Genomic DNA, 55,811 nt, shown 5'->3' with positions numbered 1-55,811 from the left:
GCCAGGGTCTCGGTAGCACCGGCACACAGTCGCCCCGTCCGTCGCAGGGCGCGCCGTGCGCCCGGCCAGTGCCGACAGATCTCGGGCAGGACCTGGTGACGAATGATGTTGCGATCGAATGCCGGGTCGTCATTGGCCGGGTCATGCAGGGGATCGAGATCGAGATGATCGAGATGCCGCTCGATGTCCTCCCGGGTCCAGTCCAGCAGTGGTCGTGCCAGCCAGCCGCCGGCAAAGCGCCGCAGGCGTGGAATGCCGCTCAGCCCAGCCGGTGAAGCCCCGCGCAGCAGGCGCAGCAGCACGGTTTCGGCCTGGTCGTCGGCATGGTGGGCGGTCAGCAGGATATCGCCCGTGTCCATGAACTCTTCCAAAGCACGGTAACGGGCCTGGCGGGCGCTGGCCTCGGGGCCCGGACCGGCGTGGTGCTGACCCGGCAGCACGACGCATTCGATGCCGGCCGCTTCGGCCATTGCGCGCGCCTGTTGTGCGCGCTTTCCGCTATCGGGATCAAGCCGGTGATCGACATGCACGCAGATCAGCCGACGATGGTTGAGTGTTTTCCGCAGGCAATGCAGCAGGCACAGGGAGTCAGGGCCGCCGCTGAATGCCAGTAACGCCCGGCCGTCGCCGGGCCAGTGCTTCGGATGAGGGTTGAGGTCCGGCATGGCCGGGCCTGCGATCACTGGTCTTCGAAAGCGCCGTAAGCCATCAGTCCCTGGTAGCGGCGTTCGAGCAGTTCGTCTACCGGATGGGCACTGAGCGCATCGAGTTGATCGACGATGGTTTCGCGCAAGCGCACAGCGACTTCGGGCGCCGAACGATGGGCGCCGCCCGGAGGTTCGGCGACGATCTCGTCAATCAGACCCTGTTTCTTGAGGCGGTGGGCCGTCAGCCCCATGGCCTCGGCCGCGGTCGGTGCCTTTTCGGCGCTCTTCCAGAGAATGGAAGCGCAGCCTTCCGGAGAAATGACCGAATAGATGCTGTACTGCAGCATGTTGGTGCGATCGCCGACTCCGATGGCCAGGGCGCCACCAGAACCCCCTTCGCCAATGACATTGCAGATGATCGGCACTTTCAGGCGTGCCATGACCGCAAGGTTGCGGGCAATGGCTTCGGACTGGCCGCGTTCCTCGGCACCCACGCCCGGGTAAGCGCCGGGGGTGTCGATGAACGTGACGATCGGCATGCGAAATCGTGCAGCCATCTCCATCAGCCGCTGAGCCTTGCGATAGCCTTCCGGCCGGGGCATGCCGAAGTTGCGATAGACCTTTTCCTTGGTGTCGCGTCCCTTCTGATGGCCGATCAGCATGATGCTGCGCCCGTCGATGACCGCCGGCCCGCCAACTATGGCATGGTCATCGGCATAGTGCCGGTCGCCATGCAGCTCTTCGAAGCGATCGCAGATCATGGGGATGTAATCGAGCGTATAAGGGCGCTGCGGATGACGCGCCAGCTGGGAGATCTGCCAGTCGCTGAGTTCGGCGAAGATCGTCTTCGTGCGCTCGGCACACTTATGTTCGAGGCGCTGGATCTCTTCGTCGATATTGAGCGAATTATCGCTGCTGACATTGCGCAGCTCGCGGATCTTGGCTTCCAGCTCGGCAATGGGCTGCTCGAAATCGAGATAGTTCGGGTTCATTGCAACAGTCGGATTTATGCGTGCCTGAGGACGCTCCAGTATACCGGCATCGCCAGCGGGCCGGCCATGATTATCGATCAACCCCAATACCGTGTGATGCGATCAGTGTCCGGGCTGAGTGCCGATGGCAACCGGGCCGCGTGGTATGCGCTCCGGATTCCAGTTCTCAAGCGCCCAGTCGAGCATGCCGGACAGTGTTTTCCTGACCGGCGACGGTTCGTGACCCAGCGCCCTCAGGGCCAGTCGCATAGCCTCGCCGTCAGGTCGGGTTTCAATCGGATCGTCACGCTCGGACTTGCTGAGCTTGCGGCCATGCTCATCCACGATCAGCGGCAGGTGCATCCAGTCCGGCGATTGCCACCCCAGTGCCTGGTAAACATGAACCTGCCGCGCTGTCGAACCGATCAGGTCGGCGCCCCGGACCACTTCGGTAACCCCGCTGGCATGATCGTCGACCACCACGGCCAGTTGATAGGCAATCAGGCCGTCGGCACGTCGAATGACAAAGTCCCCCGTTCGCTGTCCCGGATGTTCGCTGATGTCTCCCTGCACCCGATCATGGATCTCGATGGTCGATGCCCGGTCGGTGCGCATGCGGATGCTGCGGCCGGTGCGCCCGTCGGGAATGCCGTTGCGGCAGGTGCCGGGATAGATGCCATCGGCCGGCAGGTCGCGCCGACTGCAGCCGCAGGGGTAGGCCAGGCCTAACGCCAGGAGTCGCTCAAGTGCCATTGCATGCCGATCATGGAACTGACGCTGGTACTGCACCGGCCCGTCGGCTTTCAGACCGAACCGGGTCAGCGTGGCAATCTGCTGTTCGGCACTGCCTTGCACGACCCGGGGCGGATCGATGTCCTCGATTCTCAGCAACCAGCGGCCCTGCTGGTGCCTGGCCTGCAGCCAGCTGCCGACAGCAGCCACGAGCGAACCAAAGTGCAACGGCCCTGTCGGCGAAGGTGCAAAGCGGCCGATATAGGTTCGCATGTGCCGGTTGAGTTGATGGTCTGAAGCGCTTGTTTTCATCATCGACGGCCGCCATTTTATGGCCTGGAAGGATTCCTGTGCGGATCGGCTCAGGTCGCGCACTACTTGCAGGAATCCGTGGAACCGAAACCACTGGAAAAGGCAGACGGAAGACAATGCGAAGAATTGGACTGTTTCTGGCAACCAACCTGGCGGTACTGCTTGTGCTTGGCGTGGTCATGAATCTGCTTGAACCCTGGCTTGTGGCACAGGGTATTGCGCTCAACCATGCTTTTATTCTGCTGTTCTCACTGGTCTTCGGCATGGGCGGGGCGATGATCTCGCTGCTGATGTCGAAACGGCTGGCGCTGATGGGGACGGGGGCGAAGGTCATTGAGCAGCCGTCCAACCCGACCGAGCGCTGGCTGGTGGAAACGGTGGCCCGACAGGCGCGCGAGGCGGGGATCCCGACCCCGGAAGTGGCGATCTACGATGCACCTGATCCCAATGCTTTTGCCACGGGTGCTTCACGCAGCAACTCGCTGGTTGCGGTCAGTACCGGCTTGCTGCGCGGCATGCGCCAGAATGAAGTCGAGGCCGTGCTTGGCCACGAGGTCGCGCACGTGGCCAACGGTGACATGGTGACGATGGCGCTGCTGCAGGGGGTATTGAATACCTTCGTACTGCTGCTCTCCCGTGTGATTGGGCAGGTCATTGACCGGGCGGTGTTCAAGGGACGTGGCTATGGCCCCGGATACTTCCTGACCGTGATTGTTCTGCAGATCGTGCTGGGTGTGCTGGCCAGCATGATTACCATGGCGTTCTCCCGCTGGCGCGAGTTCCGCGCCGATGCTGGGGGTGCCCGGCTGGCCGGGCGAGGCAACATGATTGCGGCTCTGAAGCGACTCAAGCAGGCGCAGCAACCGGCGCATCTGCCCGAATCGGTCGAGGCGTTTGGCATTCGCGGCAGGGTCGGTGGCGGCATCAAGCGTCTGCTTATGAGTCATCCCCCGCTGGATGAGCGCATTCGCGCCCTGGAGCAGGGCGCAGTGTAGCCGCGCCCGTTCCCCGGTGTCGGGGGCTCAGGTCGTAGCAGCCTCGCGCACGAAGTCACCCTGGACCAGGGTGATGCCGAATTGCCACAGCGTGGCCAGGTCGCCGGTATGATCGATGCGCGGCGCGATGACACGAACATTGCGATCCTGTGCCTGCTTGGCCAGGATCGACAGCTGTTCACGCAGCTTTTCGTTGTTGCCCAGGTCGTGGACCACTGAAGGTGCCAGGCGCAGGAAGTCGACCTCGAGGTGTTGCAGAATGGGGTCGACCGACACACCGGCTTCGACATCGCACAGGGCTGAACGGCAACCTCGACCGCGGAACAGCTCAATGAAGGCCTGGGCCTGACGGAGCTTGTCTCGTATCTCCTGTTCGCGCAGCCCCCAGATGATGCGATTGGCATCGACCGGAAGCTCCTCGAGCAGGGTCTCGACCCTTGCCAACGCATCGGAATCCGTGATGGTGTCCAGGCTCAGGGGGATCAGCCAGCGTGCACTGTCATCGGGCTTGCGATCGGTTAGCAACTGCCGGAATCGCTCAAGCATGTCCAGGTCCAGCCTGGCGGCCATGCCGACACGGCTGGCAGCCGGCATGTAGGTGCCGGGCATGATGACTTCGTCGCTGTCTTCGGCGCGAAGTCTGGTTTCGATATCATTGATCAGGAAGTTGTCGTCTTCCATGCAGGTAATCGCCGAGCTGACCAGGCCGAACTCGTCGTGGTCGATGGCATGCCGCAGTCGTTCGGCCCAGATCGCATCGTCTTCGTCGCCTTCGCCCGACACCTTCGGGCGATATCGTGCAAAGCTGTTGCCGCCGGATCGAAGGGCTTCGGCCAGCGCCATCTCGGCCTGGTCAATCAGTGTGACCGGTTCCGGCACCTCGCTACCGGCAACGGCAAGACCCACGCTGCCTGAAACCGTCAGGCTGGTGTCGCGGACTTCCAGCAGCTTGCCATTGCAATCCTCGACGATGCGGGTGGCGAGTTTCTCGGCCTCCTCGCGACTCTTGCAGTCGGCCAGCAAGCCGAAGGTGTGATCGCGCAGCCGGGCGACCACCTGGTCCTTGCCGACGATGGACTGAAACAGTTTGGCCTGTTCGCTGATCAGGTTGTCGCTTGCGCCCACACCGACTTTTTCAGCCAGCTCGTCGAACTTGTCCAGCGAGAACAGCAGCACCGACAGGCCGCTGGGGTCGTTGCGTTCTGCCACCTGCGCCTTGAGCCTGTCCTGGAAGGACGCCGAGTTGAGCATGCCGGTGAGCATGTCCTGGGTCTTGAGTTTCTGCAGTTCGGCCTGGAGCTTGGGGTCGGCCTGTTCCAGCTCTTCGTGAACCAGCATCTGGGCACAGTACTCGCCACCGTAGCGGGCCGGGGAGAAGGCCACCGAGGCCTTGAATGTCGAGCCATCCTGGCGCTGGGCCTTGAGCAGCATGGCATCCTGGGGGATGTCGTCGCGCGACAGGGCCTTGAGCACCTTCTTCAGGTCCTGGCCGTCGCGCGATGCTGAGAACAGGTCGAGCATGGACAGGCCTTCCAGTTCTTCGAATTCGGCAAAACCGAACAGTTCGAGGTAGGCCGGGTTGGCATAGATGTGCAGGCCTTCGTGCAGATAGGCGATGGCCTCGCTGGAACTGTCGAGCAGCAGCGTGTAGCGTGCCTCGATATCTTCCAGGCTTCTGAGTGCCTGGCGGGCATCCAGACGCGCCTGCAGCGATTCTAGCTGGGAACGCGCCAGGCGCTTGAACTGGCGCATGTTGATGGCGCTCACGAATCCCTCGACCCCAAGAGTGGCCACGGCCTGTACGGCACGTGCATCCTCGCCGTCGACCACGGCCAAAATGGGCACAAAATGCTTCTGGTCGCGCGCCAGGCGCACCGTGGCGTCCAGCAGGCCGATGTCGGCGCTGTCGACATGGATGACGATCATGTCGACCGCTCCTTCCTCGAAAGTACGGGCCACCGCATTGGTGGTGTCGGCAAACAGGATGCGGGCGCCGCTGTCGCTCCCGAGCATCTGTTCCAGTTCCCGCGGTGCGCTGGGGTCGTCGGTGACCGTCAGTATGCGAATGTCGGCTGCTTGTCTGGCCATCAGTGATCTCGCTGGTTTTTCTGTCGGGTCACGTCATCGTTCCGCGAGGCGGCAGGAATCGTGACCATTATTCGGACCCGGTGCTGATGAGTGACCTCGTTGGCAATTCATGGTAGATACCGAACCATCCCCCTTGATGCCATCATGTTATACCAGATCAGATCGTTGCGTCCGTGATGACGCCACGCGATTGATCATAGCAGTGGCAGTTTGTAAGGGGCTCCGGCCTCTTCACGCACCAGGCGTGGCACCAGGTAGCCCGACAGTTCACGACGCATGCGTTCGAGCAGTGACAGTGCCTCGGCCTTGCCGACCTCGAATCGGCTCGCGCCCTGAACGCGATCGAGCAGGTGCAGGTAGTAGGGCATCACCCCGGCATCCAGTCCACGGCAGACCAGGTCGCGTTGCGCTTCATAGCCACCGTTGATGTCGCGCAGCAATACCGCCTGGTTAAGCAGGTGACAGCCGCTGGCGCGCAGGGCGGCGAGGGCCGAGTCGACGCTGGCGTCGAACTCACGGGCGTGGTTGGCGTGAATCACAACCACTACCGGCCAGGGCAGCTGACTCAGCCAGTCTCGCAGCGATTCATTGACCCGGTCCGGCAGCACCACGGGCAGCCGGGTATGAATGCGCAGGCGCCTGACATGACGGATCGAGGCCAGTTCCCCGGTCAGGGCTTCCAGGCGTCGGGTGGAAAGCATCAGCGGATCGCCGCCGGACAGGATGACCTCGTCGATTTCTGGATGAGAGGCGATGTAGTCCACGGCGCCGGTCCAGCCGGCGCGAGTCGCATGATTGTCGGCGTAGGGAAACTCCTGGCGGAAGCAATAGCGGCAGTGCACGGCACAGGCGCCGGTCGAGACCAGCAGTACGCGGCCGTGATACTTGTGAAGGACGCCGCGGCCAACGCGCGCCTGCCGGTCACCGACCGGATCGGCCACAAAACCCGGCTCGCTGGTCTGTTCGTCGGCATCGGGCAGGACCTGCAGCAGCAGTGGGTCGCGCGCATTACCGGGTTCCATGCGGCTGGCAAAGGCGTCGGGCACCAGCATGGGAAACGACGGGTCGGGTGCGCACTCGCCCGGCAGTCCGAGGTGATCGAGCAGTTCGTCGGCCCGGCGAAAGGCACAACGTATCTGTTCGCGCCAGTCCGGACGCTTGGGTAAGGCTGCCGTTCGCGCTAAACTATCGGATTGCATTGTTACCAGTGACCTGATTGGTAATTCTTGAATTGATTCATCGTATCGCGCCCCGGAGCATACTGCCGGGGCGTCATTGTAATCCGGAGCAAGCATGGCAACCTACAGCACCAACGAATTCAAATCGGGCCTCAAGATCATCCTCGATGGCGACCCTTACAGCATCGTGGAGAACGAGTTTGTCAAACCCGGCAAGGGGCAGGCATTCAACCGGGTCCGGGTGCGCAACCTCAAGACCGGTCGGGTGATCGAGAAAACCTTCAAGTCGGGCGATTCGGTCGAGGCCGCCGATGTGTTCGAAAAGGACGTTCAGTATCTCTACAGCGATGGCGAGTTCTGGCATTTCATGGATCCGGAGTCGTTCGAGCAGCTTGCCGCCGATGCCAACATCATCGGTGACGCCAAGATCTGGCTGAAGGAAGAGGATCTCTGCCAGGTCACGCTCTGGAACGGCTCTCCGCTGATCGTGTTGCCGCCGAACTTCGTTGAGCTGAAGGTGGTCGAGACCGATCCCGGGCTCAAGGGCGACACTTCGGGAAGCGGTGGCAAGCCGGCCACGCTGGAAACCGGCGCCGTTGTCCGGGTGCCGCTGTTCGTACAGGAAGGCGAGATCATACGGGTCGATACCCGCAAGGGTGAATACATCGGTCGCGCCAAGGATTGAGTATGGCAGGCGATGTCCAGGCCATCCTGCCGCGCTGGCTGGTTCCCGTCCGCCCTGAAGGCCAGGTCCTGGAGGACCACGCGGTCATCGTTGTCGATGGTCGTATCGAGGCCATCATCGGTGCCGGTGATGTCGGGGGGCTGTATCCCGAAGCCCATCGCATCGAATTGCCGGTCCATGCCCTGATTCCCGGCCTTATCAATGCGCATACGCACAATGCCATGAGCCTGCTGCGCGGTCTGGCCGACGATCTGCCGCTGATGACCTGGCTTGAAGATCACATCTGGCCCAGCGAACAGCGCTGGGTCGGTCCGGAGTTTGTCAGGGCAGGTAGCGAACTGGCCATGGCCGAAATGCTGGCCGGCGGCACGACCTGTTTCAACGACAACTATTTCTTTCCCGATGTGACCGCCGAGGTGGCCAGGGAAGCCGGCATGCGGGCGGTGATCGGCCTGCCGGTCATTTCGTTGCCAACGGCCTGGGCCAGCAACGAAGACGAGTATTTTCAGCGGGCGCTGGAGGTGCGTGAAGATCTCCTGGGTGACCCGCTGCTGACCACGGCGTTTGCGCCGCACGCCCCGTATACCGTCAGCGATGCCGCATTCACTCGCATGCGCGAGCTGGCCGACAAGACGGGAATCCCCATTCACCTGCATCTTCTGGAAACGGCGCAGGAAGTCGATGACAGCCTGGCGGCGCACGGCCGTCGGCCACTCGATCGGCTCGCTGATCTGGGACTGCTGGGGCCAAGCCTGCTGGCCGTGCACATGACGCAACTCGGTGAGGACGACATCGAGCGCATTGCCTCTGCCGGCGTGCATGTTCTGCACTGTCCGGCATCGAACCTGAAGCTCGCCAGCGGGATCTGTCCGGTGGCTGCGCTGGACTCAGCGGGTGTCAATGTCTCCATTGGCACCGACGGTGCTGCCAGCAACAACACACTGGACATGTTCGCCGAGATGCGCCTGGCGGCATTGCTGGCCAAGGGTGCCAGTGGCGATCCCGAGGCGATTCCGGCTGCCCGGGCAGTGTCCATGGCCACACTTAATGGCGCACGCGCGTTGGGTCTGGAAACGCAGGTGGGCAGCATCGAAGTCGGAAAATCGGCCGATCTGGCCGCGATCGCCCTTGACCGGTCCGGCAGCCTGCCGGTAAACAGTGTCATCTCGCACCTCGTCTATGCCGTGGGGCGCGAACAGGTCAGCGATGTCTGGGTGGCCGGCCAGAGAGTCTATGAGCAGGGACGGATGACCCGTCTCGATGTCGACAGCATTCACCGAACCGCCGGGCAGTGGGCGGAAAGGCTGACTGCGGGAGAGCAGAAATGACCCATATTCAGGACCGGGATGGCCGCGGCAACATGGACCCGCGCGAGGCCGAACATTTCGATGCCCTGGCGGCACGCTGGTGGGATTCGGAGGGCGAGTTCCGCACGCTGCACGATATCAATGGCCCGCGCGTGGACTACATTGCCGAACGGGCCGAGCTGGCTGATCGGGAGGTGCTGGATGTGGGCTGTGGCGGCGGCATTCTGTCCGAGGCGCTGGCCCGGGCCGGTGCCCGGGTCACCGGCATCGATGTGGCCGGTCGGGCCCTGGCCGTGGCGCGAATGCATCAGTCCGAGTCGGGCCTGGCACTGGACTACCGGGAGAGTACGGCCGAGGCACTGGCCGACCGCCTGCCGGAGCGCTTCGATGTCGTGTGCTGCCTGGAAATGCTGGAGCATGTGCCCGATCCCGTCAGCGTGGTGACTGCCTGTGCCCGTCTGGCGCGACCGGGTGGAGACCTGTTTTTCAGCACCATCAATCGTTCGGCCCTGGCCTGGGCCGGCGCGATCGTGGCCGGGGAGTACCTGTTGCGACTGCTGCCGCGCGGCACGCATCGCTATGATCGCCTGATTCGTCCGGAGGAGCTGGCACGGGCCTGTCGTCAGAGTGGGCTGAGCGTGTGCGCGATTGACGGCATGGACTACAATCCGGTGTCACGCACGGTGCGTATCGGATCGCGTCCGCGCATCAACTACTTTCTGCATGCCCGCAAGCCGGAGTTGCCGTCCGATGGCGATGCGTGAGATCACGGCCGTTCTTTTCGATCTCGATGGCACACTGCTCGACAGTGCGCCCGATCTGCTGGCCACCCTGGATCGGCTGCGAGCCGGACTCGGACTGCCGCCATCGGACCATGCCGCATTGCGACATCATGCCTCGCGCGGCGCCGCCGGCCTGCTGCAAGCCGGTCTGGGCGAGCGCGCTGACATCGACGAAGAGCAGCTTCGGGAAAAGTTTTTCGACGACTACGAACGGAATTTGTGGCTGCACACCCGGGCATTCGAGGGTGTGACGGCGCTGCTGGCGGCGCTTGGGCGCAGTGGCATTCCCATGGGCATCGTGACCAACAAGATCAGCCGCTTCGCCGAGCCGATACTGGTTCATGCCGGCTGGGAATCGATGTTTGACTGCCTGGTGACCGGGGATCGCGTCGCGCGTCCCAAGCCCGATGCCGAGCCGGTGCTGACCGCCTGCCGCGTGCTGGATGTCGCCCCCGAACAGGTCATGTTTCTCGGCGACGACCGACGCGACGTGGATGCCGGACGTGCCGCAGGAGCAGGCACGGCCGTGGCCACCTGGGGTTATATCCCCCCGGGTGAGAAGCCACGGCAGTGGGGCGCTGATGCACTGCTGGCACGGCCCGCCGATCTGCTGGACATGCTGGCGCCGCAAGCGGCGTCGCTGCGGGAGGAGCCATGATGCGCGAGGACTATCTGCAACGACTGGTGTTCGAGGACATCCATGCCCGCTGCGTATGGGTACAGCTCGATGCGGCCAGTCAGCAGGTGCTGGCGCGAGGTGATTACCCGCCCGCCGTGGCCGACCAGCTCGCCCGCGCCCTGCTGATGGCGGCCATACTGTCGAGCGGCATCAAGTTCGAGGGGCGGGTCAGCATGCAGCTTCAGTCCCGCGGGGAGCTGTCGCTGTTGCTGGCGGACTGTGACGAATCCGGCGGCATTCGCGGCATCGCTCGCATCGAGGAGGGGGCCGAGCTGCCTGCCGATGCGCGGGATCTGTTTCGCAGCCTGGCGGCCGATGGCACATTGGCTCTGACCGTCGAGCCGACGCGGCACGGACAGCGCTGGCAGGGGATCGTGCCGCTGGAAGGTGACACCCTGGAGCAGGCGCTGGAAGCCTATTTCCGTCGCTCCGAACAATTGCCCACACGCCTGCGCCTGGCTTTCGATGGGCAACGCTGCAGCGCGCTGATGCTGCAGAAGATGCCGGGCGAAGACGAGGATGCGGATGGCTGGAACCGCCTCCAGCATCTTGTCGAAACGCTCAGCGAAGAGGAAATGCTCAACAGCGATGGCGCTCAGGTACTGCGACGGCTGTTTCATGCCGAGACGCGGCGTGCGTTTCCCGCACGCCCTCTGCGCTTTCACTGCCCCTGCACCCGTGATCGGGTGGCCAGTGTGCTGTGCAGTCTCGGAGTGGACGAATTGCGCGGTCTGGCGGCGGCTCAGGATCATGTCGATGTGCGTTGCGAGTTCTGCAACGAGTCCTACCGCTTTGACCAGGTCGACCTGGCGGGCCTGATTCAGGGTCAGGAGCCGGATGACAGCCCGACGGTTCATTGATGGAGCCGCTGACCTGGTGCCGCGAGCACCTGCTGCACCGCGGCCAGCCCCTGACTGTCTCGCTGCCGTATGCTCCGGAGAAATGTCGGAACGCCATTCTCGCCCTGCGCTCGGTCATCTCGGAGATCATGGCGGCAGCCGACGGTGTCGAAGACATCGAGCCGGCCCTGGCGAAACTGTCCTGGTGGCGTCGTGCCATTCACGAGTCGGCAGCGCACCCCGCGTTGCGGGCGCTGACGGCCGCAGAAGAACCCGGAACGTCGGATCCCCAACTGTTCAACGGGCTGATCGATGCGCTGGAGTACAGTCTGGAGTGCCCCCGTTTCGAGCAGCGCGACGAGGCTTGGTCGCATTTCATGGCCGTGGGCGGCACGGCAGCCAGGCTGGAAGCACAACTGGTCGAACCCGGCACGCCGCTGGCCGATGAGCTGGCCGTGCTTGGGGCGGTGGGCTGGCAGATTCGCCGGATTCGGGATCTGGGCCGTGACGCCCGTGCCAATCGCTGGACGGTACCGCTGGATCTGCAGGCGGAGTTCCAGGTTTCAAGAAACGATGCACTGGGCAATGCGGCCAGGCCGGGGTTCAAGGGGCTGGTGCGACAATGGCTGGCCGAGGGCCTCCGGCGTGGCCAGGAGGCCAGGGATCGACTGATGCCGCGGTCGGCCTGGCAGCATCGTCACTTGCTGATCCAGTTTGCGCTGGATCGGCGTCTGGCGTTGATGATTGCACGCCGGCCGGAACGGATCCTTTCAGAGCGGTTGTTGCCGGGGCACTTCGGCAATGCATGGACTGCCTGGCGCTGTGCCCGTCAGTTGCGCCGCAGGGTGCCCCTAAAGTCTGATTCCCACACCGATATTGAATGATGTCTGCGTGGTCCATCGGGCCGGGTCGGCGGGCCACAGGTGCAGGCGCTGTGCATGCAGTACGGGGTGGGGATGGCGATACTCGCCGGTGCTGCGTTTCTCGACACCACCGACGTTGCCCAGCGCGGTAACGAAACGCCCGGGTGCCCAGTCCACGGGCTCGAGAAAGTCCGGCTCCACCAGCACGAAGCGCACACCGGCCTTGGCCCGAAGCCGCGGACGATCGCCACGATCCAGGGGATAGCTGGCGATGACGAGCTCGGTGCGATCCGGCAGATGCTCGATCGATACGATCTTGCCGCCCCAGACCACGCGATCTCCCTTCCGTGCCTCGCCGGATAGCACGTGGGCCGGGCCGAGCGGGGCAATCTCGCTGCGATCGGTTGCCACCGGCGAGGTGGCACAGCCGGCCGTGAGCAGGAGAATGATCATCGCGAGGCCGGATGTTCGGAACAGGGCGGTCATGGAGGTCTCAATCTGCACTGATGATGCCGGGACCTTTCCCGGCCGATTTTTCGTACACGCCCTTGCCGATCTTGCGGTACTGGGTGAATCCGGCCTCTTCGATTTTCGAGGGCTTGAGGTCATCACCCGGATGACCCACCAGGTTCGGTGCCGATATCACGCGCCGGACCGGCTGCCCGCAGCACGGGCAAGTGCTCAGGGCCGAATCGCTGATGTGCTGCAAAATCGTGAACGTGCCCGCGCATTGGGGGCAGTCCGATTCGTCGGTGCTGGTGTATTCGTAGAAGGGCACGTTTTCCTGCGCTGCTATGGACGGTTGCAAGGGCAATGATACCGCCACCATAAAAGTTCGTGTTGCCCCGCATGATCTGCGACAATTCCGGCCCGATATTCGTTCACTCTGGAAAACTCTTGATGGAAAATCGATCCGAAAAGGGCGTCTGGCTGGTCACCGGTGCCGCTGGAGCACTGGGCAGCGAAGTGGTTCGCCGACTGCTGGACGAGGGTCGCGACTGTATCGCGCTGGATCGTGACGAGCGCGGACTGAATCGCCTGCATGATGCACTGCAGACCGATGGTCTGACACCCCCGGCATTGATGCCGCTGGACCTGGCCGGCGCCGGTCCGGATGATTATGCAAAGCTGGCTGACACCATCGAATCTTCATTCGGACGGCTCGACGGACTGGTTCACGCGGCAGCCCTGTTCGTCGCCCTGCGGCCCTTGCTTCACCAGCCGGCCGACGAGTGGTTCCGCATTCTGCAAACCGCCCTGACCGGACCGTTTCTGCTCACCGGGGCACTGATGCCACTGCTCGGGGAGCAGGGCAGGGTGGTTTTTGTCAATGACGGACGCTGCATCGACAAGCCGGCCAACTGGGCCGCATATGGCGTCGCCCAGGCCGGTCGCCGGCAACTGGTGCGCCAGCTCGCCGCGGAAGCCGGCGCCAATGGTCCGCGTTTCCTGGAAGTCGATCCCGGGCCATTTTACAGCGGCCTGCACGCCGCGGCCCGTCCCTCGGTTGCCCCGGATGAGCTGCCAACCGCGGCACAGGCCGCCAGTGCCGTGCTGGATGCCATCAACGAATCTGCCGGGTTAGACTGATGAAGTTTTGACTGAAAGGGAGGACAGGGCATGTCCGATGATTTGTTTCTAAAGATAGTCGACCGTGAAATCCCGGCCGACATCGTTTACGAAGATGACGACATCCTGGCGTTTCGGGATGTTCAGCCCCAGGCGCCGGTGCATGTGCTCATCATTCCGAAGCGCCGCATTCCCACGATCAACGATCTGTCAGCCGACGATTCGGCGCTGGTTGGTCGAATGGTGCTGACCGCGCGCCAGATTGCAGCCGACAAGGGGTTGGCCGAGGATGGCTATCGCCTGGTTTTCAATTGCAATGCGGGCGGCGGCCAGTCGGTCTATCACATCCATCTGCACCTGCTCGGTGGCCGGCAGATGCAGTGGCCGCCGGGGTGATGCTCGGCAACAGCTTCAGCTGACCTCCGGCAGTCCAGCGCTCAGAAGTGCGCCGGCCAGCCCCATGCCGGCCAGTATCAGGATCACGGCAGTGGTGGGCAGTATCGTTGTCAGCGCGCCGGTGAGTCCGGCCAGCAGAAGAACCGCGCCAATGACCGTATTGCTCACGGCGACATAATCGGTGCGCTTGTTGCCGCCGGCCAGGTCGACCACGTAAGTCTTGCGCCCCAGTCGGACCCCGGCATGATGGATGGCCAGCAGGAAGAAGAATGCCGGATATAGCCACTGGCTGTCGGCCAGGGCCGGGACCGCATGAACCGTGGTGACCAGCAGGATGCCGGTCAGGGCGGCGCCGGCACCGGAAATGATCATGACCCGACGACTTGAGTGGTCGGAGAATCGGCCCCAGAAGGGCGCCGAGACCAGGCTGGCCAGGCCGTCGGCGACGACGAACAGGCCCAGAACCAGCAAAGCGCCCTCGGTCTGTTCATGGGCCAGCATGATGAAAAAGGGTGCACTCAGCGCCGAGCACAGCAGCAGGGAACGGGCGATGACGAACTTGCGAAAGGGCGGGTCGTCGCGCAGCAGCTGCAGCCGTGATATCGCTTCGCTGAGCGCGTTTGCCCCGCCACTGGTTGCCCCCGGGAACTCTCTGATCAGTGCGTAGCTGCCGGCTGCCAGCAACCAGAGCCCCCCGGCAATGGCCAGCAGCACCAGGTAGGTGCCCATGTCTCCCGGGTCGCGCACGTCGAGCAGGAGCATCGCGCCCACACCGATGGTGACCAGCCCGGCCAGAAACTCCGACCAGCCGCTGACACGGCCCCGGCGAGTCTTGGGTACGGTTTTTCCAAGCACATCCTTTGAGGCGACCGAACACAGCCCGCGCGAAAGGCTGAAGAGCACCAGCGCAGCCAACAGGGCCAGGCCGGCGGCAGTGCCCGTCAATGTCACGGCAACCAACGCCATGGCCAGGACGGCCAGTGATTGCAGCAGACAGCCCAGTACGAAAGTCCACTTGCGAATGGCCTGGCGCCGGACATGACTGGCGATGACCAGTTGTGGCAGCAGGGAGCCGGACTCGCGGATGGGGACCAGGAAGGCGGTGAACACGCCGGGTGCGCCCAGCGCACTCAGCATCCACGCCAGCACAGTCTTGGGGTTGGCGATCGCATCCCCGAGCTTGGTAAAGAACTGGGTCAGAATCTGCAGGAAAAAGTTGCCGGGAACGACGCGGCAGGCGTCGTCATCGATATCCCGACAGACCCGGGCATCTTCTTCATTGACCAGCTTGCGGTAGGCGCGGGCGATGGGGCCTTCGGCGTACAGCCGGTCGCGGGACGGGCCGGGCTTGTCAATCGCCATCGGAATCGTTGCTGCCGTCCAGGGGCTTGATCTCCTCGATCAGCACCAGCACGCCCAGCCACTCCGAATCGAAATACTCCAGCCGGCCCGGCCGCACCGCGCGGCTTTGCTGCAGACGGTGCACGGCGAAGGCATTCGATGGCTCCGGTGCCAGCTGACTCACCGACATCCAGGGGCTGGCCTGGTGTGGCTGGCGCCAGACCAGGTCGGCATCGAAGTGCATGAACTGGCGCTGACGCAATCGAATGCTGCCATCGAGCCGGTAATCGAAGCCCGGAATCAGGGACTGTGCATCGGCACCGGCGGGCAGGCCGCCCGGGCCACTGCCGCCCCAGCGGGCGGCTACAACCTGTTCATCGTGCATGCGCACGCGCTTACCCGGCAGACTTCGGCTCAGAGGCTGGTGCCAGGCCCGCCATGTCAGCACCTGATACTCGCTGCTGTCGTTGAGCCGTTGCAGCGCACGTGCCATGGTGCCCGACGGCGATTCCAGAGCGAGGTAGGTTTCCGGCCAGGTGGGGAGTTCCGGCATCAGCTCTCCGGACTCCAGGTCGGCCAGGGTATCGATCAGCTCCAGGACGGCTTCGATGTCCGCTTCCCGCTCCTGCTCGGGCTGGTCAACGACGGGCGCCGTTTCCTCCGGGTCAACTCGGTCCAGCCATTCGGGATCATCCGGGCTGCGCTCTTCCTCGGTCTCGGCCGCCTGTTGCCGCCGCGCCCGCGCCAGCGGATCGATCAACGAGGTATAGTCTTCCAGCTCGGTCTGCAACCGGGCATCCGAGGCGCCCGCAGTGTGCGTGAAGGCAATGATCTCGACCCGGTAATGCGGCACCTCGGCCTCGGCCGAGCCGAGCCCGGGCAGCATGGCCACGGTCAAGCAGGCGATCAATCTGTTCAGGCTTGCGTTCATCGTGCCGAAGTTTAACCGACCCGGCACCGTCATGGTCATCCCACGGACATTCTGGTATCTTCCCTGCCTCCAGCCCGAACTTGTCGAGCACCGTGGCCGCGGGCCGCGGAATGGCCAGCATGCGGGCCCAGACCCTGTCATCAGCGAGAGGATCACTCCATGCGAAAACCCGTTCGATTCACCACCTGGCCGGTCATGGTGGTCATTCTGTTCTACCTGGCACCGGCTTTTGGCGACGGCATGACCCTCGAGGACATCGCCCGGCTTGAGCAGGCCGGCCAGGTTGCCGTCAGCCCTGACGGGAGCAAAATTGCCTATACGCGTATTGTCCCGCGCGATCTGCGCAAGGAAGACGATGGTGCAGCCTGGACCGAGCTGCATCTGGTTGACGCCCGGGGCGAGAGCCGGCCGTTTATCAGCGGCCAGGTGAACATTCGTTCCATCGGCTGGCTGCCCGACAGCTCGGCGATCACTTTTCTTGACGAGCGCAGCGGCGATGATCACGCCACGCTGTACAAGATCCCCGTGACCGGCGGCGAAGCACGTCGCGTGGGCAGCGTGGCTACAGGTGTCCAGGGCTACAGCTTCAGCCCCGATGGCGAGCAGGTCGCCGTGATCTCGCAGGAACCGGATTCCGACGAGCTGCGCGAAAAGCGCGAGCAGGGTTTCAGCCAGATCATCTACGAAGAGGACTGGAAGCCTCGCCGTGTATGGATTCTGGATCGTTCGAATCCGGACGCCGACATCGAACCGCTGGATATCGACGGCTCGGTGCAGCGCGTGGAGTGGTCGCCGGCCGGCGATCGGCTGGCCATGGCTGTCACACCTCGCCAGCTCGTCGACGATACGCTGATGTTTCAGCGCCTGCGCATCGTCGATCTCGATGGTGAGGAAATCGGCCGGATCGAGAATCCCGGCAAGCTGGGTGACTGGAGCTGGAGCCCGGATGGGGCGCACATCGCCTTTATCGGTACCGAAACCATTCATGACACTCGCGAGGGTCGCCTGATGGTCGCCAGTGGCGACGGCGGTCAGTGGGCCAATCTGCTGCCCGATCTGGCCGGTCATGTCTGGCACGTGGACTGGCGCAGTGCCGGTGAGATCGCCTTCGTCAGTTACGAAGGCGTCGAGGCCCGTATCGGCGTGATCGGACCTGACGGAGAGGGTGAGACCACTCTGTTGCAGGAGGACGGTCTGATTCCCGAGAGCCTGAGCGTGGCCGATGACGGACGGATTGCATTCGCTGCCACCACGGTGTCTTATCCGCGCGAAGTCCATGCTTTCTCGGATGGGCAGGCCGAGCGTCTCACCAACAGCAATCGCTGGTTGGACGAGCGCACGCTGGCCCGGCAGGAAGTCGTGACCTATACCGCCCGTGACGGCCTGGAAATCGAAGGTCTGCTGACCTGGCCTCTGGACTACATCGAGGGTGAGCGCTATCCCCTGATCCTGGCCGTGCATGGCGGGCCTGAGGCGCATTATTCCAACGGCTGGCTGACCCATTACAATCTGCCGGCGCACCATGCCGCGGCGGAAGGCTACTTCATGTTCTATCCGAACTACCGCGGCAGCACCGGGCGCGGCGTTGACTTCGCGCTGACATCGCAGGGACGTCCGGCGGCCGAAGAGTTCGACGACCTGGTCGACGGTGTGGACCACCTGATCGAACGGGGCCTGGTTGACGGCGACCGGGTCGGCATTACCGGCGGCTCATATGGCGGATATGCTTCGGCCTGGGGTGCGACCTACTACACCGAGCGCTTTGCCGCTGCCGTCATGAATGTCGGCCTGTCGGACAAGATTTCGATGCTGGGTACTTCGGATATTCCCCAGGAGCTCTACCTGGTCCACTACCTCACGTGGCCGTGGGAAGACTGGGAGATGTATCGCAAGGCCAGCCCCATCTATTACGCCAGCCAGGCGCAGACACCGATTCTGATTCTTCACGGCGACGCCGATCCGCGGGTCGATCCGACCCAGTCGCGCATCCTGTATCGCTATCTCAGCCTGCAGGATGACCCGCCGCCACTGCGAATGGTGCTTTACCGGGGCGAGGGTCATTCAAACCAGCGGGCGGCCACCCGCTGGGATTACAGCCTGCGCCTGATGCGCTGGATGGATCATTACCTCAAGGGCGAGGGCGGGGATCCGCCCGACTACTCGATCGACTACGGCCTGGACTGATCAGCCCCGGAATCCGGCCACCGGGTCGAGGATTTCCGCCTCGACCCGGTTGCCGCCCAGCCGAACAGCTTCATCGAGTTTGTAGCGAGCGAGCTTGAGAAGCTGCTGCCGGTCCTGGTGTTGCTCCGGTGCACCGATACCAATCCCGATGCTGGCGGTCATAACCGGCGCGTTGCCGCCAACAGCATCAAAGCCCAGGTCCTCGACGGCCATGCGCAGGTCTTCGCCATCGGCCAGGGCACCATCCGGTGTGGTGTTGGGAAACAGGATCTTCAGACAGGGCCGTGTACCAGTGCAGGTCACGAACAGCAGCCCGCCCCGGCATTCCACCAGGCTCGACAGAGAGTGCTGCATTTGTTTCAGGCGGCTGCGTGCCTCGGGCTGACCAAAAGTGTCAACTATCGCCGCCCAGTGGTCGATGCGTACCAGCGCGACGGCGAGGTGGCTGGCCTGCCTGGCGCAGGTTTGCCAACGCTTCCGGAATGCCGAATCGAAATCTTCATCGTCCGGTTCACGGCAAAAGGAATCGCGGTCTCCCGTCGAGCCCCCTTCGGTTCGGCTAGCCGGGCAGGAACGGTTCGATCCGGCTGCCGCCATCAGCATCACACCCAGCAACAGTCCCAGCAAACCGGCCCAGGCCGGCCAGCCCAGGCCCTTGGCTGTCGGATCGGTTGTTTCCGCAGCCTCGAGGCTTCCCGCCAGCAGCGCCAGTCCCAGCGAGGCACAGATCACGACGGCACCGGCAATGGCCACGCGTAGATCCGGCCGACGTGGCACAGGCTTTGGCAATGGCTGCTGTGATTGCAAACGCTTCATGGCATCGGGCTGATCGGCTCGCCGGGAATACGGGGACGCGATGTTCTTGCTTGGAGTTAGCTATCAGTCTTGCAAGCCTGATGCCAGGTGCTTGCGACGCTTCAGCTTTCAGATTCCCGGCTGGCGGCCGGGACTCCGGCCCCGTGCCGGCGTCACGGAGCCGGAGAGCTTCAGGGTGCGGGAGTTACCGTGACCCGGATGCGAATGCTGTCGCCCGGATGATGCGGCATGTCGGTGTAGTACACGTGGCCATCATGACGATAGCCCACGCGATACCCACTGACTACACGCTCCTCGCGCCAGTCTCGCTGCACGCTGCAGCGTTCGCGGTTGACCGGGTAGTAGTGAGTCGAGGCATTGCGCTCGCGTCCGATTTCGTGACCCAGGGTGCCACCGACAGCAGCGCCGGCCGCCGTGGCCGCTCTTCGGCTACTGCGGCTGTTGCCCATGCGATTGCCGACGGCGCCACCGATCAGGGCGCCGACGATGGTGGAGGTGGTGGAGTTACCACCTTCTCGCACTCTTTCATAACCCTGTTCTTCCCAGCAGATTTCCCGATCGACCGGGGTGCGGTGAGTCTCGTAGCGCGGCTCCACGCTCACCACCGGCGCATGTTCATACTTGATGCCGCCGGCCTGTGCCCAGCCGGCCGACAACAGCAGTGCAGTAATCAGTGCGGATTTCATCTTCATCATTCTCTCCTTTGATCAGGCGAAACAGGGGAACCTCATGCCTGAGGCAAAGATTAGGTGGGTCGTACTGAACCGATCATGAATCCGCAATTTGTGCAGGGGCCGCCCGGGGCAAGATTTGCCGTGTTGCAGTTGCTCAATTAACATGCCGGTAAAACCCCACGCAGCGCGCCCGGGGTGCATGCTCCTCGGGATCCAGGGCTGACAACCGAATCGGAGAGTGTAGAGATGAGTGCCAACGAAACCGGCGACATACGTAACCTGGCCCTGGTCGGGCACACCGGGGCCGGGAAAACAAGCCTGCTCGAAATGCTGATGGTCAAGGCCGGGGTTCAGGGAGAACCCGGCAGTCTCGAACGAGGCACTACCGTGTCGGATTACGACCCCCTGGAGAAAGCCTACCAGCACTCCCTGGAATCGGCCCTGGCATCGATCGATCACGATGGCGTCCACATCAATATCCTGGATACCCCCGGCGACCCTGATTTCCGCGGCCAGGCCTTGTCGGCCATGGCGGCGGCCGAAACCGCAGCCATCGTGGTCAACGCCAGCAACGGCATCGAGATGTCGACGCGACGCCTGATGCGACGTGCCCGCCAACGCCGACTGTGTCGCATCATCATCATCAACCGTATTGATGCCGAGGGCATCGACCTGGAGGAGCTGGTCGCTGCCATCCGCGAAGAGTTCGGTGCCCAGTGCCTGCCTATCAACCTGCCGGCGGAAAACTATTCCACCGTGCGCGACTGTTTTTTCAAGAGTGATGGACAGACCGATGTTCTGTCGCTTGCCGAGGCACACACCGAAATCATTGACCAGGTGATCGAAACCGATGAAGCGCTCATGGCGAAGTACCTGGAAGGCGAGGAGATTTCTCCGGACGAGCTGCACGATGCCTTCGAACGCGCGCTGCGCGACGGTCACCTGGTGCCGATCTGCTTCACCTCGGCACTGACCGGTGCTGGCTGCGGAGAATTCCTGCGCTTTTGCAAGCGCCTGCTCCCCAGTCCCGCAGAGGGCAACCCGCCGCCTTTTCGCAAGGGGCCCGATGGTGAGCGGGTCGAGGCTCGACCCGATCCCGAGGCGCATGTGCTCGCGCATGTCTTCAAGGTCAGCAACGACCCTTATGCCGGCAAACTGGGTATCTTCCGCCTTTACCAGGGCACGATCACGCCCGACACACAGCTTTATGTCGGCGACAGTCGCAAGGCCTTCAAGGTCTCACACCTCTACCGCATACACGGCAAGGAGCATATCGAGATCGAGCGGGCCGTGCCCGGCGACATCTGTGCACTGGCCAAGGTGGATGACATTCACTACGACGCCTTGCTTCACGACAGTCACGACGAGGATCACTACTATCTCAAACCCGTGGACTTCCCCCAGCCCATGTTCGGCCTGGCCGTGGAGGCCACGACCCGGGGTAGCGAACAGAAGGTGGCATCGGCACTGGCCCGGCTGGCCGAGGAGGACCCCTGCTTCCAGGTTGAGCATCACCAGGAACTCAACGAGACCGTTATTCGCGGCCTGGGAGAAATGCACCTGCGCATCATGCTCGAACGCATGAAGCAACGCTTTGGAGCCGAGGTCAACACACGCACACCTCGGGTAGCCTACCGGGAAACTATTACCCGCTCGGCCGAGGGCCATTACCGCCACAAGAAGCAGACCGGTGGCGCCGGTCAGTTTGGCGAAGTCTTCATGCGCGTGCGGCCGCTGGCCCGCGGCGAGGGTTTCAGCTTCCGCTCGGAAGTCGTCGGCGGTGCCATCCCGACCGGTCTGATTCCGGCCGTTGAAAAAGGGGTGCGCCAGGTGCTCGAGGAGGGGGCCGTTGCCGGTTATCCGATGCAGGATATCGAGGCCGTGGTCTATGACGGCAAGCACCATCCGGTCGATTCCAAGGAAGTGGCTTTCGTGATTGCCGGTCGACGCGCATTTCTGGATGCAGTGCACAATGCCGGACCGCAGGTGCTGGAACCGATAGTCGAACTGGAAGTGACGGTTCCCGACGCGGCCATGGGCGATGTCACCGGTTCACTGGCATCCAAGCGTGCACGCATACAGGGAACCGACAGTCTGCGTGGCGGCTTTACCAGTATTTCGGCGGCGGTCCCGCTTTCGGCGCTGACCGATTTTCCGACTGAACTGAAAAGCCTGACTGGCGGGGAAGGGCGCTACACCATGTCTTTCTCCCACTACGAGGCCGTTCCGGGTAATGTGCAGAAGGAAATTGTCGAAGCATTCAAGCAGGGCGAAAGCGCCGGCGAAAGCTGAGTCAGGCCGGTCGGGAACCTGCTGATCGCCTGCGCCGTGCGGTTTCTCGCAGCTTGTCGTGCAGTGCCCGCACGGACTTGTGCAGATCGTCAGGGCTGCCGGTGTTGTCGAGCACTTCGTCGGCGGCTGCCCGTCTCTGCTCCCGGCTGGCCTGTGCATTGAGCATGGCCTTTGCCTGCTGGTGATCGATGCGGTCGCGCCCGGTCAGGCGCTCGATCTGTACTATTTCGGGGACATCAATCACCACCACGACATCAGCCTCGGGAAACAGGCCGGTTTCAACCAGCAGCGGAACGACCAGCACGATGTAGTCATGGTGGCTGCCGGCTGCAGCAATATGCTCACGTGCGCGGCGCTCGATGCGCGGATGCAGCATGTCTTCGAGCTGCTGACGGGACTGGTCGTCGGCAAAGACCTGTTCACGCAGGCGGCGACGGTTCAGTTCACCGTTTTCGTCTATCATTTCCGGGCCAAAGACACGGGCAACCTCGGCCAGTCCGTCCGAGCCGGGAGCCACGACCTCGCGCGCGATCAGGTCGGTATCGATGACCGCTGCTCCCAGTTCGGCAAAGTAGTCGGCGGCGAGGCTTTTGCCGCTGGCCACACCGCCGGTCAGCACGACGAGCAGGGGCAGTTGCCCCCGCTCGTCGGTGCGATCAGACTTTATGCGTTGCATCAAGTCGCGATTCAGCTCTCGGGTGACATCCTGTAGATCGCGCCATCGCTGCTGTCGGTGGCAACGTAAATATTGCCGTCGGGTCCAACACGCACATCCCGGATACGGCCCACATGCCCGCGCAGCAGTTCTTCCTCGTGGACGACCTCGCCGTCACGCAGTTCGACACGGCGGATGTGCTCAGACCGAAGGCCACCGGCCAGCAGATTGCCCTGCCAGGCAGCGAAGTGGTCGTCAACCAGCAAGGCCAGGCCGGATGCGGCGAGACTGGGTGTCCAGTCGACAACCGGGTTGACCATGTCAGGATGGTCGCGAACGCTATCGCCGAACTGTTCTCCGGTACGATAATCCAGTCCACGACTCTGCACCGGCCAGCCGTAGTTGAGGCCGGGCTCGATACGGTTGAGTTCATCTCCGCCCCTCGGACCATGCTCGGTGGCCCAGATTATGCCGGATTCGGGATCGACGACCAGACCCTGAATGTTCCGGTGCCCCATGGAGTAGATCTCGGAAGCGACATCGTCATCGTCGACAAAGGGGTTGTCGGCCGGAATGCTTCCGTCGTCGTTCAGGCGCAACAGCGTGCCGGCATGATCGAGCGGATCCTGCGCCCGCGGTGGCTCGGCGCCACGGTCACCGATGCTCATCAGCAGCGTACCGTCAGACAGCCAGGCCAGCCTTGAACCGTAATGTCGGCCCGGTTGGGAATAACGGTTCTGTACGAAGATGTCTTCGACATCGTGCAGACGATCACCGTCCAGTCGTCCGCGCGCCAGGGCGGTGGCCGTGTCCTCGCCATCACCGCCCTTGGAGTAGGTCAGGTAGATGGTGCCATTGTCTTCAAAGGCGGGGTGCAGCACGACCTCCAGCAGACCACCCTGTCCACGGGCAACTACCTCGGGTGTGCCTTCGATCACCGTGGTATTGCCATCGGCATCGATGCGATTGAGTCGCCCGGGTCGTTCGGTGACCAGCATGTCGCCGTCAGGCAGGAAGGCGATTGACCAGGGGTGTTCCAGCCCTTCGGCGACGGTGGTGAGCTCAAAGCCCTGGTACTCGGTGCTGATGCTCTCCGTGCTGGCACTCAGCGCCAGCGACGAGGCAAGGCCGGCCCCAAGCAACAGGGATGCAACTGCGGGGAAACGGGATTTCTGCATTGGTGACTCCATTGGCCAGAATTCTGGTCAGTTTGGATGAACGGCAGATGATACCGTGTTGGGCGGGGTATTGTTGTGGATGGGGATGACGGCCCGGCAGTACCCCGGATTGCCGCCCGGTCGGGAATTGCTGTAAGTTAATGATTGGCAAGAACCACCAATTACGCAGCAGGAGGGGCTGTTCACGTGACTGCAATAATGATTGTCGATGATCACGATCTGGTTCGTACGGGACTGAAGAACATACTGGCCGATGCCGAAGATTTCGAGTTGGTCGGTGAGGCAAGTTCCGGGGAGGAGGCCATCCATCTCGCCCGCGATCTGGAACCCGATGTGATTCTGATGGATGTCGGGCTGCCCGGACTGTCAGGGCTGGAAACCACGGAACGCATTCTCAAGGTTCAGCCCGACATTCGGGTGATTGTGCTGACAGCGCACAGCGAGCCGCCGCTTCCGGCGCGATTGCTCGATATTGGCGCGACCGGTTACCTGACCAAGGCCTGCAATGCACAGGAGCTGATCAATGCCGTCAGGACGGTACGGCGGGGTGAACGCTACATTGGCGCCGATATCGCGCAGCAACTGGCGCTGTCCCTGTTGCCGGGTACGCCGCAGTCGCCGTTTCAGGAACTGACCGGCAGGGAGCTGGAGATTGCCCTGATGCTGATCCAGGGGATGAAGATGCCTTCTATCGGCGAGGTCATCAAGGTCAGCCCCAAGACCGTGGCGACCTACAAGTACCGGATCTATGAAAAAATCGGGGTCAACAGCGAGGTGGAGCTGCTGCGCATGGCATTGCGCTACGGGCTGGTCAGCGCCGACTCGGCCTGACCGGAACGATTTCCGGTCAGGCCGTCCTCCAGGCCAGACGGCCTGGTGAGTGTCAGTCTTTCTTGTCTTCGCCGTCCTTGTTCAGGCGGTAGATGCCGCCACCTTCGGGCACCGCCTGTGGACGTGATTCGGAGTCGGCCTTCCGGCTGTTGCTGCTAGCAGGGTCCGGTGCCGGCTTCTTGTCCTTGCGCGATTCGCCGCTGTCCGAGGATGCCTTTGTGCTGCTCTCACCGGCCACGGATTGCTTGCCGCCATCCGCGGATGTCTTGCTCGGCGAGGAGGGCTTTTCACCTTGCTGCTGTGGCGATGTCTTGTCCGCCGATGACTCCCCGCTCCGAGAATTGTCGGGCTTCTGATCGTCAGCACGCTGCTTCGAGCGTTCGGAAGTAGACTTGCTGTCTTCTGGCGCCTTCTTCGGCTCGGCAGCGGGCGCTGGGGTTTCATTCCTGCTGTTCTCAGCAGCCCCGGTGTGCGACTTGGTCGACGGCTCTTTCCGCTTCGCTGCATCATCCTGATTTCGGACTGGCTGCTGCGCGGCAGGCGCAGTCGTCGGGCTGCTCGATGCGGTGTCGTCGGCTTTCTGACCGCTCTGCTCCTTGCCGCCAACCTTGCCTTCGCTGCCGCTAGCCTGTTCGCCCTTGCCAGGCGAATCAGTCTGCGGCGGGCGTGACTTCTGTTGCGACTGCTTCTGTTGCCGCTTATGGCTCTGTGGCTCAGCCTGACTCTGCTGCTCTTTTCCGGAGCCTTGGTTCTGCTGCGCTTTGTCCGAGCCTTGACTGTGCTGTTCCTTGCCCGAACCAGCATCCTGCTGCTGACCATCGCCGCGAGCGCGGCGTTTCTTGCCACCGCGCCGACGCCGCTTCTTCTTCTTTTTGGGTGCTTCGGGCGTGCCACCATCCGACGGGCGGTTGGAATCGTCCGGTCCCTTGCGGGCCTGGGCTGCCTTCTTCTTGCTGCCCTTCTTCTTGCGCGCCGGAGAACCGGACTTCTCCGGTCCCGACTTGCCTTTGCCGTCCTGTGGCTTGCCTCGATTCGGGCGTCGATGCTGGCCACTGACGGCCTTGCCCGATCGCTTGCGATCGTGTCGGCGCTGCTTGCCGCGCTGTTTGCGGCCCTCGCCATCGTCGCCACCCCCGAACCAGCCGCGCAACACGGCTATCAAGCGAGCGATGAAACCATCGTTCTTGCGGGCCGGGGCCGGTGCACGTGGCCGAACGCCGCTGACTGCAGCCGGCGGTGGTGGCGGCGGAGGCGCTGCCTGACCCTGTACATCCCCTTGTCCGGCTGTGGCCTCCAGGTCCTCCCCGGTGGCCAGGGCGTAGCTCGGCTCGTCAATCGATTCGCTGCTGCGCAGGCGCTGAATGTCGAAACGCGGGGTTTCCAGGTAGCGATTGGCGACGATGGTGATCGGCACCTTGTTGCGCTGTTCCAGCTCGGCCATGGCATCGCGCTTTTCGTTGAGCAGGAAGTTGCCGACCTCGATGGGTGCCTGCACGATGACCCGTGAGGTGTGTTCCTTCATCGATTCCTCTTCGGCCAGGCGCAGGATCGACAGCGCCAGCGATTCAATGGAACGAATGGCACCGTATCCGTCGCAGCGAGGGCAGGTGATATAGCTGGATTCACCCAGTGACGGCCTCAGTCGCTGACGCGACATCTCCAGCAAACCGAACCGCGAAATGCGCCCGATCTGTACCCGCGCCTTGTCCATGCGCATGGCATCACGCAGACGATTCTCGACCTGACGCTGCGCGTCCTTGCTCATCATGTCGATGAAATCGACAACCACCAGACCGCCCAGGTCACGAAGCCGCAACTGGCGGGCCAGCTCGTCGGCCGCTTCCAGATTCGTCTGCAGCGCGGTCTCTTCGATATCGGCCCCCTTGGTGGCTCGGGCCGAGTTGATATCGATCGACAGCAATGCCTCGGTATGGTCGATGACCAGGGCGCCGCCCGACGGCAGTCGCACCTCGCGGGCAAAAGCCGACTCGATCTGGCTTTCGATCTGGAATCGGGAGAACAGCGGGGTCGCGTCGTTGTAGGTCTTGAGCTTGCGCAGATTATGCGGCATGACCTGCTGCATGAACTCGCGTGCGTCCTCGAAGACCTTTTCGTCGTCGATCAGGATTTCACCGATATCCTCGCGCAGGTAGTCGCGCAGCGCACGGATGATCAGGTTGCTTTCCTGGTAGATCAGAAAGGGGGCCTTGCGTGAGCGCGCCGCCTCCTGGATGGCGCTCCACAGATGCAGCAGGTAGTCGAGGTCCCACTGCAGCTCTTCGCTGTCGCGGCCGACGCCCGCGGTTCGCACGATGGCGCCCATGCCCTCGGGAATCCGGATGGCGCTCAGGGTTTCGAGCAGCTCCTTGCGTTCATCACGGGTGATCTGGCGCGACACGCCGCCGGCACGGGGATTGTTCGGCATCAGCACGAGGTAGCGCCCTGCCAGGCTGATGAAGGTGGTCAGTGCCGCACCTTTGGTGCCACGCTCTTCCTTGTCGACCTGGACGATGATCTCCTGGCCACCGGACACCGCGTCCTTGATCTCGACTCGCTCACCGGCCTCGAGCTGCTTGATCGCCGCCTCGCTGAAGTACTCGCGACTGATTTCCTTCATCGACAGAAAACCGTGCCGCTCCGATCCGAATTCGACGAAACAGGCGTCCAGGCTCGGTTCGACACGCGTGATGCGGCCCTTGTAGATGTTGGCTTTCTTCTGTTCCTGGGCCGGGACTTCGATGTCGAGGTCCAGCAGGGTCTGGCCATCGGCAATGGCCACGCGCAACTCTTCTGGCTGAGTCGCGTTGATCAGCATGCGTTTCATTCGTATTGTTCCTCCGGCGTCCGCTCGACCGGGGAATTGCCCAGGGGGTCAGTGCCTGACAGGGCCGCGCTCCCCAAGAGAGGCGGCTGGTGAGAGCCAGTGTTCGGGCAGCGGCGGGCTGCCGGCGCGACGAGACCGGAGTCTCGCCGCCAAAATCCTCGCGAGGCATCAGCCAACATTCGGCGGGCTTCGCGGACTGGCGGTCGCGCGATAGCGCGCACCTGAAATATCTGGCACGGTCCCCGGCGGCAAGTCTCTTCTGGCCGAAGCGGAACGCGTAACTTTTTGGGCGGTCGCCCGACCTGAAAGGGCCGGCGGCCACACTGTTGATTTCACGACCCGGAACCTTATCAGGGCACCGAATCGGGCTTGTCTTGGTCCGTCTGACGGACGCCCGGCGCAAGGCTTGAAGCAAACATCGCCGGGCATGAGTCCATTTTCTGGTTGAGTCGGGCGGGCCGGTTGGCGGAAGCGGCATTCACCATTTCCGGCCGGCTGGTCCAATGGCCCGAACTTAACCCGATTATCTTATCATTGCGCACCCTTCGATGATAGTCTGAAGGCGGTGACTTGCATTTCCCCGAGGAAGCTCCGAGAGATGGGTGAAGCAACGCAGCGGCCGGCAGTTCGACATGCCACCGTGTCGGCCGACCAGGCCGGGCAGCGACTGGACAACTTTCTGATCGGCAGCCTCGAAGGCGTGCCCCGCAGTCTCGTCTACCGACTGGTACGGACCGGGCAGGTACGGGTCAACGGCCGGCGAGCCAAGCCGATGAAGAAGCTCCAGACCGGTGACCAGGTACGCATTCCACCGGTCGACACCCGCCGCTCCGGACAGCCGTCCATCCCACTGGGCCTGATCGAGGACATCCGCGCTCGCATTCTTTACCAGGATGACGACCTGCTGGTGGTGGACAAGCCATCCGGCATTGCATTGCATGGCGGCAGTGGACTGAAGTTCGGCCTGATCGATGTGCTGGAGCGAATCAGAGAGGGGCTCAAACCGGTTCACCGGCTCGATCGGCCCACCAGCGGAGTGGTGGTTTTCGCGGCCAGTCGCCAGGCCAGCGTGGCACTGCAGGAAGCCTTTACGACCCGCGCGGTAGACAAGCGCTACCTGGCCCTGCTGTCGGGCAATCTGTCTCAGGCCCAGATGCCTATCGATGCGCCGCTAAAGAAAATTCGCGACGGCAGTGGCCAGCATCGAGTCATCGTCGCAGAAGACGGGCAAGAGGCGAGAACCGTGTTCCGCGTGCTAGAGGCCTTGCCGGGCTACAGTTATGTCGAGGCGGTCATAGAAACCGGCCGCACCCATCAGATTCGCGCCCATGCCGCCCATATCGGCCACCCGATCGCCGGCGACGAGCGCTACAATCCACAGTCCGGACCGGACAGGCTGGATCGGCTGTTCCTGCACGCCCACTACCTGCATCTGCCGTGGCCGGAAGAGCGTGTGTTTGATGCGCCACTGCCCGAAGCGCTGGGCAGCGTCCTTGACCATTTGCGACAGATGTCGCCGAGCTGAGCATCCATGTATCACCCCTTGAGCATCTTTGTTGGATTGCGTTACCTGCGTGCCAAGCGCCGCAATCACTTCATCTCATTCATTTCCCTGATCTCCATGGCCGGCATCGCGCTTGGGGTCATGACGCTGATTACCGTGTTGAGCGTCATGAACGGGTTCGAACGCGAACTGCGCGAGCGCATACTGGGAATGATCTCCCACGCCACCATCCAGGGCTATGACGGCACGTTTGCCGACTGGCAGGACGTGCTGGACCTGGCCAACGAACACCCCGAGGTGCGCGGCGCCGCGCCGTATGTCGAACAGGAAACCATGCTGCGTGGCCGGCGAACGGCGGGTGCATTGGTTCGTGGTGTCGACCCGGCGCTGGAACCCGAAGTCTCGGAGGTGCATGAGCTCATGCGCATCGGTCAGATCGAGGATCTGGTGCCCGGAGAGTGGCAGGTGCTGCTGGGTTCCGGCCTGGCCAATCGCCTGGGGGTGGGGCCGGGTGATCCAGTGACCATATTCGCTCCCGAGATCAGGGCGACACCGGCCGGCGTGGTCCCGCAGGTACGACGCTTTACCGTGGCCGGAATCTTCGAGGCCGGCGTGCACGAGTACGATACCGCCCTGGCCGTCATCCACTACCAGGATGGCCAGCGCCTGTTCCGGTTGGGCGAGAATGTTGGCGGTATCCGCCTGAAGCTCGATGACATGATGCGGGCACGCTGGGTGGCACTGGAGCTGTCCGATCAGTTGCCTGGCATATACCAGGTTCGGGACTGGACCCAGCAGCATGCCAACTTCTTCCGCGCCGTGCAGACTGAAAAGACAGTCATGTTCATCATCCTGTCGCTGATCATCGCGGTGGCCGCCTTCAACATCATCTCCACGCTGGTCATGGTGGTGACCGACAAGCAGGGTGATATCGCCATTCTCAAGACCATGGGTCTGTGTCCGCGGCGCATCATGGGAATCTTCATGGTCCAGGGTTCCCTGATCGGGGTTATCGGCACCCTGATCGGGGTCGTGCTCGGCATTGTTCTGGCACTGAATGTCGAATCCGTCGTGGCCAGCCTCGAGACGCTGTTCAGCGTCGAATTTCTTTCTGCCGAAATTTACTACATCAGCGATCTGCCCTCGGAATTGCGCATGAGCGACGTGGTTCGCTTCGGGTCCCTGGCCCTTGTCCTTTCCTTCCTTTCGACCATTTACCCGGCCTGGCGAGCCTCGCGGACCGAGCCGGTGGAGGCCCTGCGTCATGAGTGATGCCGTCATTCAGGCCCGTGCCCTGACCCGAACCTATGTCCAGGGCGATACCAGCCTGCATGTACTGCGCGGTATCGACCTGGATATTGCACCGGGCGAGAGCGTAGCTATTGTTGGCGCATCGGGTGTGGGCAAGAGCACTTTGCTGCACCTGCTGGGCGGGCTGGACAAGCCCACCTCGGGACAGGTTTTCGTTTCCGGGGCCGATATGGCGTCCGGCGATGAAAAGCAGCGGGCCAGGATTCGCAATCGGCACCTGGGCTTCATCTACCAGTTTCATCATCTCCTGCCGGAGTTCAGTGCACTGGAGAACGTGGCCATGCCGCTGCTGATCGGCAAGCAGCCCGCCGAGCAGGCCACCGAGGCGGCGCGTGAGTTGCTCGAAACCGTTGGGCTGGGGGAGCGCCTTCATCACAAGCCCGGTGAGCTGTCGGGCGGGGAACGCCAGCGTGCTGCCGTGGCGCGTGCTTTGATCAACCGGCCGGCCTGCATTCTCGGCGATGAGCCGACCGGCAACCTCGATGAGCGCAATGCCGCCCAGGTCTACGACCTGATGCTGAATCTCAATCGCGAGTTCCGCACCAGTGTTGTGCTGGTCACGCACGACCCCCAGCTGGCCAAACGCATGGATCGGCGCCTGGAGATGACCGGGGGACTGCTCCAGCCCATCGACTGACACCGGGGATGGGCAGGGGCTGGCGTTTTCTCCTTCTGCCGGCAACCGGCTGCGTTGCGGCCGCCATGCTGCCGGTTCTGCCAGGGTGGGGCGGGCTGCTCCTGATCCTGGTGCTATCGCTGGCAGGGCTGGGATTCAGGATCTCGCGCGCTCCAGCCCTGTTTCTGCTCGGCATGGCCTGGTTTCTGGGCCATGCTCAGTGGTTGACCGACCGGCAGTGGCCGGAAGACCGCGCCGGCGATCGGCAGCGGGTGACCGGCACGGTCGCGGGCCTGCCTGTTCAGCATGAACAGAGCCTGCGGTTTGAGATCAGAACTGATCGTGGTGCAAACAACGCGAATGTCCCCCGTCGCATTCAGGTGAGTTGGTTTCGGCCGCCGGTGCATGTCCAGCCCGGTTCGCGCTGGAACCTGGAGCTTGAACTGCGTCCACCCGCCGGGCGGGACAATCCGTTCGGGTTTGACAGCCGGCGTGACCTTCTGTCGAAGCGGATCGGGGCCACGGCCGCGGTGCGCGACGACTTCGAGGCATTGCCGGATTCACCCCGTGGTCTGGCTGACCGCCAGCGCCAGCGGCTGGCCAGCATTCTCCAGGCCGAAACCGAGCACCGCGACGCCGCGGCCCTCAAGCGAGCGCTGGGGCTGGCGGATCGGTCGGCCATGCAGGCTGATACATCGGATTTGCTGCGACGCACGGGTACGGCTCATCTGCTGGCCATCTCCGGGCTGCATGTCGGCATGGTAGCGGGCATGGTCACGCTGCTTTGCAGCCTGATTCTGGCACCGCTGGTACTGCTCGGAGGCCGGCTGGACAGGCGTCGGATCGCACTGGCCGGCGGACTGCTCGCGGCCATGGGCTATGCCATGCTGGCCGGTTTCACGCTGCCCACGCAAAGAGCCCTGATCATGCTGGCGGCGGTGGTGCTGGCCTTCTTCTTCCGTCGCGGTATTGCCCCGGCCCATGCATTGTTGCTGGCCCTGGCCGCGGTACTGTTATTCGATCCCATGGCGCCTTTGGCCACCGGTTTCTGGCTGTCGTTCGCCGCAGTCGGCGTGCTGGTGTGGGCCTTCGCCTGGCGGCCGGTTGAGCCGGCCGCTCGCTCGCAGTGGCTGGTGGGCCTGATGCGGGCCCAACTGGTGGTGGCCGTGGGGCTGTTGCCTTTGAACATCGGTGTGTTTCAGCAGCTCGTCCCGGGTGCGTTCCTGGCCAATCTTGGGGCCATTCCGCTGGTCGGGATATGGATACTGCCGGCGCTGCTGATGGAGATGGTCGGTGTGGCCCTGGGTCTGGGCACGGCTTGGGTTTCCCGAATCGGAGAAACCGGCCTGATGATGCTGATCCATGGTCTGCAGTGGATCGACCAGTTGCGCTGGTCGCACATGCCGTGGGTGGCGGGCAGTCAAACAGCGGTATTACTGGCCGCTATCGGCGCCCTGTGGCTGCTGGCGCCGCGAGGCTGGCCGGCCCGGGGGCTTGGGGTGATTCTGCTGCTGCCCTTGCTGGCGGCCAGGCCGGGAGTCCCGGGCAAAGCCGAACTGGAGATGTGGATGCTGGACACCGGCGATGGCCTGGCCGTGCTGATGCATAACGAGGCTGAAGTGCTGCTCTACGATACCGGGCCGGGCGACGGGCAGGGCAACGACCTGATCGGGCGCGAACTGGACAGCATGCTGGCCGGTTTGAATCATCGGCGGATTGACCGGGTCGTGGTCTCCCACGATCACCGAGCCCACGCCGGTGGGTTGGGTTCGATACAGGATCGCGTACCTCCAGAGCGGATACTGGGCAGCCCGGAGCACTTCGACAACCCCTGCCTGGCCGGTCAGGCCTGGCAGGCCGGCAAGTATCGCTTCAGGATTCTGCATCCCAGCTCGGGCCTGCCCGACCTGGGGGCCAACTCATCGTGCGTGCTGCATGTTGCTGGCCCCGGAGGGAGCATGCTGTTGACCGGCGCGATCGACGCGGCCGTTGAGGCGCGCCTTGTTCAGTTGTTCAACGGTCCACCGGCCGATGTGCTGGTGTTATCGGCAGGCGGTCATCGCCGCGGCAGCAGCTCATCCTTTCTCGCGGCCGTGTCGCCCGGCCTGGCGCTTGCTTCGGTCAGACGGCATGACCGCTTCGAGCGACCTCATCCCGAGGTCAGGCAGCGACTGGATGCAGCCGGCGTCCGGCTGGTGAGCACCGGTCAATGCGGTGCTTTGCGGGTGCGAATGAGCGAGGGCAGGGCACCAGAGATTCGCTCCATGGCCACGCTCAAGCCCCGGTTCTGGAAGCAGCGTGATCACTGTCCCTGACCCCTGCCGAGTCTCTTCGTGGACTCACAGACCGCCCGCACCGGCCCACGCGGGGCGTCCAAACCCGGTATCATGCACGCTGGACTTCGAACCGGCACGGAATCGTCCCGACACATGCTAGAAATCGTCATTGCCGGCGGATGGCTGATGCTGCCCATTCTGCTGTGCTCGATCATCGCGGTCGCCATCATCATCGAACGTTTCGTGGCCTTGCGTGGCCAGCGCGTGCTGCCTGATGGCGTCCTCGACCAGGTGCGTCACTGGGCGCAGCAGCGCGAACTGGACGACAAGCACATCGAGCAGTTGCGTCGCAGTTCGCCACTGGGGCGTGTACTGGCTGCGGCCCTGGCCAATCGCCAGCGCGGTCGCGAGGTAATCAAGGATGCGGTCGAGGATACCGGACGCCACGTGGTGCATGAACTGGAACGCTTTCTCAACACCCTTGGCACCATCGCCGGCATCACTCCGCTGCTGGGCCTGCTGGGTACCGTGATCGGCATGATCAAGGTGTTCAGCGCCATCGTTGCCCACGGGGTGGGCGACCCGGGGCAGTTGGCGGGTGGCATTTCCGAGGCACTGATCACCACCGCCGCCGGCCTCACCGTGGCCATCCCGACCTTCTTTTTCTACCGCTACTTTCGCGGGCTGGTTCGGGCCTACGTGGTGCAGATGGAGCAACAGGCCATCGACCTGCTGCAGGCCATCGAGCATCGGGCCTCAATATCCCGCCCGTCACCGGCCTAGGGCAGATCGCGTTTGCCATGAAACTGCTGGACGAAGAACGCGAAGAGCCAGAGATCAACCTGACCTCGTTGATTGACGTGGTCTTTCTGCTGTTGATCTTCTTCATGGTTTCGACCACTTTCGAACAGCATGCACTGCTGCGCCTGGATCTGCCCGAGGCTGCAACCGCCGAGACCGAGACATTGCCGGATGTGGTCGAGTTGATCATCACTGGCGAGGGCCAGATCTACCTCGGGGACCAGCAGTTGGTCGACGAGCGCCGTTCGACCATTCAGGCCGCCCTTGGCGAACGGTTCGCCGAACGCCCGGAACAGGTGCTGGTCATCCGTGCCGATGGCAATGCCACGCATCGCCTGGTCGTGCGCGCACTGGATGCGGCTGCCGCCGAGGGCATCCGGCGCGTCAGCATCGCGACCGTGGAAGAAAGCGGTAATAACCCGTGAGTGAGCGCGAGCGCATGACCGGGCGCCAGGTTTACGGTCGCCTGCTGTCCCATGTAATGCGCCAGCGCGCCATTTTCTTGCTGGCACTGCTGGCCGTTGCCCTGGACGCGGCCGGGCAGGGCCTCTTCTTTTACCTGCTACGCCCCCTGATCGACGAGACCATCGCCGCGCCGGATCCGACATTTGATTTCATTCTGCCGGCGCTGGTCTTCGGTGCCGTTTTCCTTCGCATTATCGGTAATTTCGGTGGCGAGTTCGGAATGCAATGGGTTGGTCGCCGTCTGATTGCGGACCTGCGCGGAGAGCTGTTCTATCGCTATCTCGAATTGCCGGCGGAGTATTTTGATCGCGAGTCGTCGGGCCAGATGATTTCGCGCGTGACATACAACACCGAGCAGGTGGCCGAAGCGGCGACGAAGGCCCTGATCGGGGTTGCCCGCGATGTGCTCACGATTATCGCTCTGGTCGGTGTCATGCTCATCCAGTCATGGCGATTGACACTGACCATGCTGTTGCTGGTTCCGGTGATTGCCCTGATCGTGACCGTCATCAGTCGTCGTTTCCGCAAGATTTCCACCAGCATCCAGGACTCGATGGGCGATGTCACCCACGTGACCGAGGAAGCCGTCAACGGTCATGAGGTCATCAAGGTCTTCGGGGGACAACCCCAGGAACGTGAAAACTTTCACACCATCAATGACCGTAACCGGCGGCTTCACCTGCGCCTGGTCGCTACCCAGCTTGTGTCTTCATCACTAGTGCAACTGGCCGCAGGGCTCGCTGTCATCCTGCTGCTGATTATCGCTGCCAGTCAGCTAATGGAGACCGAGGTGACCGCCGGCATCTTCATGTCGGTACTTGCCGCCATGGCGGCCTGCATCCCCCCGCTCAAGCGTCTGACCAAGATGCACGTGATGATCGAGAAAGGGGTGGCGGCGGCCAACAGTATTTTCACCCTGATCGACACGCCGGCCGAAACAGACATTGGCACGGCCGAGCCCGAGCGGGTCAGCGGCCAGATCGAGTTCCGCGATGTCAGTTTCACCTATCCGGGCGCCGAACGACCGGCGTTGCAGAACGTCAACCTCGAGATCGGTGCCGGCCAGGTGACGGCACTGGTGGGGCGTTCCGGCTCGGGCAAGAGCACCTTGGTCAAGCTGTTGCCACGCTTCTACCTGCCGTCGAGCGGAACCATCCTGGTGGATGGCATTGACATCGTGGATTTCCGGCTGGCCGCGTTGCGACGTCAGATTGCCATGGTCAGCCAGGACGTGGTGCTGTTCAATGATTCGGTGGCACGCAATATCGCCTATGGTGCCTCGGCTTCGGCATCGCGCGAGGACATTCTGGCTGCGGCCGAAGCGGCCCATGCCATGGAGTTCATCGAGCGCCTGCCCAACGGGCTGGATACGCCCATCGGCGAGGATGGCGGTTTGCTCTCGGGAGGACAACGCCAGCGCATCGCGATCGCTCGGGCCCTGCTCAAGGATGCCCCCATCCTGATCCTGGACGAAGCCACTTCGGCTCTGGACGCGGAATCCGAACAGACGGTGCAGGCGGCACTGGACAATCTGATGCGTGACCGAACCACGCTGGTCATCGCACATCGCCTGGCCACGGTGCAAAAAGCCGATCGGGTCGTGGTGCTGGATCAGGGACGGTTGATCGAGTCGGGTACCCACCAGGAACTGCTCGAGCAGGAAGAGGGGCTCTACCAGTACCTGCACCGCCTGCAACTGGCCAGCAACCCTTCAGGCTGATGACGCGGTTTCACGATCGCTTCGAGCGTTACTTCAACAGGCTGTGGTACGAGCAGGCCCGGCCGGGCTTCGGCTGGCGGGCCCTGTCCGGTTTGTATGGGATGGCCGCTCGCAGGCACCTGGCGAGAGACTATGGCAAGCCGCCAGGCCCGGTCATCGTGGTCGGCAACATCACGGTGGGTGGGGGTGGCAAGACCCCGGTGGTTGCCGCCTTGTCGTCCGAGCTGCTTTCGGCCGGGTGGCGCGTGGCGATCATCAGCCGGGGGTATGGCGGGCGGACCTCGGATGAGCCCTTTCAGGTGCTACCGGCTGATGATCCGAAACAATGCGGTGACGAGCCACTGCTCCTGGCCCGAACCACGGGTTGTCCGGTCTGGGTCTGTCGCAAACGTGGGCTGGCCATGCATGCCGCCTTCGATGATGGCGCTGATGTGGTGTTGTCCGATGATGGTCTGCAACATGCCGGGTTGCCGCGAAGCTTCGAAATCTGCGTGATTGACGAGGCGCGTGGGTTCGGTAACGGGCAGCTCTTGCCGGCCGGTCCATTGCGTCAACCCGTGGCGCGCCTGGACCTCGTTGACCTGGTGCTGCGCAAACAGGCCGGAGGATCGGCAAGTGTTTCGGGATTGCCCGGCCAGGCTTTCGCCATCGAACCCGGCCAGGCCTACCGGCTTGCCGATCGCCAGCCAGTTGATCTGCCGTCTGATCAAGCGCTTGATGCAGTCTGCGGCATCGCCAATCCGGAAAGCTTCTTCGCCACACTTGAGCATTTGGGGCTGTACTTTCGGTGTCACCCATTTCCTGACCACCACGTATTCGATTCACAAGCCCTGGCGTCGCTGGAAGGGCCGCTGATCGTGACCGAGAAGGACGCAGTCAAACTTGAAAGCCTGGAAGGCCTGCCGGAGACTCTGGTGTTGCCGGTTCGGGCCAGCTTGCCAAGATCAGCCACCCAGCCGGTTCTGGAACACGTGAGAAACTTTAATTCGACATGAATCGATTTCACATCATTATCCCGGCCCGCCTGGAGGCGAGCCGGCTGCCACGCAAGCCACTGGTGGATTTGGCGGGAAAGCCGTTGATCGTTCGCGTGCTGGAAAAAGCCCACGACTGCGAGGCAATGAGCGTCCACGTGGCCACCGACAGTGAAGAAATCGCCGATGCGGTGGAAGGCGCCGGTGGCGATGTCATCATGACCTCGCGCGATCACCGTTCCGGTACGGATCGCCTGTCAGAAGCCACCCAGTTGCTGGGATTGGCCGACGATGCCATTGTCGTCAATCTTCAGGGCGACGAGCCGGACATGCCGCCTGGTTGCGTACACCAGGTTGCACAACTTCTGCAACAGCATTCCACGGCCAGCATGGCCACCTTGTGGTGGCCTATCGAAGAAAAGCGCGACTGGCAAGATCCGAATGTGGTCAAGTTGCTGGCCGACAGTCGGGGTCGCGCACTGTATTTCTCGCGCGCGCCGGTGCCTTGCCAGCGTGATGGAGAGTGGCCTCGGCAACAGGCGCGGCGCCATATCGGCCTGTATGCTTATCGCACCGATGCCCTTGCCGCCTGGCCCGATTTGCCATCGAGCAGTCTGGAAAGCTGCGAGTCGCTGGAGCAGCTTCGCGCCCTGGAGGCCGGCTGGACCATCGTCTGCGCACAGGCTGAATCACCGGTGCCGGCAGGGATCGACACACCCGAGGACGTCCAGCGCTACCTGGAACGACACTCGGCCAGGCGAGTCTGACCAAGGGCCTGGCTGTACATGCGTCGGCCGGGCGTGTTGAAGCATGTTTATACCTGACTGCAACAAAGTGATTTAAAGCCATGGAAAGCATACTTTTTGTTTGTCTGGGCAATATCTGCCGAAGCCCGACTGCCCGGGTGGTATTCGATCATCGCCTGCAGCAGGCCGGGCTGGAGCTGTTGACCGACTCGGCCGGCACCACCGGCTACCATGTGGGCGCACCGCCCGACGCCAGGGCCGTGCAGGCCGCCCGCTCGCGCGGCCTGGACCTGAGCGGCGAACGCGCACGCCAGGTCGCGGTCGAGGATTTCACCCGCTTCGAGCAGATCTATGTCATGGACAGATCAAACCTGCGGGTGTTGCAGGACATGCGTCCGGCACACGCCACCGCCCGCGTCGATCTGCTCATGAGCCTGGTGCCGGACTACGGCCTGGAAGAAGTGCCCGACCCCTACTATGGTGCCGACGACGGGTTCCGGCAGGTCCTCGACATGCTCGAAACGGCGGCCGATCGCCTGGTGGAATCGCTGGTGGCACGACCACAGCCATGAGCCGGTTCGATGGTCGCGCCTTTGCCGCCTCTCTGTCGACCGGGCCGGGCGTCTACCTGATGCGGGATGCAGACGGCAAGGTGCTCTATGTCGGCAAGGCGCGCAACCTGCGTCGTCGGGTGGCCAGCTACTTCAGTGCCCGGCCGCGCAGCGCGCGCATCGACCTGATGCTGCGCAAGGTCGATTCGATGGAAGTCAGTCTGACCCGTACCGAAGCCGAAGCGTTGCTGCTCGAGAATGAGTGGATCAAGGCCCACCGGCCACGTTTCAATATTAACCTGCGCGATGACAAGAGTTACCCCTGGATCAGGCTGGAAGCCGGTCATCCGTTTGCGCGCATCGGCTTCTATCGTGGTCCGCGCAAGCCGCCGCACCAGTATTTCGGGCCATTTTCCAGTGCCGGCTCGGTACGCGAGGCACTCAATCAGATCTACCAGCTTTTCGGTCTGCGCCAGTGTCGCGACAGCGTGTTCGCACACCGCAATCGGCCCTGCCTGCAGTACCAGATCAATCGCTGCAGTGCGCCCTGCGTGGGTTATATCAGCGAAGAAGCCTATCAGCGTGACGTTCAGGCCGCGGTCGACTTTCTCCAGGGCAAGAACGAGGAGGTCATCGAGTATCTGGCCGAACGCATGGAGGAAGCCAGCGGTCGACTCGACTTTGAGCAGGCCGCCCGTTTGCGCGACCGTATCCGCAGCATGCAGCAGGTCCGTGCCAACCAGTACGTGACCGGCGGCACGATGGATATCGACCTGATCGGCATGAGCGTTCTGCCCGGCAACGCGGCCTTGCACGTGGTAGAGTTCAGGCACGGACGCAATGTCGGCGGGCGCACGTATTTTCCCGGCAATCTCGACGAGGACATGCCCGAGCCCGAAGTGCTGTCGGCCTTCCTAGGCCAGTACTATGCCGAGCGCAAGCCCCCGGCCGAGATTCTGCTTTCACAGTCCCCGGCACAAGCCCGGCTGTGGGAGGAAGCCCTGGGCAGCCGACGGGGCAGCGCGGTCCGGCTGCGCTGGCGCCTCAGGGGGGATCGTTCCGAATGGGTTCGGCTGGCCGTGGCCAATGCCGAAGACGCCCTGCGCCGCCGGCAGGCCGAGCGGGATCATATCGGCAGCGGTCTGGCGGCGCTGGCCGAACTGATCGATCTTCCGTCACCCCCTGAACGCATCGAGTGTTTCGATATCTCGCACATTTCCGGCACCGAAACCGTGGGCGCCTGCGTGGTGTTTGGCCCCGGTGGCTCCGACAAGAAAGCTTACCGCCGCTACAACATTCGCGATATTGTTCCTGGCGACGACTATGCCGCCATGAAACAGGTGCTCAAGCGGCGTTACTCCCGGGCCCTGGAAGGCAATCAGGTGCTGCCGGACCTGGTTGTTGTAGACGGCGGGAAAGGGCAGTTGTCACAGGCCCGGGACGTGATGGAGGAACTTGGGCTGGATGCGGTTCCCTTGCTGGGCGTGGCCAAGGGGCCTGCACGCAGAGCCGGCTACGAAACACTGATTTTCGGTGACCAGCAGGCCGTGCCCGGACCGCACGATCCGGTATCGCACCTGATCCAGCAAATTCGCGACGAAGCGCATCGCTTTGCCATTGGCGGACACCGCAAGCGCCGCCAGAAGCGTGCCCAGTCATCGCCACTGGAAGCCGTGCCCGGCATCGGGCCGCGAAGACGCCAGCTGTTGCTCAAGCACTTTGGCGGGTTGCAGGGTCTGGTTGACGCTGGCGTCGACGAAATCGAGCGGGTGCCTGGCATCTCGCGCAAGCTCGCCGAGCTGATCGCAGGGCACCTCAAGGAAGTGTCTGCCCGAAGCTCCAAATCGGGTCAAAGTTCCAAGACTTGACCAAACCATCAGCCGACTGCGGGATAATAGCGTCTCAATGACCGGAGAGAAGACTTGCACCTGACCATTCCCACATTGCTGACGCTGCTGCGCATCGTGCTCATACCGGTGCTGGTCGTGGCGTTCTATCTGCCGGTGGAATGGGCCAATCTGCTCACCGTGACCCTGTTCGTGCTGGCTGCGATCACCGATGGCCTGGATGGCTGGATTGCCCGGCGCTTCGGCATGACCAGCAGTTTCGGTGCCTTTCTTGACCCGGTGGCCGACAAGCTCATGGTGGCCGTGGCGTTGATCCTGATCGTTCAGCGTCATCCGGAAATCGTCATCGCCTTGTCCGCGGCCATCATCCTGGGGCGTGAAATCACGATTTCGGCACTGCGTGAATGGATGGCGGCACTGGGTGAGGCCGCCCGCGTCAAGGTGGCATGGACCGGGAAGCTCAAGACCATATTGCAGATGGTCGCGATCGGGTTCCTGCTCTACGGTGAGCCCCTGTGGGGGCTGCCCGTTTTGCAGATAGGGCGCTGGTTGCTGGTGATTGCCGCGATTCTGACCATCTGGTCCATGCTGGCCTACCTGCGTGCCGCCTGGCCCGCCATCCGCGAGCAGCGCGAATAATCTGTTTCGACCGGGGCCACGGCCCGTTACTTGTTCTCAATACGCAACAGGAGCCCAGCATTGTCAAAGCCCAGCAGGCGTAAATCCACGATGGCCGACCAGGCCGATCGGCATGAACTCTACGAAGCCAGCGTCCAGGATCCGGAAACTGAGCTGGAATTCGTCAGCGAGACCTTCGAGTCCTTGACCGGTCGCCCCCTGGTATCGATTCGGGAAGATTTCTGCGGCACCGCCAATACCGCCAGCCACTGGGTTGCCGCCGGTCCGCGCAATCGGGCCGTGGGCGTGGACCTGGACAAGTCGGTTCTGGAGTGGGGCAGGCGTCATCACCTGTCGAAACTGACCGACGATCAGGCCGGCCGGATACAGCTGGTGTGCGATGACGTCATGCAGGTGGCAACCGAGCCGACAGACGCCGTGCTGGCCATGAACTTCAGTTACTACCTGTTTACCACGCGTGACCTGCTGCGCGGCTACTTCCGCCGCGTACGCGATGCGCTGGTCGATGACGGTGTTCTGTTTCTCGATGCCTTCGGTGGATACGATGCCCATCGTGAGCTCGAAGAGAGCACAGAATACGACGACTTCACCTACACCTGGGATCAGGCCAGTTTCGATCCCATCCATCACCACATGACCTGCCTGATCCACTTCGAGTTTCCCGACGGCTCCCGCCTGGATCGGGCATTCGAGTATTACTGGCGCCTCTGGACCCTGCCGGAAATTCGTGAATTGCTCGATGAGGCCGGCTATTCGGAAGTGACCGTGTACTGGGAAGGCACCGACGAGGAAACGGGCGAGGGCGACGGCATCTACGAGCCGGCTGAAACCGGCGATGCCGATGCCGGCTGGATCTGCTACCTGGTGGCACGCAAGTGATACCGGCCGGCAGGGAACAGTGCCGGGTCAATAATTGTAGCAATCAGAACGCCCTGGTCACTGCACGGAGCCATTCTTCCAGACCTTCGTAGGCTCCGGGCTCGGCCTCGACAAACTGTTCGAGGTCGAGTTCGTGCAACACCGCGATGTAGTCGTCGTCTTCGTGCAATATCAGCATGGCCTGGCGGATTTCTTCGCGTATGCCTTCCGGCACCGCCGGGCTGGCCGAAAGGGTCAGTCCGGGAAATTCCCGCGAAGTCTGTACCCGTTCAAGATTGACGTAGCGTTCGGCCAGGGTGCGCGGCACGATGGCCGCCTCGGCTTCGGCGGCAAAGACGATCTCGATGGCATCCAGCCACGAGCTGGCATTCGAAAGGACAACAGGTTGCTGCATGGGATTGTCATACCAGCGCGCCAGCACCAGGTAGCCCAGGCTGGGAGAGGGCATGGATGAAACCGGCCGGCCGATGAAGTCGGCGAGACCGGCCCCCTCATGTTCGGCGCGAGCCATCAGCGAATAGCTCATGGGTGCTGCTGCAGCCACCAGCGGGGAGTAGTCGTCGCGCTGCATGCGAAACGCGGTCATGTGTGCTTCCTCGATGACCAGATCCGGCGTTTCGCCACGGCGCGCATCCAGCCAGTAGCGATGGAAGTCACGAGACAGCCTCAGATCGAAGCGATAAGGCAGTGTCTCGTTGAGATAGCGTACCAGTGGTCCGTAAACCCGTTCGGCCTGGTCGGGGCTGAATACCGGGTGGCCTTGCAATGTAAAGGTTTCAGGAGTCGACGGGGCGGGGTCCGGATCAGTCGCTTCGGCAGGCGGCTCCCCGGTTTCGGGCCTTTCTTCTGCCTGCTCGGGCTGCGGGTCTGTTGCCGCGTCCGGTTCGTCAGCGGCAACGTCTTCCTCGACAAGGTCTTCTTCCTGCACGGGTTCGGCATCGTCCGGCTCCGTGGCTTCTTCTGGCGGGGGCTCGGCCGCTTCTTCCGGAAGCTCATCCCTTGCTTCGGCCTGTTCAATTGCTTCGACGGCTTCTACCGCCTCTTCGACATCGATCTCGTCATCTTCCTGCACGGCCCCTGCGGCTCCGGCAAAAAGGAGAAAAATCAGAAGGCAGAACAGGCGCCGTGCATGGTTTGAAGTGTTCATTCAACTGACCCCTCTAAGTGCATGATTCGCTTTATTTGTCGATTGCTTTCCCGATAGTAGCATACGGCTTCTCAGGGCAAAACCTGCCCGCTGGACGAGCCGCCGTCGCTCACCACGGTCTGCCCGGCATCACAGTCGACGGTCAATACGGCCAGTCCCCGTGCATTGCCGTCCTGCTGTAACCCCCACAGCAACTCTCCCACTCGCTGACCTTCAGGATCGCGCAGGGTTTCGGCCGGCTCGGGCAGCGGGTTGCCGCCGAAATCGATCAGGCTTGTCCGGTAGCGCACCTTGCCCAGGTAGTGCACCCGGGCAATGACTTCCTGACCCGGATAACAGCCCTTGCTGAAACTCAGCCCATCCAGCGCCTCAAGCCCCAGGGACTGTGGCAGGTGACGCGCCGAAGTCTGCCCCGAAAGCCATGGGATACGCTGATCCAGATCAGCCCGCTGCCAGACTGAACTGGCTGTGCCGTCGATGGGCAGCGTCGCGGTGGCGGGTTCCAGTGAGCGTTGCTCGTCCCAGGACAAGGGTCTGGCATGAGCGCTCGGGGCATTCCATCCGCCCGGTGCGTGTTCAGAGACCGCGATGTTCACCGTTCGGCCAATCGCATACAGCGGCAGGCGGGTCGAGAGCAGTTCGGCCTGGCTTTTTGGCAGCACCAGATCGATGTCGGATTCACGGCATGATGCCAACATGACAATCAGGGCCTTGCCCTTGGGATCACACCAGGCACACGGGTGCCAGGACTCTTCCCCGACATGGTCGAAATCCAGGGTGAACTGCGACTGGGCGAAAGCCAGGGCGTCCGGTCCGGACAATGTTGCCACGGCCAGGTGATCCAATCTGAAGCCTTCGGACATGATTATTCCGTCATCAAATGAGCTGGCAAAACAGGGTACAATTGTATGATGGCTCGTGAAGATGAAAATCGGCAGGACAAGCCTGCCGAAGCCGATCGGGAGGAGCGCCGGGAACAGCCGGACCCGGACCGCCCGGTCGAAATTGGCGGACGGCGCAAGGGACTGGAGCCGACCCGCTACGGCGACTGGGAAAAAGACGGTCGCTGCATCGATTTCTGAACATATCTCGCAGACAACAAAGAGAACAGGATCATGGTGACGGATAACCGCCCGATCTCCCCGTATACGGTCTACCGGCCGCAGTTGACTTCGGTCATGTCGTTTTCCCACCGCATCAGCGGCATTCTGCTCAGCCTGGGCATGGTGGTCGTCGTGCTGTGGGTGCTGGCCCTGGCTTCCGGGCCTGAGGCCTTCGAGCGCATCAATTCACTGCTGGCCACGCCAATCGGCCTGGTCGCCATGCTGGTGTGGACGTTTTCGCTGTTCTACCACCTGCTCAACGGCATTCGGCATCTGCTCTGGGACGCCGGCTGGTTGCTGGACCTGCGGGGTGCCTATGCCTCCGGCTGGATTGTGCTGATCGCCAGCGTGGTGATGACCGCCGTGGTTTGGGGAGGTCTGCTGTGAGACTGAGAAATCCACTCGCAAATGCACATAACCATGGCTCGGCCGGCCATGGCGTGTCTCACTGGTGGGCACAGCGGTTCAGTGCCATCGGCCTGGTCGTTCTGACCGTCTGGCTGGTCTGGGCGATGTGTTCGCTGGTCGGCGCCACTCACGCCGAGGCCGCGGACCTGCTCAGTCACCCCTTCCATGCCGCCATGGCGCTGCTGTTCGTGATTTCCGGCATCTACCATGGGCAGCTGGGCATGCAGGTCATTATCGAGGACTACTTCGACAGTCATCTGGTGGAGACCCTGGCCCTGGTTGCCGTGCGTCTGGTATCCATTTTCGGCGGCCTGCTGGCCGTGATTGCAATTCTCAAACTGGCTCTGGGAGTCTGAAGTGAGCAAGGCATACGACATTACCCGGCACGAATATGACGTGCTGGTCATCGGCGCGGGCGGCGCCGGCCTGCGTGCCACCATGGGGCTGGCCGCCACCGGGCTGAAAACCGCCTGCATCACCAAGGTCTTTCCGACCCGGTCACATACCGTGGCCGCGCAGGGTGGAATGAGTGCGGCGCTGGGCAATATGGGCGAGGATGACTGGCGCTGGCACATGTTCGACACGGTCAAGGGCTCCGACTGGCTGGGAGACCAGGACGCCATCGAGTACATGTGCAAGAACGCCATTCCGGCCGTGATCGAACTGGAGCACTTCGGGGTGCCTTTCTCGCGCACGGAAGCCGGCAAGATCTACCAGCGGCCCTTTGGCGGCATGACCACGCACTATGGTGAGGGTACGGCCCAGCGCACCTGCGCGGCTGCCGACCGTACCGGCCATGCCATTCTGCATACCCTCTACCAGCAGTCGCTCAAGCACGACGCGCAGTTCTTCATCGAGTATTTCGCCATCGATCTGCTCATGGATGATGATGGCGTTTGCCGCGGCGTAGTTGCCTGGGACCTGTCCACCGGCACACTGCACGAGTTCCGTGCGCATGCGGTCATACTGGCTACCGGCGGATACGGCCGTTCGTATTTCTCCTGCACCTCGGCCCACACCTGTACCGGCGACGGTAACGGCATGGTGCTCAGGGCCGGGCTGCCGCTGCAGGACATGGAGTTCGTGCAATTCCACCCCACCGGCATCTACGGCGCCGGCTGCCTGATTACCGAGGGTGTGCGAGGCGAGGGCGGCTACCTGACCAACTCCGAGGGCGAACGTTTCATGGAACGCTATGCGCCCAACGCCAAGGATCTGGCCTCGCGCGATGTCGTGTCGCGTTCCATGACTATCGAGATTCGCGAAGGCCGCGGCGTGGGAGAGAACAAGGACCATATCCACCTCAACCTGCAACACCTGGGTGCCGAAGTGATCAACGAGCGTCTGCCCGGCATTGCCGAATCGGCGCGCATCTTCGCCGGCGTGGATGTAACGAAAGAACCGATCCCGGTCCTGCCCACCGTGCACTACAACATGGGCGGCATCCCGACCAACTATCACGGCGAGGTCGTCACCCTGAAGGACGGTGATCCGGATGCAGTGGTGCCCGGCCTGTTTGCCATCGGCGAGGCGGCCTGCGTTTCGGTTCACGGGGCCAACCGACTGGGTTCGAACTCGCTGCTCGACCTGATCGTCTTCGGTCGCGCCGTGGCGCTACGCTGCGGTGAAACCATCGAGCCCGGTCAATCACACAAGCCGCTGCCTGAAGGCCGTGTCGATGCCATCGTCGACGAGTTCGATCGCCTGCGCCATGCCGATGGTTCAACGCCCACCGCCGAAGTGCGCGACGCCATGCAGCAGGTCATGCAGAACAATGCGGCCGTGTTCCGAACCGGTGAGACCCTGTCGGAAGGCAAGCAGAAGATTGCCGAGGTCAACGATTGTTTCGCCGACATCAAGGTCAGCGACCGCTCCATGGTATGGAACTCCGACCTGGTGGAAACGCTGGAGCTGCGCAACCTGCTCGGCAATGCCGTAACCACCATGGTTTCCGCCGAGAACCGCACGGAAAGTCGCGGAGCCCATGCACGAGAGGATTTCTCCGAGCGTGACGACGACAACTGGATGAAGCACACCCTGATCTGGATGGATGAGGCTGGCGCAACGAACATCGATTACCGCCCGGTGCACATGTACACGCTCACCGACGAAATCGATGTCATTCCGCCGAAGGCACGGACGTACTAAACCATGGCACAGTTCAGACTTCCAAAGAATTCCCGCATCACCAAGGGCAAGCACTTTCCGGCACCGGATGGGGCGCAGAACGTCAAGACGTTTCGCATCTATCGCTATGATCCCGACAGCGGCGAGAATCCGCGGGTGGATACTTACGACATCGATCTCGATGATTGCGGGCCGATGGTGCTCGATGCCGTCATCAAGATCAAGAACGAGATCGACCCGACACTGACCTTTCGTCGGTCTTGCCGTGAAGGCATTTGCGGCTCTTGTGCGTTCAACATCGACGGCACCAATACGTTGGCCTGCACCAAGGGCATCGACGAGGTCAAGGGCGAGGTCAGGATCTACCCGCTGCCGCACATGCCGGTGGTCAAGGACCTGGTGCCCGACCTCACGCACTTCTATGCCCAGTACGCCTCGATTCGCCCCTGGCTGAGAACCCAGAGTCCGGCTCCGCCCGACAAGGAACGGTTGCAGTCGCCGGAGGACCGCAAGCATATCGACGGGCTCTACGAGTGCATCCTCTGCGCCTGTTGTTCAACAGCGTGCCCCAGCTACTGGTGGAATGGCGAGCGTTATCTGGGCCCGGCCATCCTGCTGCAGGCCTATCGCTGGCTGGTCGACTCCAGGGACGAAGCAACCGGTGAGCGGCTCGACGACCTGGAAGATCCGTTCCGCCTGTATCGCTGCCACACCATCATGAATTGCACGCGGACCTGCCCCAAGGGGCTGAATCCGGCCAAGGCCATTGCCGAGATCAAGAAGATGATGCTGGCCAGACGCGGGCTCTGACCGGCCTGCGCGCCGTCATCGGTCATCGGCGAGTATCGGCACATGGAAAAGGCCAACATTCCCTCACGGTTACGCTGGCGCTGCAGAAGGGGTATGCAGGAGCTTGATGTGCTCCTGGGGCGTTGGCTGGCGACCCGGTGGACCAAAGCCGATGCCCAACTGCAGCAGTCTTTTGAAGACCTGCTCGAGTGCGAGGACGACAGGATCTGGGACTGGCTGATGGGGCGCGACAGGCCGGAAGCGGCGCTGTCCCGAATCATCGACGATATCCGTGAACTCGGATTCGGCCCGGACCAGCGCTGATCAGCCCATCCGGTCGGCTCCCGTGCCGGCACTGGTGGTGGCCATGCTCGGTCTGGCAGCCATGTTTGGCCTGATCCTTGGCAATCTTTCACCGAACTTCTGGTTGCTGCTGCCCGTCGTACTTGCCTACGCCGGGTGGCACGTCAAGCAGCTGCTCTCGCCACCATGGCGCGTATTGCGCGAATCCCCCGACCACCTCCTGCTGCTGGATCGAAAAGACAGAATATTCCTGGTTCAGCTCGAGGGCGGCTGCTTTGTCAGCCCCATGTTTCTGGGATTCAGATGCCGAACCGTGGCGGACAGGAAATGCCGGTCGGTCGGGTTGTTTCGCGGCCAGTTGGCCGAACCGGCGTTTCGGCGATTGTCAGCCAGGCTACGTCAGGGAACAGAGTCATGAAACGGTTGTTGCGCTGGCTGCGCAAGTGGTCGATACGCGTGGCCCTGGCCGTCATCACCCTGACCATCGCACTGACACTGCCACTGCGCTGGCTGGACCCGCCCGTATCGGCTTTCATGCTGGTGCATCGTTTGAGCTCGGAGGAGGCAGTACAGTATCAATGGCTGCCGATCAACCGGATCTCACCGGAGCTTGCACTGGCGGTGATTGCGGCAGAGGATCAGAATTTTCCGCACCATCATGGCTTTGACCTGCGCGAAATTCACGCCGCTGTTCAGACGCATCGCCGGGGTGGGCGTCTGCGTGGCGCCAGCACGATCAGCCAGCAACTGGCCCGCAATCTCTACCTGTGGCCGCACCGAAGCTGGTTCCGCAAGGGCCTGGAGTTCTGGTTCACCGTGCCACTGGAGTTGTTTCTCCCCAAGCAACGCATCCTCGAGCTTTATCTGAACGTCGCGGAGTTTGGACCCGGCCTCTATGGTGCCGAAGCCGCAGCACGCCACCACTTTGGCAAGCCGGCGAGCGAGTTGACACGTGCCGAGGCTGCCTTGCTGGCCGCGGTGCTGCCGGCGCCGAAACGCCTTGACGCCTCGCGACCGGGCGATTACCTGCTCGAACGGCAACGCTGGATCATTCGTCAGATGAACAATCTCGGCTACGACTGGGTGCCGTGATGGCACAATCGGAGTCCTGATTGCGTTGCTGTATTTCAGGCACCCTTCGAATATCCTGATCGTCACTGAGATTTCATGACCCGAATACAACACCTGACCAATACACTTGGTACCGCCTGGGCGGACGAGCCGACCGTGCGCGGAACTGCAAAGATGGCGGCTGGCGCTGTCCTGATCTTTGTCGGCCTGTTCGGCATGTCCCCGCTTACTTCAAAGTCGCGCAAGAAGGGAAAGAAGAAGAGAAAGAGAAAGAATAAAGGCATGATGGGCGGCATTCTCGGGAACATGATTCTACTGGCTGCCGCTGGCTTGTTTCTGGTTGCCACGATTACGCTGTGGCCTGAAACATGGGACGATCAGGTCGAGACCGATGGTCAGGTAGCCGACTACCAGAGCGGAACAGGATCTGACGGCCGCCCCATCTATCGCCCCCTGTACCGGTTCGAGGCCGATGGCGTGGAGTACGGATTTGCTTCACCGGTACGCACGAATGTCCAGCCGGAGGTGGGTGCCGAGGTCAGGATTGCCTATTCGGCATCGGATCCCGAACAAGCTCGCCGCATTGATGGCGTCGACGGTATCGCACACTGGCTGTTTTTCGGTGTTTCCATGTTGCTCTTGCTGCTGGGTGGCGGGGCGTTGAGCATTAGCCTGGTGCTGGTGGGCTTTGGCATCTGGCTGTTTCGTGAAGGCCGTCGCGACCTGGACAAGCCGGCCGATCCCGAAGCCTCGATGCAGGATCTTCGCTCGACCTTCAGCCGGATACGCAGCGGGGAGATCGATATAGAAAACACCGCCGCCGGTCAGTCCGGCACTGCGGGTGGCAGTGCTGGTGTTTAGCGACTGAATAGCGGATCAAGGCCCCGGTGGCGAGTGTTCGCCGTGATCTGGGCCAGAGCCCGGCTGCTGTCGTGGTTTCCTGAACTGCCTGATGGCAACTGCCAGCAGCCAGACGACCAGTGCGATCACGATCAAACCGAAAATGATGGGCACGAAAATGGCGAGTACCACGGCCAGCAGGCTGCCCCCCGTTTCACCAGTGGATACGGCCGAGTTGCCCAGCCCCCCAGTGGAAGTTGTCGACAGTCCCCGAGCCAGCACGGTGGAGCCCTGAACAACTCCGGCCGTGCCGCCCCCGAGCACGGCCGCCGTACCCCACTGGGCTGCGGCATTCATCTCGGGCAGCAGAGACGAGACTATGACCGTGCCTCCGGCCATTGCGGCGGGCGTGGCCAGCAGATCGAGCAGGTTGTCGACCAGCGGTACGTAGTAGCTGCCGACCTCCATCAATGCAGCCAGGCCGACGATGGTCAGTACCGGGGTCGAGGTCATCCACATGAACTGCTCGCTGATGGGCAGCAGCTCGAAACGGCCGGCCAGGCCCAGGGCCAGGATGGGAATGAATACCCGCAGGCCGGCCGCGGCACTCAGGCAGATGCCGGCCATGACCGCAGAAAACGCGCTAATATCGGAAACGGCTTCCATGAGGGAATTCTACATGACGAATCCTGATCCGCGTCCCGACAGCTCTCGCGCCAGCGATTGCCCGAAACGACCGGGTTGCCCGGTCTTCGAGAGAATTCCGGCAAGGACCTCCATGCTCGGAGCGGGCATGACCATCCGACGGGTCCTGCCCAGTCGCCAGCGACGCATGATCGGCGCCTGGTGTTTCCTCGACCACGCGGGGCCGCTCGAATATGCCGCCGGGCAGGGCATTGCCGTGGGCCCGCACCCCCATATTGGCCTGCAAACATTTTCCTGGATGGTCGAAGGCCGGATGCGTCATTCCGACAGCCTGGGCAATAACACCTGGATCGAACCGGGCCAGGTCAACCTGATGACCGCCGGGCGAGGTATTGCGCATGCCGAGGAGTCCGATCCGGCAGAGCCTGGTCGTGTACAACTCGCCCAACTCTGGATCGCTCTGCCGGACGCAGTGCGCGATATGGCCCCGGACTTTGCCAATTTCACGGACTTGCCGGTCCTCACTTGCGATGGGCTGGAACTGACCCTGCTGGTCGGCCGGTATGCCGACCAGGCATCACCGGTGCCGGTGCATTCTCCACTGATCGCCCTTGACCTGTATGCCGGACAGGCCGGCCGAATAAGAGTGGAACTTGATTCGGATTTCGAACATGGCGTGATCGTGCTCGAGGACGAGGCGCTGATCGATGACGAGCCACTGAAGACCGGCGAGCTGGTCTACCTCGGGCAGGGCCGCAGTGAACTGACAGTAGCGGTCGGCCAGGGCGGTCGGGTTCTGATCATCGGGGGAGAACCCTTTGACGAAGACATCCTGCTGTGGTGGAACTTCGTTGCACGCACACCCGAAGAAATCGAGCAGGCTGCGTCCGACTGGGTGTCAGGGCGGCGTTTCGGCGCAGTCGAACATGCCGAGACGCCACCTCTGAACATGCCGGATCCAGGTCAGTCCCGCATCAAGCGACCCTGAATACTGCTGGCCGCGGCGGCAATCGCTTGCCGCTGCGGCAGCCACTGCCAGGCAGAACCCTGCCGGTGCTTGCACTGGCTCTCGCGAAATCGCCCCGACTGCGGTCAGCTCAGAGCTGGCACGTAGTTTGCTCCTGACCTGGCCATGAATAACAAAAACCTTCCTGAGTCATGACCAGCCAATCGCTTGCCATCAATGAAGTCCGGACACCTCATTCGGTACTGATGTCGCGAGACGTCCAGACCGTACAGCGCTCGCACGTGTTGCTCTGCGACCTGCAACGAACTCTGGACCCGACCGGACAGCTCCATATCCTGTTGCAGCACCTGGGCGCCGAGTTGGGTGTGATCGGTCTGGCCCTGGAACAATGTCCTGGAGAAGCTTTTTCGGAAGGTAACAGTTTGCGGGCAGGCGTGACCCGGGCAGTGCCGGTCCGGACTCGACTCCAGGCCGGCGAGATGGAGATCGGTGACCTGAATATCTACTTTCCCCTCCCGCCCGGCTTGCAGGAAGCTCACGCAGCCAGGCAGCTTGCTGCTGTCATCAGTTGGCCACTTTGCAATGCGATCTGTCATCAGCAAGCCCTGCTCGAAGCCCAGACCGATTCACTCACCGGAGTCGGCAACCGACTGGCCTTCGACCGTGTTCTGAAACGTGAAATGGCTCGCTCAGAGCGCCACGGTAGTCCGCTAGCCCTGTTGTTGATCGACCTTGATGGTTTCAAACAAATCAACGACACCCTGGGGCACAGCGCGGGTGATCGAGTGTTGCGCAAGCTGGCCAAAGCATTGAAGAACAGCCTGAGGGAACACGAAGACCTCTTCAGGGTAGGTGGCGATGAGTTTGCAGTGGTGCTGACCGAATTCGAATCACGGGATCAGGACGCCGTCATCAATCGCCTGAAGTCGATCACTCGGGATCATCGGATCGGCCCCGGACTGTCACTGTCCATTGGCATGGCCTGCTGGTCGCCAGGCTGCAGCGCGCGGCAATTGTTCGATCTGGCCGACCGTGCGCTGTACCGGGACAAGGCCAGGGGCAAGCGTTCACGAAACTGATCGCCGTCTTCACATTTCTCTTCGTCGCATTCACAGGAGCATCACCTGAAAAACACATCGGAGTGGGACTCTGAGCTCGCATTCACCAACCAGAAGAGGAACTAGCAATGCGAACACCACTCCGTACACCAGGCCAAATCCTGACCGGCCTGGCCATGATGCTCTTATCGACAATGGCGCTTGCAGACGCCGAAGTCACAATCGTACACGCCGCACCGTTCGCACCATCGCTGGAAGGAACAGCAGTCACGGTGACGGCCAATGGCAACGAAGTGCTCAGCGACTTCCGGTTCGGGGAATTCACCGAACCCCTGGCGCTTCCGGCCGGAGACTATGATCTTGACGTATTTCCCGCCGGCAGTGACGAAGCGGCCATCTCCGCCAGCGTCACCCTTGAAGACGGTGTCAGCTACACCGTGCTTGCCGTGGGCAACGGGGCCGAACAGGAGCTGGCGCTATGGCCCCTGGTCAATGACGCCGAAGCCCCTGCAGAGGGCAATCTCAACCTGAGGGTGGTCCACGCTGCTCCCTTCGCGGCGGCACTGGACGAAACCGAGGTCTCAATCCGGACTGCCGACGGCGGGGTCGTGAATGACCTGGTGGGTGTGCCCTATCAGGCTGAATCCGGGTTCTTCCAGGTACCGGCCGCCAACTACGATATCAAGGTAGCCTCGAATGATGGCCAGACCAATCTGATTGATCCGCTTCCGGTCGATTTGCCGGCTGGAGTCGACCTGACCGTAATTGCGATTGGTGATGGAAACAATCAGCCGTTGGGGCTGCTGGCCATTCCGGTGGGTGCCCTGGAACTGCGTGAGCCGGTGGATAACAGTGCCAACGGCTGGTGGGCATCGGCCACGGGCGGCAATGAGGGTTTCATCGTTCAGCCCATACCGGCCGAGAATCGCCTCGTTGGCACCGCCTACACCTACACACTTGATGGCGCAGGCAACCCGCTATGGGTCACCTTCGACTCCTGCCAGTCAGAAATCGGTGAAGCGGAATGCCCCAACCCTGGTGGATTCGACGGACGCAGTGCCGAAGCAGCAGTTTATGCCTATAGCGGTGGTACTGTGGGTGGTGCCGAGCCTGCGGATGGTGAGCGTGTCGGTACCGTTCAGTTCGATTTCGTCAGCTGTTCCACGGCCTTTGCCGAACTCGAGCTTGATGACGGCACGGTCGTCATCTGGGAGTTGTATCGTCTGGTCCAGAATGTGCCGTGCACGCTCACCGACCTGGATGAGTAACACTTAGCCAGCCTGCCGGCATCTAGTTTTTTGCCTGTTGACTGGCAAGGTGCCGATGGTTCGTCCGCAAGGCTCCGACCCGTGCCGGGTCGGAGCCTTGCTTACTAACGGTCTCACTATTGAGCAGACACTCAGCTTTGGTCTGTCAGCGCTTGCCCGCTGCGTTGCGCTCATTTGGCATAGGCCCACTATGCCTGCACTCGCGCGCCTTGCCGGCAAGCGCGTCCGTAGCTTTGGCTACTGTCACTCGGGCCGCACCACACGATCTGCGGCATTTGCGACAGAAACGCGCTCCGCGTAGAGTTATTCAGAGCTTCCTTAGTATTGTCAGGCCGCCTTGCGCTGGCCCTGTCCGCGTCCGCGCTGACGCCCCCGACCCGAGCGATTCTGCGCCGAGGCTTTCTGGCCATTGCGGTTGCTGCCGCGTCCGCCACCGCGAGAGCGACGCGCCGGCGACTTGGGTGATCCCTTGACGACCGGCTCGGTCGGCTCGTAACCGTCCAGGGTTTCGGTCGGAATCTCGACCTTGACCAGCTTGCGGATATCCTCGAACAGACCGTGCTCGGCGCCGGAGACCAGCGAGACAGCCAGTCCGTCTCGGCCGGCCCGGCCTGTGCGACCAATGCGGTGCACGTAATCTTCGGGCACGTTGGGGATGTCGTAATTGACCACGTGCGGCAACTGGTCGATATCCAGACCGCGCGCAGCGATGTCTGTGGCCACCAGCACACGGATACGGTTCTTCTTGAAATCGCCGAGTGCGCGGGTCCGTGCTCCCTGGCTCTTATTGCCATGAATGGCCGCTGCAGGCAGACCATCGGTTTCCAGTTGCCTGGCCAGACGGTTGGCACCATGCTTGGTGCGGGTAAACACCAGCACCTGGCGCCAGTCGTTCGAGCCGATCATCCACGACAGCAGTTCACGCTTCTTCTTCTGATCGACACGTACGACTTGCTGGGCAATGGCCTCGACGGTGGAGTTCGGCGGCGCCGTTTCCACGCGCGTCGGATCTTTGAGATAGCGGGCAGCCATCTCGGTGATCTCTTTCGAGAAAGTGGCCGAGAACAGCAGGGTCTGGCGCTGTTTCGGCAGGGCCTTGACGATACGCTCGATGGCCGGGCGGAAGCCCATGTCGAGCATGCGATCGGCCTCGTCAAGAATCAGCGTCTCGATGGCATCGAGGCGCACCGTGCCGCGTTCCATGTGGTCGATCAGGCGACCCGGTGTGGCGATGACCACATCGATGCCGCGCTTGAGCTTGGTGATCTGCGGATTGATGTTCACGCCGCCGAAGATCTCCAGCGACTTCAGGTCCAGATGGCGGCCATAAGCACGGAGGTTCTCGTGCACCTGGGCGGCCAGTTCACGGGTCGGCGTCAGAATCAGTGCCCGCGGGCGCGGATGGCCGGCGCGTCGTTCCGACAGCTTGTGCAGCAAGGGCAGGGTGAAAGCCGCCGTCTTGCCGGTGCCGGTCTGGGCGCTGGCCATCAGATCATGCCCTTCCAGCACGACCGGAATGGCCTGCTGCTGAACGGGAGTAGGTTGGGTATAGCCCTGCTCGCCCACGGCGCGCAGAAGCTCGGGCTTGAGCCCGAGAGAATCGAATTGCATGTTGTTTTCCTATGGGTTATTACCAAGGCTTTCCGTCCGCAACAACCGGACTGCGATCAAATCGGGGAAAGGCCTTGGTCTGCATGCAATCGCCGAGAGGGCGTCGAGGGGGATGGTTCTGAACGACGCGGAATCACAATAGCACAACCCGTGCAGTTTGTCGTCAATTTGTTGTTGTTCGCTGACAGACTGCAAGTGCTAACGCCGTCACTTTCCGGATGGCACTGTGGCTTGGATGTTGTCCAGCCAACGGCGGTAGCGCTTTGTCAGACCGTGGTCCTGCCGAACGCCGACAGTGTCGAAGGCCGTGCGGGGCAGGGCGCGGTCGTGCAGTCGGCACCAGAGCCCCAGGGCGGTGGCCTCGGCGGTGTGCAGG

Annotated in this window: 56 protein-coding genes (2 of these 56 running past the window's edge); 37 read left to right on the top strand and 19 right to left on the bottom strand. The window is 62.6% G+C overall.

The genetic code is table 11. The features are described 5' to 3' along the window. The 3 genes from tilS to gluQRS form a co-directional block, all read right to left on the bottom strand. Positions 1-665 carry the 5' portion of a tRNA lysidine(34) synthetase TilS gene (gene tilS / locus IC757_RS08695; protein ID WP_190973927.1) on the bottom strand. It extends 616 nt beyond the left edge of the window, so 665 of the gene's 1,281 nt are visible here — the first part of the coding sequence; the start codon lies at positions 663-665; its stop codon lies off the left edge, out of view. A gap of 14 nt (positions 666-679) precedes the next feature. After that, complete coding sequence (locus tag IC757_RS08690; RefSeq protein ID WP_190973926.1) at positions 680-1,639, bottom strand: acetyl-CoA carboxylase carboxyltransferase subunit alpha; 960 nt, start codon at positions 1,637-1,639, stop codon at positions 680-682. Between the two features lie 102 nt (positions 1,640-1,741). Further along, a complete protein-coding gene (gene gluQRS, locus IC757_RS08685) occupies positions 1,742-2,665 on the bottom strand; it encodes a tRNA glutamyl-Q(34) synthetase GluQRS (RefSeq protein ID WP_223846071.1) in 924 nt (307 codons plus the stop codon). A 113-nt stretch (positions 2,666-2,778) separates the two neighbouring features. Between gluQRS and htpX the strand changes: the two genes are divergently transcribed. Beyond that, the gene (gene htpX, locus IC757_RS08680) at positions 2,779-3,657 is read left to right on the top strand and encodes a protease HtpX (protein ID WP_190973925.1); all 879 of its coding nucleotides are present in this window, start codon (positions 2,779-2,781) and stop codon (positions 3,655-3,657) included. Between the two features lie 27 nt (positions 3,658-3,684). On the opposite strand, the gene IC757_RS08675 is transcribed toward htpX, so the two are convergent. Together IC757_RS08675 and epmB are read right to left on the bottom strand one after the other, a co-directional pair. After that, the gene (locus tag IC757_RS08675; RefSeq protein ID WP_190973924.1) at positions 3,685-5,745 is read right to left on the bottom strand and encodes an EAL domain-containing protein; all 2,061 of its coding nucleotides are present in this window, start codon (positions 5,743-5,745) and stop codon (positions 3,685-3,687) included. Between the two features lie 194 nt (positions 5,746-5,939). Beyond that, a complete protein-coding gene (epmB, locus tag IC757_RS08670) occupies positions 5,940-6,944 on the bottom strand; it encodes an EF-P beta-lysylation protein EpmB (RefSeq protein ID WP_190973923.1) in 1,005 nt (334 codons plus the stop codon). Between the two features lie 94 nt (positions 6,945-7,038). Here epmB and efp point away from each other — a divergent pair, with 94 nt between their 5' ends. From efp to IC757_RS08640, 6 genes are read left to right on the top strand one after another with little or no spacing between them, the layout of a single operon-like run. Then, complete coding sequence (gene efp / locus IC757_RS08665; protein WP_190973922.1) at positions 7,039-7,608, top strand: elongation factor P; 570 nt, start codon at positions 7,039-7,041, stop codon at positions 7,606-7,608. Between the two features lie 2 nt (positions 7,609-7,610). Next, the gene (locus tag IC757_RS08660) at positions 7,611-8,936 is read left to right on the top strand and encodes a TRZ/ATZ family hydrolase (RefSeq protein ID WP_190973921.1); all 1,326 of its coding nucleotides are present in this window, start codon (positions 7,611-7,613) and stop codon (positions 8,934-8,936) included. Next, positions 8,933-9,679, top strand: a complete 747-nt coding sequence (ubiG, locus tag IC757_RS08655; protein ID WP_223846070.1) for a bifunctional 2-polyprenyl-6-hydroxyphenol methylase/3-demethylubiquinol 3-O-methyltransferase UbiG — start codon at positions 8,933-8,935, stop codon at positions 9,677-9,679. Before IC757_RS08660 ends, ubiG begins: the two co-directional genes overlap by 4 nt. Continuing rightward, entirely contained in the window at positions 9,666-10,355 is a 690-nt protein-coding gene (locus tag IC757_RS08650; RefSeq protein ID WP_190973920.1) for an HAD-IA family hydrolase, read from the top strand. The genes ubiG and IC757_RS08650 overlap by 14 nt, the downstream gene beginning before the upstream one ends. Next, positions 10,352-11,236, top strand: a complete 885-nt coding sequence (locus IC757_RS08645) for an Hsp33 family molecular chaperone HslO (protein WP_190973919.1) — start codon at positions 10,352-10,354, stop codon at positions 11,234-11,236. The genes IC757_RS08650 and IC757_RS08645 overlap by 4 nt, the downstream gene beginning before the upstream one ends. Next, positions 11,236-12,099: a squalene/phytoene synthase family protein gene (locus IC757_RS08640; RefSeq protein ID WP_190973918.1), complete on the top strand. Its 864-nt coding sequence runs from the start codon at positions 11,236-11,238 to the stop codon at positions 12,097-12,099. Before IC757_RS08645 ends, IC757_RS08640 begins: the two co-directional genes overlap by 1 nt. On the opposite strand, the gene IC757_RS08635 is transcribed toward IC757_RS08640, so the two are convergent. Both IC757_RS08635 and IC757_RS08630 read right to left on the bottom strand, forming a co-directional pair. Then, positions 12,067-12,564 carry a Slp family lipoprotein gene (locus IC757_RS08635; RefSeq protein WP_190973917.1) on the bottom strand — a complete coding sequence of 166 codons (498 nt, stop codon included), beginning with the start codon at positions 12,562-12,564 and terminating at the stop codon, positions 12,067-12,069. The genes IC757_RS08640 and IC757_RS08635 overlap by 33 nt on opposite strands. A 7-nt stretch (positions 12,565-12,571) precedes the next feature. After that, complete coding sequence (locus IC757_RS08630; protein WP_190973916.1) at positions 12,572-12,856, bottom strand: FmdB family zinc ribbon protein; 285 nt, start codon at positions 12,854-12,856, stop codon at positions 12,572-12,574. A gap of 122 nt (positions 12,857-12,978) precedes the next feature. Here IC757_RS08630 and IC757_RS08625 point away from each other — a divergent pair, with 122 nt between their 5' ends. After that, the gene (locus tag IC757_RS08625) at positions 12,979-13,668 is read left to right on the top strand and encodes an SDR family NAD(P)-dependent oxidoreductase (RefSeq protein ID WP_190973915.1); all 690 of its coding nucleotides are present in this window, start codon (positions 12,979-12,981) and stop codon (positions 13,666-13,668) included. Between the two features lie 30 nt (positions 13,669-13,698). Next, positions 13,699-14,043, top strand: a complete 345-nt coding sequence (locus IC757_RS08620; protein WP_190973914.1) for a histidine triad nucleotide-binding protein — start codon at positions 13,699-13,701, stop codon at positions 14,041-14,043. A 15-nt stretch (positions 14,044-14,058) separates the two neighbouring features. Here IC757_RS08620 and IC757_RS08615 read toward each other — a convergent pair whose 3' ends face one another. Beyond that, on the bottom strand, positions 14,059-15,405 hold the full coding sequence (locus tag IC757_RS08615) for an MFS transporter (RefSeq protein WP_190973913.1): 1,347 nt from the start codon (positions 15,403-15,405) through the stop codon (positions 14,059-14,061). Then, complete coding sequence (locus IC757_RS08610; RefSeq protein WP_190973912.1) at positions 15,395-16,315, bottom strand: CsiV family protein; 921 nt, start codon at positions 16,313-16,315, stop codon at positions 15,395-15,397. Before IC757_RS08610 ends, IC757_RS08615 begins: the two co-directional genes overlap by 11 nt. A 159-nt stretch (positions 16,316-16,474) precedes the next feature. On the opposite strand from IC757_RS08610, the gene IC757_RS08605 reads away from it, so the two are divergent. Next, positions 16,475-18,499 carry a S9 family peptidase gene (locus tag IC757_RS08605; RefSeq protein WP_190973911.1) on the top strand — a complete coding sequence of 675 codons (2,025 nt, stop codon included), beginning with the start codon at positions 16,475-16,477 and terminating at the stop codon, positions 18,497-18,499. Here IC757_RS08605 and IC757_RS08600 read toward each other — a convergent pair whose 3' ends face one another. Together IC757_RS08600 and IC757_RS08595 are read right to left on the bottom strand one after the other, a co-directional pair. After that, positions 18,500-19,315 (bottom strand): diguanylate cyclase domain-containing protein, encoded by an 816-nt coding sequence (locus IC757_RS08600; RefSeq protein WP_190973910.1) that lies wholly within the window; start codon positions 19,313-19,315, stop codon positions 18,500-18,502. Between the two features lie 170 nt (positions 19,316-19,485). Then, positions 19,486-20,001 (bottom strand): glycine zipper 2TM domain-containing protein, encoded by a 516-nt coding sequence (locus IC757_RS08595; protein ID WP_190973909.1) that lies wholly within the window; start codon positions 19,999-20,001, stop codon positions 19,486-19,488. Between the two features lie 234 nt (positions 20,002-20,235). Between IC757_RS08595 and fusA the strand changes: the two genes are divergently transcribed. Next, on the top strand, positions 20,236-22,281 hold the full coding sequence (gene fusA, locus IC757_RS08590) for an elongation factor G (protein WP_190973908.1): 2,046 nt from the start codon (positions 20,236-20,238) through the stop codon (positions 22,279-22,281). Position 22,282: 1 nt separating this feature from the next. On the opposite strand, the gene coaE is transcribed toward fusA, so the two are convergent. Next, positions 22,283-22,957: a dephospho-CoA kinase gene (gene coaE / locus IC757_RS08585; protein ID WP_223846069.1), complete on the bottom strand. Its 675-nt coding sequence runs from the start codon at positions 22,955-22,957 to the stop codon at positions 22,283-22,285. Between the two features lie 11 nt (positions 22,958-22,968). After that, positions 22,969-24,114: a PQQ-dependent sugar dehydrogenase gene (locus IC757_RS08580; protein ID WP_190973907.1), complete on the bottom strand. Its 1,146-nt coding sequence runs from the start codon at positions 24,112-24,114 to the stop codon at positions 22,969-22,971. Positions 24,115-24,300: 186 nt separating this feature from the next. Between IC757_RS08580 and IC757_RS08575 the strand changes: the two genes are divergently transcribed. Beyond that, the gene (locus tag IC757_RS08575) at positions 24,301-24,945 is read left to right on the top strand and encodes a response regulator (protein ID WP_190973906.1); all 645 of its coding nucleotides are present in this window, start codon (positions 24,301-24,303) and stop codon (positions 24,943-24,945) included. A gap of 52 nt (positions 24,946-24,997) precedes the next feature. On the opposite strand, the gene IC757_RS08570 is transcribed toward IC757_RS08575, so the two are convergent. Continuing rightward, the gene (locus tag IC757_RS08570; RefSeq protein ID WP_190973905.1) at positions 24,998-27,769 is read right to left on the bottom strand and encodes an Rne/Rng family ribonuclease; all 2,772 of its coding nucleotides are present in this window, start codon (positions 27,767-27,769) and stop codon (positions 24,998-25,000) included. Positions 27,770-28,367: 598 nt separating this feature from the next. Here IC757_RS08570 and IC757_RS08565 point away from each other — a divergent pair. The 13 genes from IC757_RS08565 (at position 28,368) to IC757_RS08505 (ending at position 42,098) form a co-directional block, all read left to right on the top strand. Beyond that, complete coding sequence (locus IC757_RS08565) at positions 28,368-29,294, top strand: RluA family pseudouridine synthase (protein ID WP_223846068.1); 927 nt, start codon at positions 28,368-28,370, stop codon at positions 29,292-29,294. A 6-nt stretch (positions 29,295-29,300) separates the two neighbouring features. Beyond that, the gene (locus tag IC757_RS08560; protein WP_190973904.1) at positions 29,301-30,545 is read left to right on the top strand and encodes a lipoprotein-releasing ABC transporter permease subunit; all 1,245 of its coding nucleotides are present in this window, start codon (positions 29,301-29,303) and stop codon (positions 30,543-30,545) included. Beyond that, a complete protein-coding gene (gene lolD / locus IC757_RS08555) occupies positions 30,538-31,221 on the top strand; it encodes a lipoprotein-releasing ABC transporter ATP-binding protein LolD (protein WP_190973903.1) in 684 nt (227 codons plus the stop codon). The genes IC757_RS08560 and lolD overlap by 8 nt, the downstream gene beginning before the upstream one ends. A gap of 8 nt (positions 31,222-31,229) precedes the next feature. Next, positions 31,230-33,515 carry a DNA internalization-related competence protein ComEC/Rec2 gene (locus IC757_RS08550; protein ID WP_190973902.1) on the top strand — a complete coding sequence of 762 codons (2,286 nt, stop codon included), beginning with the start codon at positions 31,230-31,232 and terminating at the stop codon, positions 33,513-33,515. Positions 33,516-33,629: 114 nt separating this feature from the next. After that, on the top strand, positions 33,630-34,259 hold the full coding sequence (locus IC757_RS08545) for a MotA/TolQ/ExbB proton channel family protein (protein ID WP_190973901.1): 630 nt from the start codon (positions 33,630-33,632) through the stop codon (positions 34,257-34,259). A 17-nt stretch (positions 34,260-34,276) separates the two neighbouring features. Beyond that, a complete protein-coding gene (locus tag IC757_RS08540) occupies positions 34,277-34,702 on the top strand; it encodes an ExbD/TolR family protein (RefSeq protein ID WP_190973900.1) in 426 nt (141 codons plus the stop codon). Then, entirely contained in the window at positions 34,699-36,462 is a 1,764-nt protein-coding gene (msbA, locus tag IC757_RS08535; RefSeq protein ID WP_223846067.1) for a lipid A export permease/ATP-binding protein MsbA, read from the top strand. Before IC757_RS08540 ends, msbA begins: the two co-directional genes overlap by 4 nt. Continuing rightward, on the top strand, positions 36,462-37,457 hold the full coding sequence (gene lpxK, locus IC757_RS08530) for a tetraacyldisaccharide 4'-kinase (protein WP_190973899.1): 996 nt from the start codon (positions 36,462-36,464) through the stop codon (positions 37,455-37,457). The genes msbA and lpxK overlap by 1 nt, the downstream gene beginning before the upstream one ends. Beyond that, positions 37,454-38,203: a 3-deoxy-manno-octulosonate cytidylyltransferase gene (gene kdsB / locus IC757_RS08525; RefSeq protein WP_190973898.1), complete on the top strand. Its 750-nt coding sequence runs from the start codon at positions 37,454-37,456 to the stop codon at positions 38,201-38,203. Before lpxK ends, kdsB begins: the two co-directional genes overlap by 4 nt. Positions 38,204-38,283: 80 nt before the next feature. Beyond that, positions 38,284-38,754 carry a low molecular weight protein-tyrosine-phosphatase gene (locus tag IC757_RS08520; protein WP_190973897.1) on the top strand — a complete coding sequence of 157 codons (471 nt, stop codon included), beginning with the start codon at positions 38,284-38,286 and terminating at the stop codon, positions 38,752-38,754. Continuing rightward, on the top strand, positions 38,751-40,601 hold the full coding sequence (uvrC, locus tag IC757_RS08515) for an excinuclease ABC subunit UvrC (protein WP_190973896.1): 1,851 nt from the start codon (positions 38,751-38,753) through the stop codon (positions 40,599-40,601). The genes IC757_RS08520 and uvrC overlap by 4 nt, the downstream gene beginning before the upstream one ends. A gap of 54 nt (positions 40,602-40,655) precedes the next feature. Then, on the top strand, positions 40,656-41,219 hold the full coding sequence (gene pgsA / locus IC757_RS08510; protein ID WP_190973895.1) for a CDP-diacylglycerol--glycerol-3-phosphate 3-phosphatidyltransferase: 564 nt from the start codon (positions 40,656-40,658) through the stop codon (positions 41,217-41,219). Between the two features lie 60 nt (positions 41,220-41,279). Continuing rightward, positions 41,280-42,098 carry a class I SAM-dependent methyltransferase gene (locus IC757_RS08505; protein WP_223846066.1) on the top strand — a complete coding sequence of 273 codons (819 nt, stop codon included), beginning with the start codon at positions 41,280-41,282 and terminating at the stop codon, positions 42,096-42,098. A gap of 43 nt (positions 42,099-42,141) precedes the next feature. Here the strand turns inward: IC757_RS08505 and IC757_RS08500 are convergent, their stop codons facing one another. Beyond that, positions 42,142-43,245 carry a phosphate/phosphite/phosphonate ABC transporter substrate-binding protein gene (locus IC757_RS08500; protein WP_190973894.1) on the bottom strand — a complete coding sequence of 368 codons (1,104 nt, stop codon included), beginning with the start codon at positions 43,243-43,245 and terminating at the stop codon, positions 42,142-42,144. A 71-nt stretch (positions 43,246-43,316) separates the two neighbouring features. Continuing rightward, positions 43,317-44,108 carry a YgfZ/GcvT domain-containing protein gene (locus IC757_RS08495; RefSeq protein ID WP_190973893.1) on the bottom strand — a complete coding sequence of 264 codons (792 nt, stop codon included), beginning with the start codon at positions 44,106-44,108 and terminating at the stop codon, positions 43,317-43,319. A gap of 45 nt (positions 44,109-44,153) precedes the next feature. On the opposite strand from IC757_RS08495, the gene IC757_RS08490 reads away from it, so the two are divergent. The 9 genes from IC757_RS08490 (at position 44,154) to IC757_RS08450 (ending at position 49,907) form a co-directional block, all read left to right on the top strand. Beyond that, complete coding sequence (locus IC757_RS08490) at positions 44,154-44,327, top strand: DUF1674 domain-containing protein (protein WP_190973892.1); 174 nt, start codon at positions 44,154-44,156, stop codon at positions 44,325-44,327. Positions 44,328-44,360: 33 nt separating this feature from the next. Further along, the gene (gene sdhC, locus IC757_RS08485; RefSeq protein WP_190973891.1) at positions 44,361-44,735 is read left to right on the top strand and encodes a succinate dehydrogenase, cytochrome b556 subunit; all 375 of its coding nucleotides are present in this window, start codon (positions 44,361-44,363) and stop codon (positions 44,733-44,735) included. Continuing rightward, positions 44,732-45,112 carry a succinate dehydrogenase, hydrophobic membrane anchor protein gene (gene sdhD, locus IC757_RS08480; protein WP_190973890.1) on the top strand — a complete coding sequence of 127 codons (381 nt, stop codon included), beginning with the start codon at positions 44,732-44,734 and terminating at the stop codon, positions 45,110-45,112. The genes sdhC and sdhD overlap by 4 nt, the downstream gene beginning before the upstream one ends. A gap of 1 nt (position 45,113) precedes the next feature. Next, positions 45,114-46,904 (top strand): succinate dehydrogenase flavoprotein subunit, encoded by a 1,791-nt coding sequence (gene sdhA / locus IC757_RS08475; RefSeq protein ID WP_190973889.1) that lies wholly within the window; start codon positions 45,114-45,116, stop codon positions 46,902-46,904. A 3-nt stretch (positions 46,905-46,907) separates the two neighbouring features. Continuing rightward, positions 46,908-47,693 (top strand): succinate dehydrogenase iron-sulfur subunit, encoded by a 786-nt coding sequence (locus IC757_RS08470; protein WP_190973888.1) that lies wholly within the window; start codon positions 46,908-46,910, stop codon positions 47,691-47,693. A 93-nt stretch (positions 47,694-47,786) separates the two neighbouring features. Continuing rightward, positions 47,787-47,996, top strand: a complete 210-nt coding sequence (locus IC757_RS08465) for a succinate dehydrogenase assembly factor 2 (RefSeq protein ID WP_263405546.1) — start codon at positions 47,787-47,789, stop codon at positions 47,994-47,996. Next, positions 47,965-48,393, top strand: coding sequence for a hypothetical protein (locus tag IC757_RS08460; protein WP_190973886.1), 429 nt, complete (start codon positions 47,965-47,967; stop codon positions 48,391-48,393). The genes IC757_RS08465 and IC757_RS08460 overlap by 32 nt, the downstream gene beginning before the upstream one ends. After that, positions 48,390-49,067, top strand: a complete 678-nt coding sequence (gene mtgA, locus IC757_RS08455) for a monofunctional biosynthetic peptidoglycan transglycosylase (RefSeq protein ID WP_190973885.1) — start codon at positions 48,390-48,392, stop codon at positions 49,065-49,067. Before IC757_RS08460 ends, mtgA begins: the two co-directional genes overlap by 4 nt. Positions 49,068-49,142: 75 nt before the next feature. Further along, entirely contained in the window at positions 49,143-49,907 is a 765-nt protein-coding gene (locus IC757_RS08450; RefSeq protein WP_190973884.1) for a DUF3592 domain-containing protein, read from the top strand. Between the two features lie 15 nt (positions 49,908-49,922). Here IC757_RS08450 and IC757_RS08445 read toward each other — a convergent pair whose 3' ends face one another. Beyond that, on the bottom strand, positions 49,923-50,552 hold the full coding sequence (locus tag IC757_RS08445) for a DUF4126 domain-containing protein (RefSeq protein WP_190973883.1): 630 nt from the start codon (positions 50,550-50,552) through the stop codon (positions 49,923-49,925). 13 nt (positions 50,553-50,565) lie between these two features. On the opposite strand from IC757_RS08445, the gene IC757_RS08440 reads away from it, so the two are divergent. The 3 genes from IC757_RS08440 (at position 50,566) to IC757_RS08430 (ending at position 53,824) form a co-directional block, all read left to right on the top strand. After that, positions 50,566-51,519 (top strand): pirin family protein, encoded by a 954-nt coding sequence (locus IC757_RS08440; RefSeq protein WP_190973882.1) that lies wholly within the window; start codon positions 50,566-50,568, stop codon positions 51,517-51,519. Between the two features lie 224 nt (positions 51,520-51,743). Beyond that, entirely contained in the window at positions 51,744-52,577 is an 834-nt protein-coding gene (locus IC757_RS08435; protein ID WP_190973881.1) for a GGDEF domain-containing protein, read from the top strand. 107 nt (positions 52,578-52,684) lie between these two features. Then, positions 52,685-53,824, top strand: a complete 1,140-nt coding sequence (locus IC757_RS08430; RefSeq protein WP_190973880.1) for a DUF4397 domain-containing protein — start codon at positions 52,685-52,687, stop codon at positions 53,822-53,824. Positions 53,825-54,151: 327 nt separating this feature from the next. On the opposite strand, the gene IC757_RS08425 is transcribed toward IC757_RS08430, so the two are convergent. Together IC757_RS08425 and IC757_RS08420 are read right to left on the bottom strand one after the other, a co-directional pair. Next, entirely contained in the window at positions 54,152-55,435 is a 1,284-nt protein-coding gene (locus tag IC757_RS08425) for a DEAD/DEAH box helicase (RefSeq protein ID WP_190973879.1), read from the bottom strand. A 207-nt stretch (positions 55,436-55,642) separates the two neighbouring features. Further along, positions 55,643-55,811 carry the 3' portion of an FGGY family carbohydrate kinase gene (locus tag IC757_RS08420; RefSeq protein ID WP_190973878.1) on the bottom strand. 1,259 nt of this gene lie beyond the right edge of the window, so the window shows 169 of its 1,428 coding nt (coding positions 1,260-1,428); its start codon lies beyond the right edge, outside the window; it ends in the stop codon at positions 55,643-55,645.

This window comes from Wenzhouxiangella sp. AB-CW3 (genome assembly GCF_014725735.1).
In the GTDB taxonomy this organism is placed as follows: Bacteria; Pseudomonadota; Gammaproteobacteria; order Xanthomonadales; family Wenzhouxiangellaceae; genus Wenzhouxiangella.
The sequence above is the reverse complement of the archived record's forward strand: the minus strand, read 5'-3'. Positions and strand labels throughout refer to the sequence as shown.

What these genes read in the sequence shown, in the direction of transcription:
- IC757_RS08635 (WP_190973917.1), bottom strand. Translation starts at nt 12,564, where the DNA reads ATGACCGCCCTGTTCCGAACATCCGGCCTCGCGATGATCATTCTCCTG.
- kdsB (WP_190973898.1), top strand. Translation starts at nt 37,454, where the DNA reads ATGAATCGATTTCACATCATTATCCCGGCCCGCCTGGAGGCGAGCCGG.
- efp (WP_190973922.1), top strand. Translation starts at nt 7,039, where the DNA reads ATGGCAACCTACAGCACCAACGAATTCAAATCGGGCCTCAAGATCATC.
- htpX (WP_190973925.1), top strand. Translation starts at nt 2,779, where the DNA reads ATGCGAAGAATTGGACTGTTTCTGGCAACCAACCTGGCGGTACTGCTT.
- IC757_RS08605 (WP_190973911.1), top strand. Translation starts at nt 16,475, where the DNA reads ATGCGAAAACCCGTTCGATTCACCACCTGGCCGGTCATGGTGGTCATT.
- mtgA (WP_190973885.1), top strand. Translation starts at nt 48,390, where the DNA reads ATGAAACGGTTGTTGCGCTGGCTGCGCAAGTGGTCGATACGCGTGGCC.
- IC757_RS08690 (WP_190973926.1), bottom strand. Translation starts at nt 1,639, where the DNA reads ATGAACCCGAACTATCTCGATTTCGAGCAGCCCATTGCCGAGCTGGAA.
- IC757_RS08445 (WP_190973883.1), bottom strand. Translation starts at nt 50,552, where the DNA reads ATGGAAGCCGTTTCCGATATTAGCGCGTTTTCTGCGGTCATGGCCGGC.
- IC757_RS08565 (WP_223846068.1), top strand. Translation starts at nt 28,368, where the DNA reads ATGGGTGAAGCAACGCAGCGGCCGGCAGTTCGACATGCCACCGTGTCG.
- IC757_RS08640 (WP_190973918.1), top strand. Translation starts at nt 11,236, where the DNA reads ATGGAGCCGCTGACCTGGTGCCGCGAGCACCTGCTGCACCGCGGCCAG.
- IC757_RS08550 (WP_190973902.1), top strand. Translation starts at nt 31,230, where the DNA reads ATGGGCAGGGGCTGGCGTTTTCTCCTTCTGCCGGCAACCGGCTGCGTT.
- IC757_RS08465 (WP_263405546.1), top strand. Translation starts at nt 47,787, where the DNA reads ATGCAGGAGCTTGATGTGCTCCTGGGGCGTTGGCTGGCGACCCGGTGG.
- lpxK (WP_190973899.1), top strand. Translation starts at nt 36,462, where the DNA reads ATGACGCGGTTTCACGATCGCTTCGAGCGTTACTTCAACAGGCTGTGG.
- coaE (WP_223846069.1), bottom strand. Translation starts at nt 22,957, where the DNA reads ATGCAACGCATAAAGTCTGATCGCACCGACGAGCGGGGGCAACTGCCC.
- IC757_RS08430 (WP_190973880.1), top strand. Translation starts at nt 52,685, where the DNA reads ATGCGAACACCACTCCGTACACCAGGCCAAATCCTGACCGGCCTGGCC.
- IC757_RS08580 (WP_190973907.1), bottom strand. Translation starts at nt 24,114, where the DNA reads ATGCAGAAATCCCGTTTCCCCGCAGTTGCATCCCTGTTGCTTGGGGCC.
- sdhC (WP_190973891.1), top strand. Translation starts at nt 44,361, where the DNA reads ATGGTGACGGATAACCGCCCGATCTCCCCGTATACGGTCTACCGGCCG.
- uvrC (WP_190973896.1), top strand. Translation starts at nt 38,751, where the DNA reads ATGAGCCGGTTCGATGGTCGCGCCTTTGCCGCCTCTCTGTCGACCGGG.
- epmB (WP_190973923.1), bottom strand. Translation starts at nt 6,944, where the DNA reads ATGCAATCCGATAGTTTAGCGCGAACGGCAGCCTTACCCAAGCGTCCG.
- IC757_RS08560 (WP_190973904.1), top strand. Translation starts at nt 29,301, where the DNA reads ATGTATCACCCCTTGAGCATCTTTGTTGGATTGCGTTACCTGCGTGCC.
- fusA (WP_190973908.1), top strand. Translation starts at nt 20,236, where the DNA reads ATGAGTGCCAACGAAACCGGCGACATACGTAACCTGGCCCTGGTCGGG.
- IC757_RS08490 (WP_190973892.1), top strand. Translation starts at nt 44,154, where the DNA reads ATGATGGCTCGTGAAGATGAAAATCGGCAGGACAAGCCTGCCGAAGCC.
- IC757_RS08540 (WP_190973900.1), top strand. Translation starts at nt 34,277, where the DNA reads ATGAAACTGCTGGACGAAGAACGCGAAGAGCCAGAGATCAACCTGACC.
- IC757_RS08545 (WP_190973901.1), top strand. Translation starts at nt 33,630, where the DNA reads ATGCTAGAAATCGTCATTGCCGGCGGATGGCTGATGCTGCCCATTCTG.
- IC757_RS08650 (WP_190973920.1), top strand. Translation starts at nt 9,666, where the DNA reads ATGGCGATGCGTGAGATCACGGCCGTTCTTTTCGATCTCGATGGCACA.
- ubiG (WP_223846070.1), top strand. Translation starts at nt 8,933, where the DNA reads ATGACCCATATTCAGGACCGGGATGGCCGCGGCAACATGGACCCGCGC.
- IC757_RS08600 (WP_190973910.1), bottom strand. Translation starts at nt 19,315, where the DNA reads ATGAAGCGTTTGCAATCACAGCAGCCATTGCCAAAGCCTGTGCCACGT.
- IC757_RS08435 (WP_190973881.1), top strand. Translation starts at nt 51,744, where the DNA reads ATGTCGCGAGACGTCCAGACCGTACAGCGCTCGCACGTGTTGCTCTGC.
- IC757_RS08625 (WP_190973915.1), top strand. Translation starts at nt 12,979, where the DNA reads ATGGAAAATCGATCCGAAAAGGGCGTCTGGCTGGTCACCGGTGCCGCT.
- IC757_RS08595 (WP_190973909.1), bottom strand. Translation starts at nt 20,001, where the DNA reads ATGAAATCCGCACTGATTACTGCACTGCTGTTGTCGGCCGGCTGGGCA.
- IC757_RS08675 (WP_190973924.1), bottom strand. Translation starts at nt 5,745, where the DNA reads ATGGCCAGACAAGCAGCCGACATTCGCATACTGACGGTCACCGACGAC.
- IC757_RS08620 (WP_190973914.1), top strand. Translation starts at nt 13,699, where the DNA reads ATGTCCGATGATTTGTTTCTAAAGATAGTCGACCGTGAAATCCCGGCC.
- IC757_RS08470 (WP_190973888.1), top strand. Translation starts at nt 46,908, where the DNA reads ATGGCACAGTTCAGACTTCCAAAGAATTCCCGCATCACCAAGGGCAAG.
- IC757_RS08450 (WP_190973884.1), top strand. Translation starts at nt 49,143, where the DNA reads ATGACCCGAATACAACACCTGACCAATACACTTGGTACCGCCTGGGCG.
- gluQRS (WP_223846071.1), bottom strand. Translation starts at nt 2,665, where the DNA reads ATGATGAAAACAAGCGCTTCAGACCATCAACTCAACCGGCACATGCGA.
- IC757_RS08520 (WP_190973897.1), top strand. Translation starts at nt 38,284, where the DNA reads ATGGAAAGCATACTTTTTGTTTGTCTGGGCAATATCTGCCGAAGCCCG.
- IC757_RS08660 (WP_190973921.1), top strand. Translation starts at nt 7,611, where the DNA reads ATGGCAGGCGATGTCCAGGCCATCCTGCCGCGCTGGCTGGTTCCCGTC.
- lolD (WP_190973903.1), top strand. Translation starts at nt 30,538, where the DNA reads ATGAGTGATGCCGTCATTCAGGCCCGTGCCCTGACCCGAACCTATGTC.
- IC757_RS08615 (WP_190973913.1), bottom strand. Translation starts at nt 15,405, where the DNA reads ATGGCGATTGACAAGCCCGGCCCGTCCCGCGACCGGCTGTACGCCGAA.
- IC757_RS08440 (WP_190973882.1), top strand. Translation starts at nt 50,566, where the DNA reads ATGACGAATCCTGATCCGCGTCCCGACAGCTCTCGCGCCAGCGATTGC.
- IC757_RS08570 (WP_190973905.1), bottom strand. Translation starts at nt 27,769, where the DNA reads ATGAAACGCATGCTGATCAACGCGACTCAGCCAGAAGAGTTGCGCGTG.
- IC757_RS08425 (WP_190973879.1), bottom strand. Translation starts at nt 55,435, where the DNA reads ATGCAATTCGATTCTCTCGGGCTCAAGCCCGAGCTTCTGCGCGCCGTG.
- IC757_RS08610 (WP_190973912.1), bottom strand. Translation starts at nt 16,315, where the DNA reads ATGAACGCAAGCCTGAACAGATTGATCGCCTGCTTGACCGTGGCCATG.
- IC757_RS08500 (WP_190973894.1), bottom strand. Translation starts at nt 43,245, where the DNA reads ATGAACACTTCAAACCATGCACGGCGCCTGTTCTGCCTTCTGATTTTT.
- IC757_RS08495 (WP_190973893.1), bottom strand. Translation starts at nt 44,108, where the DNA reads ATGTCCGAAGGCTTCAGATTGGATCACCTGGCCGTGGCAACATTGTCC.
- IC757_RS08645 (WP_190973919.1), top strand. Translation starts at nt 10,352, where the DNA reads ATGATGCGCGAGGACTATCTGCAACGACTGGTGTTCGAGGACATCCAT.